Here is a 57671-nt window from a genome sequence, read left to right as displayed (position 1 = left end):
CGCCGAGCGGTTTCGGTTGATCGGACATATTATCGCCGCCCACGTGCACCATCAGCGCTTTGCCTTTCACATCCGCGAGTTTTTTCAGACGCGGCGCCACCACCGGGTCGGTCGCTTTACCGTCATTGTTGACCACCAGCACCGGCAAGTCGCCTAAATGTCCGGCGCCTTCTGGCCCTTCATGCTTGCCGGTATGCTGCGGATCGAGGTGTCCTCCTGCCGCTTCAGCAGCAGAGGCTTTCCCCTCTTTAATCGCAGGCTGGCAACTGCCTTTAGCATGGACGTGAAAACCATGCTCGCCGGGCGGCAGGGCTTTCAGATCGGGCGCAAATTCCAGCCCCTTATCGGTTTCGCTGATTTTTACACTACCAACCGACTGCCCAACGCCCTGCGCAGTGACCAGGTTCATTTCCACTTCTTCACTGGCGGCTTGCGCCCCGGCGCAAACCACGAGCGCCAGCACAGCCAGACTAAAACGCTTCATATGACCTCCTTCGGTCTGTTTTAACCCTGTAAGTTTAAACCAGGGTGGCAGATTTCACCGGGAGGTCATCTGCCCGCGTTATGGCACGTCGTAACCAAGCGCCGCTTTGCGAATACGGAACCACTGTTGGCGCGTCATCTGAAGGTTCAGTGCCCCCAGCGCCGAACGCACGCGCTCAATTTTACCCGAGCCAATAATGGGCAGCGGCGCAGACGGCAGACGCATCACCCAGGCATAGACCACCTGTTCGATGGTTTCGGCATTCAGTTCCTGCGCAACGCGCGCCAGTTCATCACGTAGCGGCTGGAACGCAGCATCGTTAAACAGACGCCCGCCGCCGAGACATGACCATGCCATCGGGCGGATGCGCAGCTGCTGCAGTTGATCCAGCGTACCATCCAGCAGTAGCGGCTGGTGAACCGGCGAGATCTCGACCTGGTTGGTCGCCAGCGTAAATGGCAGGCGTGACTGCAACAGAGAGAACTGAGCGGGTGTGAAGTTAGAAACGCCAAAGTGGCGCACTTTTCCGCTCTGATGCAAATGCAGAAATGCTTCCGCCACCTCATCGGCGTCCATCAACGGATCGGGACGGTGGATCAGTAACAAATCAAGGTGATCGGTGGCAAGATTCACCAGCGACTGTTCGGCACTGCGAATAATGTGGTCGCGTTCAGTAATGTAATGACCCAGCGCATGTTCCGGTTTCGCGGTGGTGGCGATGCCGCATTTGCTGACAATCTCCATGCGGGCACGCAGATGCGGAGCGAGTTTGAGCGCTTCGCCAAATGCGGCTTCACACAGATAACCGCCGTAAATATCCGCGTGATCAACGGTAGTCACACCGAGATCAAGATGAGACTCAATGAAGCTAACCAGCTGCTGCGGGGACATGTTCCAGTCCATTAAACGCCAGTAGCCCATCACAAAACGGGAGAACTCCGGGCCTTGCGGCGCGAGGGCAATACGTTGAACCATAATGATTTCCTCGAAGGTAATTTGCCTTCGAGTATACGCATTTTGGCGACTAAAACAGTGAAGGTTGCTGAGGTTCTTCCGCAGAGGACGCTTTGTTTGCGCGCATTTTGCGCTGCAGGCGCTGGCGGCACAAACGCAGCACCTCCTGCTTTTGCGCATCGGTCATTTTTTGCCAGTTAAAACGCTCATCGCGGCTACGCATGCAGCCACGGCAAAAACCGCGGTCATCCGACTGGCAAATACCGCGGCACGGGCTCTGGACGGGGAAAAACTCCAGTTGTTCTGGCACAGTCGTCTCCGGTAATACAGGCAGTTCCCTTTATTGAAGACTGCCTGTCGACAACGCGCAAGGCGAAAAACGCATTGTTCGCCACTTGCAACAGACCAATCGGTCTAGTAGAGTGGCGCGATGAGCAGAAATACCGAACATGACACGCGCGAACATTTACTGGCGACCGGCGAGCAGCTTTGCATGCATCGCGGGTTTACCGGTATGGGCCTGAGCGAATTACTGAAAACAGCGGAAGTGCCAAAAGGCTCTTTCTACCACTATTTTCGCTCTAAAGAGGCGTTCGGCGTGGCGTTGCTTGAGCGTCACTATGCCGCGTATCACCAGCGGCTGGCGACCCATTTCGCCAGCGGGCCGGGAAACTACCGTGACAGGCTGCTGGCGTATTATCAGGAGACGCTCCGGCAGTTTAGCCAACAGGGAATTATTAGCGGTTGCCTGACGGTGAAACTGTCGGCGGAAGTGTGCGATCTGTCGGAAGACATGCGTTCAGCAATGGACAAAGGCGCGAGCGGCGTTATCGCCCTGCTCGCGGATACGCTGGAAAAAGGGCGTAACGATCGCAGCTTAACGTTTCAGGGCGAACCACTAACGCAGGCGCAAGTGTTGTACTCCCTGTGGTTAGGTGCCAATTTGCAGGCCAAAATTTCGCGAAGCGCCCTGCCGCTGGAAAGCGCGCTGGCGCATGCAAACAGCATCATTGCAACGCCTGTCTGAGAGCAGGCATTTTTATTTCACTTTTTACTAGTCGACCGGTCTATTCAGGAGTTGTTATGTCCAGTAAATTATTTACGCCGCTGAAAGTGGGCGCTATTACCGTTCCAAACCGCGTTTTTATGGCACCGTTGACGCGACTGCGCAGCATCGAGCCGGGTGATATTCCTACGCCGTTAATGGCGGAATATTATCGTCAGCGCGCCAGCTCCGGCCTGATTATCAGCGAAGCCACGCAAATCTCCGCGCAGGCGAAAGGCTATGCCGGCGCACCGGGTCTGCACAGCGCAGAACAAATTGCGGCATGGCAGAAAATCACCGATGCCGTGCATAGCGAAAACGGCCGTATCGCCGTACAGCTGTGGCACACCGGTCGTATCTCGCACAGCAGCCTGCAACCGGGTGGTGCCGCGCCGGTCGCACCGTCAGCCATCAACGCAGGAACGCGTACCTCTCTGCGTGATGCCAACGGCAACGCCACGCGTGAAGACACCTCCACGCCGCGCGCGCTGGAAACCGATGAGATCCCGGGTATCGTTAATGATTTCCGCCAGGCCGTTGCCAATGCGCGCGACGCCGGGTTTGATCTGGTTGAACTGCACTCGGCCCATGGTTATCTGTTGCACCAGTTCCTTTCACCGTCGGCGAACCAGCGTACCGACCAGTACGGCGGCAGCGTGGAAAATCGCGCGCGCCTGGTGCTGGAAGTGGTCGACGCGGTAAGCAAAGAGTGGGACGCAGAGCGCATTGGTATTCGCGTGTCTCCGATCGGTTCTTTCCAGAACATGGATAACGGCCCGAACGAAGAAGCCGATGCGTTATATCTGATCGAGGAACTGGGCAAGCGCGGTATTGCTTACCTGCATATGTCAGAGCCGGACTGGGCCGGCGGTGAACCGTACACCGACGCGTTCCGTGAAAAAGTGCGCGCACGTTTCCACGGCCCGATCATTGGTGCAGGTGCCTATACCCCGGAAAAAGCGGAACAGTTGATCGAGAAAGGTTTGATTGACGCGGTAGCCTTTGGTCGCGCCTATATCGCCAACCCGGACCTGGTAAAACGTCTGCAACTGAAAGCGGAACTGAACCCACAGCGCCCGGAAAGCTTCTATGGCGGCGGCGCGGAAGGTTACACCGACTACCCTTCTCTGTGATCCTCTGATTGTTCATTGATAGCGGCGGGTCTGCGCCGCTATACTAAAACTGTGTTTCTATTCGGAACGTTAACACATTCATACAAGAGGATATTATGCGCTTACTTCACACCATGCTGCGCGTCGGCAACCTGCAACGCTCCATCGAATTTTATACTAACGTGCTGGGCATGAAGCTGCTGCGTACCAGTGAAAACCCGGAATATAAATATTCGCTGGCTTTCGTTGGCTACGGCCCGGAAAGCGAAGAAGCGGTGATTGAACTGACCTACAACTGGGGCGTGGAAAGCTACGATCTGGGTAATGCTTACGGTCATATCGCGCTGAGCGTGGAAAACGCGGCGCAAGCTTGCGAAGCTATCCGCAACAACGGCGGTAATGTGACGCGTGAAGCGGGTCCGGTTAAAGGTGGAACCACGGTTATCGCCTTCGTTGAAGATCCGGACGGTTACAAAATCGAGCTGATCGAAGAGAAAGACGCCGGTAAAGGCCTGGGTAACTAATCCCCTCCGGGCGCGCTTTGCGCCCGCTGTTTTACATCCCTTCGTAAAATTTGCCATAATGCGCTGCCATTTTCCCGTATCAAGAGATCCTGATGTCCGATAACGCTCAACTGACTGGTCTGTGCGACCGTTTTCGCGGTTTTTACCCTGTGGTAATTGATGTTGAAACCGCCGGGTTTAACGCCAAAACCGACGCGCTGCTGGAAGTCGCCGCCATTACGCTGAAAATGGATGAACAAGGCTGGCTCATGCCCGACAGCACGCTGCATTTCCACGTTGAGCCTTTCGAAGGCGCGAACCTGCAACCCGAAGCGCTGGCCTTTAACGGCATTGATCCGGGCAATCCGCTGCGTGGCGCGGTGAGTGAGCATGACGCCCTGCATGCCATTTTTAAAATGGTGCGCAAAGGCATTAAAGATCAGGGTTGTAACCGCGCAATTATGGTGGCGCACAACGCGACGTTCGATCACAGTTTTATGATGGCCGCTGCGGAACGCGCTTCACTGAAACGCAACCCGTTCCACCCGTTTGTCACTTTCGATACCGCGTCATTAAGCGGGCTGGCACTCGGGCAGACGGTGCTGTCAAAAGCGTGTGGCGCGGCGGGCATCGCGTTTGACGCCTCGCAGGCGCACTCCGCGCTATACGATACAGAGCAAACCGCCCTGCTGTTTTGCGAAATCGTCAACCGCTGGAAGCGCCTTGGCGGCTGGCCGTTGCCCATCGCGGATGAAAATCAGGCGTAAAAAAAGCGACCATCAGGTCGCTTTTTTATTGGCAGAAATTACTCTGCGCTCGGCTCGTCTTTATGTTTTGCCGCCGCTTCTTTGATAAGCGTCTGCAATTCGCCGCGTTGATACATTTCAATCACGATATCGCAGCCGCCAACCAGTTCACCTTCAACCCACAGCTGCGGGAAGGTCGGCCAGTTAGCGTATTTCGGCAGTTCTGCGCGAATATCCGGGTTTTGCAGAATGTCTACATAGGCAAAACGTTCACCGCATGCAGAGAGCGCTTGTACCGCCTGGGCGGAGAAACCGCAGCTTGGCAGCTTCGGAGAGCCTTTCATATACAGCAGAATCGGGTTTTCAGCGATCTGGCGCTGGATTTTTTCAAGTGTTGTGCTCATTGTCATGCTTCCTTCAACTTCTTCTACGGCAGATGTTCGCCATTGTAACGGTTCAGAGGGGCATCGGAAAATAACATTTTGTTCACCGTTCATGATTTTATCGTCTGTCGGCAAAAGTTGCCTTAGGAATATGACTTAACTCAACTCGCCATCCCGCTTGCTGCCTAACTCTTGAGCACATAGAAACGTTTTGCTGCTTTTTTTTGCGCTTGTTAACGAAACGAAGCTATAGATGCAAAAACAGTATTAACTTTTGGGGTTTTTATGGATTAGAATCGACGAGTTTTAAAAAACCATTTGCAGGCATATTAAATGCTTGCCCTAACAGGGGATTGCTCAGTGGCGCGGATACCAAAAGCTTCAATCACGCTCTGTGCTTTGTTGTTCACCACGATTTCTTTCACGCCATTAGCGAGTGCCTCTGAACAGGCGCGAGCGTCGGCCGTGCAAAAATCGCATCTGGCGAAAGCATCCGAACGTAAGAAAAAAAATACATCACAAAAGACACCAAAGAAAAACAGTCGCAGTCCGGCAGAAAAAACCACCAGCAAAAAAACAACGGAGAGTAAAAAAGCTCCGGCAAACAAAAAAGTTACTACCAGCAAAAAAGCCAGCAAAATCACCTCGCGTCGTAATACATCCAGCCCGTTAAAAACCACCGCCGTCACCTGGACTGAGAAATGTACGCCGCGCAAAGGCCACAAGCCGCATTGTGTGAAGGTTAAAAGCACTAACGCCATCGCCGATGTGCATAAAGTTCGCATTCAAAAAGCACAAAAAACCGCCATGTCCAAGCTGATGAACCAGATTGGCAAGCCTTATCACTGGGGCGGCACCTCACCAAGCACCGGTTTCGATTGCAGCGGTCTGGTCTATTACGCATATAAGGATCTGGTGAAATTCCGTATTCCGCGTACCGCCAATGAAATGTATCACCTGCGCGATGCATCGCCGGTGAATGTGGCGGAACTGGAGAGCGGCGATCTGGTGTTCTTCCGTACCCAGGGCCGTGGTACCGCCGATCACGTGGGCGTGTACGTCGGTAATGGTAAATTCATTCAGTCTCCGCGTAGCGGCCAGGACATCCAGGTTACCTCGCTGAGTGAAGATTACTGGCAGCGCCATTATGTTGGCGCGCGTCGCGTCGTGACGCCGAAAACCATTCGCTAACCCCTCACCTGCCGCGCCTGCGGCAGGTAACTCCCTCTTTTGTCTGGCCTTTCGATTTGCTACCCTAATCCGTACATCCAGTAGGGCTATTGGGTGTTATTAAAATAATGAAAGGAGAATAGCAATGTCGTTTGAATTACCTGCATTACCGTATGCAAAAGACGCCCTGGCGCCGCATATCTCAGCCGAAACGCTGGAATACCACTATGGTAAACACCATCAGACGTATGTCACCAACCTCAACAACCTGATCAAAGGCAGCGCTTTTGAAGGTAAATCGCTCGAAGAGATTGTGAAAAGCAGCGAAGGCGGCGTGTTCAATAATGCTGCCCAGGTCTGGAACCATACTTTCTACTGGAACTGCCTGGCCCCGAATGCTGGCGGTGAACCGACCGGTGAGCTGGCGGCAGCTATCGCCAAATCATTCGGCAGCTTTGCCGAATTCAAAGCGCAATTCACCGATGCTGCGGTTAAAAACTTCGGTGCTGGCTGGACGTGGCTGGTGAAAAAAGCGGATGGCACATTAGCCATTGTTTCAACGTCTAATGCGGGCACTCCGCTGACAAGCGATGCAACCCCGCTGTTAACCGTCGATGTCTGGGAACATGCGTATTACATCGATTACCGTAATGCGCGCCCGAACTACCTCGAACATTTCTGGGCGCTGGTAAACTGGTCATTCGTGGCCAAAAATTTAGCGGCATAAACGCGGCATAAAACAAAGGAGGGGCTAGCCCCTCCTTTTTTGCATTTGTGCTATTTATTCTGCTGCGGCACAGGCACGTTCTGGCTTAGAACCAGAGAACAGCACCACCAGCAGGCCCAGCCCGGCAATAATCGCCCCCATAACCGGGACGAAATCATAACCCAGCCCAGCGGAAATCACTGCCCCACCGGCTGCCGCACCCAGCGCGTTACCGAGGTTAAAGGCACCGATATTGACTGAAGATGAAAGGCCAGGTGCTTCATGCGCAACGCGCATGACACGCATCTGCAACGGCGGAACCACCGCAAACGTCGCCGCGCCCCACACCACCATGCTGATGGCTGCGCCCACTTCACTGCGTGCCAGGAACGGGATCGCCAGCATGATGGCAATCAGCAGGATCAAAAAACCTTTCAGCGTGCCGGTGACCGAGCGATCCGCCAGTTTGCCGCCGAGATAGTTACCAATGGAGAAACCAACGCCAATCAATACCAGCATCGCCGTCACAAAAACGGGAGTGGCATCGGTAATGGTGTGCAGTACCGGCGCAATGTAGGTATACAGCGTGAACATGGCGCCTGCGCCGAGCACGGTGGTCAACAATGCGGACAACACTTGTGGGCGTACCAGTACCGACAGCTCTTTACGTACGTCCGGGCGCTCACCTGTGCCACCTTTCGGCAGCGAAAAGAACAGGCTCGCCATGGCAATGACACCCAGCCCGGCGGTGGCCATGAAGGACATACGCCAGCCAATGGTTTCACCCAGCCAGGTTGCGGCAGGCACACCGCCAATGTTAGCAATGGTCAGCCCCATAAACATGGTTGCCACTGCGCTGGCCTGCTTCTCTTTGGCGACAACGCTTGCCGCCACCACCGAGCCAAGACCAAAGAAAGCGCCGTGGTTCAGACTGGTGACGATCCGTGCCAGCATTAATGTGGCGTAATCCGGCGCAATCGCCGACAGCACGTTACCGAGCGTAAAAATCGCCATCAAAAAGATCAGGGCATTGCGTCTGCCACGGTGAGACAGCAGCAATGTCATTAACGGCGCACCGACCATTACGCCGATAGCGTAGGCGCTAATCAGCATCCCCGCCGCCGGAATAGAAACGTCGACGCCGCGGGCAATAACCGGCAGTAATCCCATCGGGGAAAACTCGGTGGTACCAATGCCGAAGGCGCCAATCGCCAGGGCAAGCAAAGGGAAATTAATTTTCATCTGTGACTCCAAAATAGACATGCCGACTTGCGACCCTGTCGCTGAAGCCAAAAGTATGACAGCTATCACAAAAAACAGAAGTTAGCAGAATGACAAAAGATTATTGCAGAAGTGATAACAATGGCGGGGCAGAAAACCGAGGGAGAAAAGGCTCTCCCTCGCGATAGATCAATGCAGTGCAGCAGTCAGACCGCCGAAAACAATCAGGCTCAGAACGATGACGGTAGTGATTAAAGAATACTTCAGATCGGTGCTCATCAATTTTCCCCTTTTTAATTTCCCCACAAAAAGTGAGATAACGCATTTTTGCACAAATTATCTTAAAAATCTTGCGGGAATTCGCAGGAGAAACGTTTTAATACTTCCCCTTTTGCTCAAGATCAGACAAAATTCGACGCTAAATTTATTAGCGTACCGGCCATTGACTCCCCTCCTGACGTCCAGTGTCGTTTTCCCGGCGTACCGCACCCCCTTTGATGGGTACAGGGTGATTAAAGGCAAACGTTTACCTTAAGTATTATCAGGAGCTTATGATATGGTCTGGAGTGATATCTGATGGCAACGATTAAAGACGTAGCGAAACGAGCAAACGTTTCCACTACAACCGTATCACATGTGATTAACAAAACCCGTTTCGTCGCCGAAGAGACGCGCAACGCTGTATGGGCGGCGATTAAAGAGTTGCACTATTCCCCCAGCGCCGTCGCCCGCAGCCTGAAAGTGAATCACACAAAATCGATCGGCTTGCTGGCCACCAGCAGTGAAGCGGCCTACTTTGCTGAAATTATCGAAGCCGTAGAGAAAAAGTGCTTCCAGAAGGGTTATACCCTGATCCTCGGCAATGCCTGGAATAGCCTCGAAAAACAGCGTGCTTATCTGTCGATGATGGCGCAAAAGCGCGTTGATGGTTTGCTGGTAATGTGTTCCGAATACCCGGAATCGCTGTTGAGCATGCTCGAAGAGTACCGCCATATTCCGATGGTAGTGATGGACTGGGGAGAAGCGAAGGCCGACTTTACGGATTCCGTTATTGATAACGCCTTTGAAGGCGGTTATATGGCCGGGCGCTACCTTATTGATCGCGGACACCGCGATATTGGCGTGATCCCCGGCCCGCTGGAGCGTAACACTGGCGCGGGCCGTCTGGCTGGCTTTATGAAAGCGATGGAAGAAGCCCTTATCAGCGTGCCGGAAAACTGGATCGTGCAGGGCGATTTCGAGCCGGAATCCGGCTATCGCGCGATGCAGCAAATCCTCAATCAGGCGCATCGCCCTACCGCAGTCTTTTGCGGCGGTGACATTATGGCGATGGGCGCGCTGTGCGCTGCCGATGAGATGGGTTTACGCGTACCGCAGGATATTTCCCTGATTGGTTATGACAACGTACGTAACTCACGCTTCTTCACCCCGGCCCTAACCACGATTCACCAGCCGAAAGATTCGCTGGGAGAAACGGCGTTTACCATGCTGCTTGATCGTATCGTCAACAAGCGCGAAGAGTCGCAGTCTATTGAAGTGCATCCGCGTCTGGTTGAGCGCCGTTCCGTGGCCGATGGCCCGTTCCGCGACTACCGCCGCTAACCGCTTATTACGGAGCCGTTAATTCGGCTCCCGTAACCACTCGTCATTCAGCGTTTCGCTATCTCCCAGATATTCCAGCAGCCAGTTTAACGCCGGGGACGCCTCATTTTGTTGCCATGTCAGGCAGCACGCCGCATCCGGGAAGGGATTTTCCAGGGTCAGCGCAACCCAGTCACCGCTGTCGAGCCGCGGCCGGGCAAAGTGTGCCGGCACCATTCCCACGCATAACCCTGCCGATAAGCACGCCTCCGACGACGCCCAATCAGGAACAATCACGCGTTTCTGATTATCCAGTAGCCAGGTAATACGTTTCGGCAACGAGCGGGACGTATCTTCCTGGATAAGTGAAGGCCAGTTGCGCAAGGTATCGTCGCTAAGCGGGCCTGCCAGTGACGCCAGCGGATGGCGACTGGAAACCACGCATTTCCAGCTCAGCATTCCCATATCGCGAAACGCATAACGCCCACCGACGGGAATAGCCTGCGTTGCGCCGATCGCCAGCTCCACCCGTCCGTCAGCAAGCGCATCCCAGACACCGTTAAAGACTTCCTGGTAGACCTGCAACTCGACATCACTGAAATGTCGATAGAAATCGACGATTAATTGCCGGGTACGTTCAGGTTTTACGATGTTGTCGACGGCGATCGCCAGTTGCCCGCGCCAGCCGTTGGCAATTTGCTGGCACTGCTGACGGGTGATCTGCATTTTTTTGATAACAGCTCGCCCTTCTTTCAAAAACCAGACTCCGGCAGGCGTAAGCTCAACATCCCGATGGCGACGCTCAAACAGCGGAACAGCGAGCCACTCTTCAAGCTGCCGCACGGTATAGCTCACCGCAGAAGGTACACGGTGTAACTCCTGCGCCGCACCGCTAAAACTGCCATTGCGCGCGACAGCATCAACCACTTCCAGCGAATATTCTGACCACATAATCTGCCTGCAAAAATTTTGAAACCACTACGCAAATATTAGCGTTTCACAAGCGCTAATGCACTCCTTACACTCGACAGCCCTGATTACCTGCAATTAAAGAGAAACACTAATGCAACCTGGCAACGGATTTTTAGTCTGGCTCGCGGGATTAAGCGTGCTCGGCTTTTTAGCCACTGATATGTACCTCCCCGCCTTCAGCGCGATACAGCAAGATTTAGACACATCGTCTGCGGTGGTTAGCGCGACTTTAAGCCTGTTTCTGGCGGGCTTTGCCATTGCGCAACTGGTATGGGGGCCGCTATCAGACCGCTATGGTCGCAAGCCGATTTTGCTGACCGGGCTGGCGATTTTCGCGCTGGGCTGTCTGGGAACATTATGGGTACGTGATGCAACCCTGCTGCTGGTACTGCGCTTTCTCCAGGCGGTCGGCGTCTGCGCCGCGACAGTAAGCTGGCAGGCGCTGGTGACGGATAACTACCCCGCGCATCGCGTCAATCGCATCTTCGCCACCATTATGCCGCTGGTGGGTTTGACGCCGGCACTGGCACCGCTGCTGGGCGCCTGGATCCTTGCGCATTTCAACTGGCAGGCCATTTTCGCCACTTTACTGGCGATAACGTTAATTCTGATGATCCCGGCATGGCGGCTGAAATCACCCGCGCAGAAAAGTGAACACCACGAACAACCGCTGACATTTATGGATCTGCTGCGTGCCCGGGATTATCGCGGGAATGTGATTATCTATGCCGCCTGCTCAGCCAGTTTCTTCGCCTGGCTGACCGGTTCACCGTTTATTCTGCATGAAATGGGTTATGGCCCATCGGTTATTGGCCTCAGTTATGTGCCGCAAACCATCGCCTTTTTGGTGGGCGGTTACGGTTGCCGTGCCGCGTTGCAGAAATGGCAGGGTTCTCGTTTGTTGCCATGGCTGCTGGGAGCGTTCGCGTTAAGTGTCCTCGCCACCTGGGCCGTCGGTTTTATGCCGGACGTGTCGCTGGCCGCGCTGCTCATCCCCTTCTGCTTTATGGCAATGGCCAACGGCGCGATTTACCCTATCGTGGTCGCGCAGGCGCTGCGTCCTTTCCCGCAGGCAACCGGCCGCGCAGCCGCCTTGCAAAATACGCTACAGCTGGGTTTATGTTTTCTGGCAAGCCTGGTGGTCTCATGGCTCATCGCCACACCACTGCTGACGACAACCACTGTCATGCTGGCAATGGTACTACTGGTCGCGCTGGGTTATCGCCTTCAGCGCCGCACGCACGATGAATTAGCAGACAAAAAGGCTGTGGCTTCCTCGTCGCATTAATAGTTGCGTAAGCGACTATCAACAACACAGTGGTTAGCTTGCTACGGGCTTTTTATTGAATCACCCGATTTTGAAGCCTATACTCATTTTCGGCTGTTTGATAAATACGATAAATATTATGCATTAACGGGTACCGGATTGTACCCGTTTACCCATGGAAGGCCTTTCGGCAAGGGTCCTCTCCCTTCCTCTGTTCTACGTCGGATATCAGCCTCACGGTAAAAACCGTGAGATTTCTCACAAGCCCGAAAAAGCGTCTACGCTGTTTGAAGGTTCTGATCACTGCGAGTGATGGAGAAGTTATGAGTTCATCGTGTATAGAAGAAGTTAGCGTACGGGATGACAATTGGTTCCGTATAGCAAACGAACTGCTGGGTCGCGCAGGTATCCGCGTCAACGGTCCCGCAGCGTCAGATATTCAGGTGAAAAATCCTGATTTTTTCAAACGTGTTTTACAGGAAGGCTCGCTCGGACTCGGCGAAAGTTATATGGACGGCTGGTGGGATTGCGCCCGCCTGGACATATTCTTCACCAAAGTCTTACGCGCCGGGCTGGAAAACCAACTTCCGCACCATTTCAAAGATACACTCCGCATTGCCGGAGCAAGATTATTTAATCTGCAAAGTAAAAAAAGGGCCTGGATTGTGGGCAAAGAACATTACGATCTTGGTAATGATCTGTTTACCCGCATGCTGGACCCGCAGATGCAATACTCTTGCGCCTACTGGAAAGACGCTGAAACGCTGGACGATGCACAACGGGCAAAACTGCGGCTTATTGGTGAAAAGCTGCAGTTGAAACCCGGCATGCGCGTGCTGGATATTGGCTGTGGATGGGGTGGTCTGGCGCAGTATATGGCGCAAAATTACGGCGTCAGTGTGGTTGGCGTGACAATTTCCGCAGAGCAGCAAAAGCTGGCGCAGAAGCGTTGCGAAGGGCTGGATGTCGATATCCGTTTGCAGGATTATCGCGATCTCGACGAGCAATTTGACCGCATTGTTTCCGTTGGCATGTTTGAACATGTCGGGCCAAAAAACTATGCGACCTATTTCCGCGTTGTCGATCGTAACCTGAAACCTGATGGCATTTTTTTACTGCATACCATCGGCTCAAAACGTACCGATCATAATGTGGATCCGTGGATCAACCGCTACATCTTCCCGAATGGTTGTTTGCCTTCTGTGCGCCAGATTGCGGATGCCAGCGAATCACACTTTGTGATGGAAGACTGGCACAATTTCGGCGCGGATTATGACCGTACGTTAATGGCGTGGCATGAGCGTTTTCTTGCCGCCTGGCCGGAAATCGCCGACAACTACTCGGAGCGCTTTAAACGGATGTTCAGCTATTATCTCAATGCCTGCGCGGGGGCGTTTCGTGCGCGGGACATTCAGCTCTGGCAGGTGGTTTTCAGTCGGGGTATTGAACACGGGTTGCGCGTTGCGCGTTAAAAAATAAACCCCGGCATGCCGGGGTTTATTTTTACTCTTCGCTGGCTGCTGCGACAATCGCCGCTTCTTTCGAGGCCAGCACACGCTCCACGGTATCGACAACCGCCTGCGTTTGCGGGTCGATTTCGATATTCACGCGATGCCCCAGTTTTTTCGCGCCAAGCGTCGTACGCTGCAACGTTTCCGGAATTAAATGCACGCAGAAGCGGCTACTGGTGACTTCGCCAACCGTCAGGCTGATCCCGTCAATGCCGATAAAACCTTTGTACAGAATGTATTTCATCAGCGCAGGATCCTGCACTTTGAACCAGATCTGGCGGTTATTTTCCGAGGTGAGAATTTTGACTATTTCGGCGGTAGTCATGATATGACCCGACATTAAGTGACCGCCGATTTCATCGCTGAATTTTGCCGCGCGCTCAACATTTACCGAGTCGCCGACATTCAGATCGCCGAGGTTGGTGATACGCAGCGTCTCTTTCATCAGATCGAAGCTGATATGGCGGCCGTTAATCGCCGTCACTGTCAGACAGCAACCATTATTGGCAATGGAAGCGCCGGTCTCAATACCATCCAGCATCGTCTCAGGCAACTCAACAACGTGAGTGCGGAAATTGGGTTTATCATCAATTGACACCAGTTTCGCCGTGCCTTGCACAATACCCGTAAACATACTTACCACTCCTGTTCCATTCATACGGCCATTACCGTGTTCTTTACGCACAATAACAGGTGAGATTTACCCTTGCCAGTTTCAATCGCCCTGCCGCCCTTTTTCCCGCCACTCTGGCGAGAAGATAAGCGTAGCGCCGCGTGCTAAAAGATAACTTTGCTTTATGACTGGCATGGCAAAAGCGCGCCATAGCAGGTAATATTTGTACACATGTCGCACCCATCGCTGTGCGGCATCCTTTTTAGCACAAGGAAAAACTCCTTCCTGATTAGTCATTCCATTCTTCTTATAACTACAAGATAAAGGTGTTCTCGTGCAGAAGTATATGAGAGAAGCGGGTCAGTTACTGGCGCTCGCCGTGCCGGTTATTTTCGCGCAGGTCGCCCAGACAGCCATGGGTTTCGTCGATACGGTTATGGCCGGTGGCTACAGCGCCACGGATATGGCGGCGGTGGCAATCGGGACCTCAATCTGGTTTCCCGCCATACTGTTCGGCCACGGTCTGCTGCTGGCGATGACGCCGGTGATTGCCCAGTTAAATGGTTCCGGACGTCGCGACAGAATTGCCCATCAGGTTGGCCAGGGGTTCTGGCTGGCAGGCCTGGTCGCGGTGTTGATCATGATTGTGCTGTGGAATGCCGGTCATATTATTTACGCCATGCACAACATCGATCCGCAACTGGCGGATAAAGCCGTGCGTTTTTTACGTGCGTTGATGTGGGGGGCGCCGGGTTATCTCTTTTTCCAGGTGATGCGTAATCAGTGCGAAGGCCTTGCCCGCACGATCCCGGGTATGCTGATGGGGTTTGTCGGCCTGCTGGTGAATATCCCGGTGAACTACATCTTTATTTACGGCCATTTCGGTATGCCCGAACTCGGCGGCGTGGGCTGCGGTGTGGCGACCGCGTCCGTCTATTGGGTGATGTTTATTTGCATGCGCCTGTACGTTAAACGCGCCCGCGCGATGCGTGATATTCAAGCGATGCAACGTTTTGCCAAACCTGACGTCGCGGTGTTAAAACGCCTGACTCAGCTCGGGCTGCCCATTGCACTGGCGCTCTTTTTCGAGGTAACGCTGTTTGCCGTGGTAGCGCTGCTCGTTTCGCCGTTGGGCATTGTCGATGTCGCCGGACATCAGATCGCGCTGAATTTCAGTTCCCTGATGTTTGTTTTACCGCTCTCGCTGTCAGCGGCGGTGACCATTCGCGTCGGGTTTCGTCTCGGTCAGGGTTCAACGCTGGATGCGAAAACCTCAGCCCACACGGGGTTGTTGGTCGGCATCTCCATGGCGGCGTTAACGGCGATTTTCACCGCGTTAATGCGTGAACATATCGCGCTGATCTATAACGATAATCCACAGGTCGTGACGCTGGCATCGCACTTGATGTTGCTGGCGGCGATTTACCAAATCTCCGACTCCATTCAGGTGATTGGCAGCGGTATCCTGCGTGGTTATAAAGATACGCGCTCGATCTTTTTTATCACCTTTATTGCTTACTGGGTGCTGGGTTTACCGGTGGGTTACACGCTGGCGTTAACCGATTTAGTGGTCGACAGAATGGGCCCTGCGGGTTTCTGGATGGGCTTTATTATTGGCCTGACCTCGGCGGCGATAATGATGATGCTGCGGATGCGTTACCTGCAACGTCAGCCCTCGGCAACCATTTTGCAGCGCGCTGCGCGCTAAAACGTTGGTAGCCGCCCGCTGGCGGCTACTTTCACGACATTTTGCTCAGTTGTTCCGCAATCAGGTGAATTGCGTGAGAAATTTGCCATTTTCCGCTTGCCACATCTCCGGCCTGCCGCTAATATTCGTCCCCGTTGTCAACCACAACACTGCGTTCATAGCTCAGTTGGTTAGAGCACCACCTTGACATGGTGGGGGTCGTTGGTTCGAGTCCAATTGAACGCACCATTCCTTTTCAGTGCGTCCGTAGCTCAGTTGGTTAGAGCACCACCTTGACATGGTGGGGGTCGATGGTTCGAGTCCATTCGGACGCACCATTCTTAGTCATTCTCAGCTTTATCCCTCTTTTTCATCTCAGCATATATTCACCGCCACGCCGACTCTGCGTTAGCGACAGCGATCACGCTACCGTCTCCGAATGTGCATAAAAAAAAGCCGCACCTTACGGCACGGCTTTTCGTGTTACTTCCTGGCTATCAGAAGCCGACTTTCAGCGTGATTTGACCGCCGTAGCCGCCAGTGCCTGCGTCATTAATGCTCCGGGTGTAGCCCGCACGCACCCCGAGGGTAACGTTATCGCGGATCTGGCCGTCAATGCCGACATCCAGCGCCGCAGCGGTGCCGTCCTGATCCGGATTGAACGCGACCTCGCTGCCTGCTACGCCTGGTGCGCTGACGTTCAGCGTACCCTTCGAGTCGAAGGTCTGGATGAAGGACGGACGCACCCACCAGCTTACCGGTACCGGTTTGCCAGTCTCTTTCAGCGTCGCGTTGTTGCCCAGACGCAGACCGGCACGCACCTGCTGGCTGTGACCATCGCCGAACTGCACGTCTGCAACGTCATCATTACCATCTTTCAGGTTCACGCCGCGATACTGGTACTGCACCTGCGGTTCCAGCACCAGGCCGCCGCCGATCTCAAACGGCAGACCGGTTTCGAAGGAGCCAACATAGCCCCAGCCGTGAGTTTTCAGACCGTCGCCATCGCGCGGGTTGGTATCGAAGTTGTGACGTGTGCCCTGGGCCACCACATCCATCCACCAGCCGCTCTCATGCACGCCGTTAAGGTAGAGGCCGCCGCTGTAAGCGTCATCACGTACCGTACCGGCTTTCGACTTGTCGTTGCGCTGCACGTCGACGGCAGAAAGCCCCGCCGCACCGTACACCCCAACGGTCCATTCCATGGCAGAAGCCGAACCCTGCCACAGATCGCTACCGATCTGCAGGAAGGTATAGCCGCCTTTACTGTCCGGTGTGTTGCCGTTACGCAGATCGTTGCTGCCATGATCGTGGCTCAGTTGACCGGCCTGGAAACGGGCCCACATGTTGCTACCGCTTTCGGCGGCGGTACGCGCCGCATAGCGACGGGCATCCAGCGAACCGAGCAGCGCACTGTCGTAGTCCATGGCCTGCGCATAGACAGAGCTATAAAGATACGTCGCCGAACGGTAGTTCTGCGGGCCGTTCTCGTTGCCACCGGCTTCAGCAGTCGTCAGATACCAGCTCTGGTCGGCGCTGCCCTGTTGCAGGGTGTAGTTATACGCCCCCGCCTGCAGGCTGCCGCTGAGACTGAAAGCATCATCGGTCGTGGTCGCGCCATTAATGGCATTCACCACCTGGATGCCGTTACCGGTGGTACGTGCACCCAGACCGCCCTGGCTGCGAATGGCGATCCGCGTATTACCGGTGGCGGTGCCGCCGTCCAGTACCAGGCTGTCGCTCACTGCGCTATTACCGTTAAACAGGGTGTTCAGGGTAATGGTGCCGCCATTGCCCACCAGATTGGTAACCGTCAGGGTTTTCGGAACGAACGTCCCGGTCGGTGCCTGGTAATCGATCGAGCCGCCCAGCGTCAGGTTATTGAGCAGGGAGTCTGCGGTCATCAGCCAGCTTGAACCGGCATCGACGGTCAGGTCGGTCGGGTCGATCATCCCGGTCAGCGTAGTGCCGTTGGTCAACTGCAGCGAGGTGCCGCGCTGGGCGATGATGTCGGTCACGGCATCCAGCCCGCTGAACACCAGCGTACCGCTCTGCAGATAAGTACCGCCCGCCTGATTAAGCGCACCGCTCAGGGTCAGCGTGTTATCACCTTCTTTATACAGCGTACCGCTACCGTTGATGGCCGCGTTAACGGTGTTGGCACTGGTATCAGTGGTGATACGCAGTTCGCCGCTGTTGTTAACATTGCCGGCAAGCGTAGCGCCGTCGTTGACTTTGGTTATCCCGGTCAGCATCCCGCCTTCGGCGACACTCAGCGTACCGTTCTCGCTTACCACGGTGTTGTTGGCACTGCCGTCAGCGGCAACCGACAGCAGACCGCCGCCTTCCAGCAGCACACTATCGGCAACTTTATTGGCAATGGAGAAGCTGCCAAGTGCGTTGGTACCGTTGAGCGTGGTACCGGTGCCCGCCATCAATGCTGCGCCGCTATTGAGATTGATATTGGTAACCGTTGCACCATCTTCCAGCGCCAGCACGCCGCCGCGCTCAATCGCCGTCAGATCCGCCGTGCCACCGGCGCGCACGAACTGGGCGCCGCCTTTGCTGACGGTCGTGGCAATCGCCGTGCCGCCAAAGGTGACACTCTGGGTACCGTTTTCGCTAACAGTGGACGAGGCGACGGTGCCGCCCTGATTAACCACCTGATCGCCAACCACTTTGTTGTCGATAACGATCGCGCCGTCATTGACGTTCTGGATCCCGCCCTCACGGATAATGGTCGAGATCACCGTCCCGCCACTATTCACGTTCTGGGTACCGCCATTATTAATGGTGGTGCTGATGGCAGTACCGCCGTTCAGCACGTTCTGGATCCCACCGGCCTGGATGACAGCAAGTATTGATGAACCGCCGCTGAAGATATTCTGGATGCCGCGCTCGTAGATCGCCGTGCGAGTCGCCGTCCCGCCGCGGTAGACGTTCTGCACGGCGTTCGCCGAAAGATCGGTATCAACGGCACTGCCGCGCACATTCTGCTGGCTGGAGTTGATCATCGAAGTGTTCACCGCCGTTGCGCCCGCAGCGATGTTCTGCACTGCAAAATCATCCATCAGGTTGTTTTCTGCACGCCCACCGCTGTACAGGTTCTGGATGCTGTTGCGGTTACGGGTATCGGTCACTATCGCGCCGTCGTAAATCCCCTGAACCGCACCATCGCTCAGCACGGTAGAGGTGGCAGAACCCCCGCTATAGATGCGCTGTTCCGCCCGGGTGATCTCCGATCCGGTGGTGGTGCCAAAGACCTCCTGAATACCGCCATCAATCACCACAGAGACTTCGGCATTGGCATTTTTGTTGACAACCTGACGCCCGCCGTTTTTCACGATGCTGACAATCGAGGTACCGTCAACCACCTGCAGGCCACCATCGACAAAGGTGAAGTCGGTTACGCCGCCGGAGGCAACATTTTGTCTGCCGCCGGTGGAGATGGTGCCACCGTAGGTGTAACCGCCCGCGTTAACGTTCTGCACGCCACCCTTTTCAACGAGAGTTTCGAAGGCCTGCCCGCCGCTACCGATATTCTGCGTACCGCCCAGCAGGCGCGCGGCGAAAGATTTCGCGCCGTTATTGATGTGCTGCTCACCGCCATTCATCACGGTGGAGATCGCCACAGCAGAGTTACTGAGGATCTGCGTCCCGCCGGCATTAATCACGCTCTGGCGTGCCCAGCCATACGGGTCAACGATCTGCGCACCGCCGTTATTAATCACCGCGTCGAACGACTGGCCGTGTACGCGTTGTACGCCACCGCTGTTAATCAGCGTGCCGCTGGCCTGACCGCTCTTGGTCACCAGTTGTACCCCGCCGTCGCTGATGCTGGTGCCGGAAGCCGAACCTTCCACCAGTTGCGTACCGCCGCCGAACACCGTACCGTCAGACGCCGCGCCGCCAGCGGAAATGTGTTGCACCCCACCGTTATTGACGATCGAACCGGCAGCGAGGCCGCCGTAGTTGACGATTTGCTGACCGCCGTTATTGATCACGGACGAGATGGCCGTACCGTCTACGCTCTGCACACCACCGCTGTTGATATGGGTGTCGGTGGTTTTACCGCTCCCTGCCACCAGTTGCGTACCGCCATCGTTCACGCTGGCACCGGAGGCAGTACCTTCCACCAGCTGCTTGCCGCCGCCGAAGATGGTGCCGTCAGACGCCGCGCCGCCGAGATTGATGTGCTGCAGACCGCCGCTGTTCACCGTGGTGCCTGCCGCCAGACCACCTTTATTCACCAGCTGGATGCCGCCGTTGCGCACCACTGCCGAGGTCGCGTTGCCATCAACGCTCTGCACGCCGCCGCTGTTGATCAGGGTGCCGGTCGCTTTCCCGGTGGTCGTAACGATTTGATAAGCGCCATCGTTCAGGCTGGTACCGGACGCCGTGCCCGCCACCACCTGTTTACCGCCGCCAAAGATAGTGCCATCAGACGCCGCGCCGCCAAGGTTGATGTGCTGCAGGCCGCCGCTGTGTACAGCAGTACCTGCCGCCAGGCCGCCGTTATTCACCAGCTGGATGCCGCCATCGCGTACCACGGATGAGGTGGCGCTGCCGTCCACGCTCTGCACACCGCCGCTGTTGATTTGCGTACCGGAGGTTTTACCGCTGGCCTGCACGATCTGCTGACCGCCATCGCTGACGCTGGTGCCGGACGCGGTCCCTGCCACCAACTGTTTACCCCCGCCGAAGATAGTGCCATCAGACGCTGCGCCGCCAAGGTTGATATGCTGCAGGCCACCGCTGTTGACGATGGAGCCTGCGGCCAGCCCACCGCTGTTCACCAGTTGCACGCCACCGTTGTTCACCACGGCAGAGGTCGCCGAGCCGTCAACGCGCTGCAGACCGCCGCTGTTGATCAGCGCGCCCATGGCAATGCCGCCCACCTGGACGTGCTGAATGCCGCCATCGCCAATAACCGTGTCGCCTGCCATACCCGCGACCTGCTGCGTTCCACCCAGCAGCGTCGTTTTTGACGCCGCGCCGCCGGCACGCACAATCTGCACACCATCTTTATCGACGCGGGTGTCGTTCGCATGACCGCCGCTGCGGATCAGCTGTTTACCGCCGGTGTAGACGATCGTACCGTTAGCGGTGCCGTCAACATCCTGGAAACCGCCGTCATAGATTTTGCTGTCGATGGTTTTCCCGGTAACGTGAACCTGTTGCACACCGCCAGAGTCCACCCGGGTGTCGGATGCGGTGCCTTCGACAATCTGGGTACCGCCAAACAGCAGCGCATCCGAGGCAGCGCCGCCTTCGTTGATATGCTGCAGACCACCGGAATTAACCAGCGAGCCTGCGGCAAGCGCGCCGGAGTGGATCAGCTGAACCCCGCTATCGTTGACCACAGCGGAGATCGCCGTGCCGTCTACCGCCTGAGTGCCACCGCTGTTGATGATAGTGTCGGTGGCTTTACCGGTTGCCTGAACAAGCTGGTAGGCACCGTCATTGATGCTGGTGCCGGAGGCCGTACCGGCAACAACTTGCCGACCGCCGCCAAACACCGTGGTGTCGGACGCTGCACCACCTTCATTGATGTGTTGCAGGCCGCCACTGTTAACGGTCGCGTTATCCGCCAGACCGCCGCTGTTCACCAACTGGATGCCGCCGTCATAAATAACCGATGAGTTGGCTGTGCCATCCACGCGCTGCAGACCGCCCTCGTTGATCAGCGATCCGTTGGCGCTGCCACCGACCTGAACGTGCTGTACGCCGCCGGCACCGATAATGGTATCTGCCGCTACGCCCGCCAGTTGCTGAATCCCGCCCAACAACGTGGTGAAGGCGGTTGATCCACCTGAGAGTACATTTTGAATCCCGCCGGTGTTAATAACTGCGCTGGTGGCGGCACCGCCGCTGCGGACTTTCTGCAGGCCGCCGTCGTTCACTTCAGCGGAGAAGGAGACGCCGTCCACATCCTGTTTACCGCCGGCGTTCACCACCGCATCACTGCTCATGCCGCTGGCGTGGATCTGCTGCAGACCGCCGTTATTAATGATGGTGCCAGAGGTGGTGCCTTCCACCAGTTGGGTGCCACCGAGCAGAATGGCATCGGATGCTGCACCGCCTTCGCTGATATGTTGCAGACCACCGGTGTTCACCACGCCGCCCGTCGCCAGCCCGCCGCGATTAACCTGCTGCGTCCCTCCAGCATTGACGACAGAAGAGATGGCCTGGCCGTCTACGGTCTGCGTGCCGCGATTGTTGATGATGGTTCCGGTGGATTTGCCGGTTTTCTGCACCAGCTGCGCACCGCCATCGTTGACGCTGGTGCCGGATGCGGTTCCCGCCAGTACCTGGGTGCCGCCGCCAAACACCACGCCGTCAGAAGCTGCCCCGCCCTGATTAATATGCTGAATCCCGCCGCTGTTCACGATGGTGCCCGCCGCCAGCGCGCCGCTATGCACCAGTTGGGTACCGCCACCGTTGACCACTGCGGAGATAGCGGTGCCGTCTACGGTCTGCGTACCGCGATTGTTAATGATGGTACCGGTGGCTTTACCGGTTTGCTGAACCAGTTGCGCACCACCGTCGTTGAGGTGCGCACCGGATACCGTACCGGCCACGACCTGATTGCCGCCGCCAAAGATGGCGGTGTCGGCCGCGGAACCGCCGACGTTAACGTGCTGGACACCCCCGCTGTTTACCGTCGCGTCCTGAGAGAAACCACCGCTGTTGATGAGCTGGATGCCGCCTGCGTTAATGACGCCCTGAACGGAGCTGCCGTTAACAGCTTGCACGCCGCCAGTGTTAATAATCGTCTGGCTTGCCACCCCGCTTTCCTGCACAGTCTGCACACCGCCAGCGCCGACAACGGTGCTATTAGCCCTGCCAGCGACCGCCTGCGTACCGCCGCTGTTAAGCTGCGTGCCCGTTGCCGTCCCGTCCACTTCAACAATCTGTGTCCCGTTAGTGACAACGGTACCGGTCGTCTGGCCGTTCTGCCGCACAATCTGCGAACCGCCATCCTGAACACGCGTATCCACAGTCTGCCCGCCCGCCACTATCTGCGTACCACGGGTACTGATGGTATGGTTGGTGGTTAAGCCTCCAGGGCGCACATTCTGAACCCCCTCCTGCACCACCTCATCCCGCGTCGAACCAGTGACGTCCGGGGTAAACGCCATCGCCCCGCTGCTTGCGAACAGGCCACCCACCGCCGCCGAGATCAACACCGCGCCGCCTGCGCGCTTGCCTTTCGCCCGGGTCAGTTCTGAAACCACCACAAACGCCCGCTGAACGTCATTCCATACCAGCCGGTAACTGCAGTTAAGACTTTTTTTCATTTCTGTGTCCTCGAAACCCGTCTCTCATCCGTCAGGCGGCATGTTGATCGGGGTCTGCCAGTGCTGTTGTTTTGATGCCAAAGGGATTGCTTCGCAGGGCAATCAGCCGACGAAGATGACCGATGACCTGCTTACCAGTGATAAAACGTGTGCATTCGTACTGCCGGTCCGTGCCTTTGTGGCGCGGACACCAGAAATAGTCCTGATGGTCAAAATTCAATCGCACGTCATCCCAGCAGCCGTTGCAGACATGGGTGTTGATGACGCGCCAGGGGGTATGAAATTCGCTGTTCGGCAGGCTGAATCCACTGATCAGCACCACCGGAATATGGCAACCCCAGGCAAGCCAGGAGAGACCGCTGCCGAGGCCGATAAAAAATTCGGCGTGTTCCAGCAACGCCACGCGTTCAGCGAGGGGCAGATTGCCGGTGAAATCTTCCGCGCCGTGGGGGATTTTGTTCCAGATGTACCCGCGGCCTACCACGCGCTCTTTGTCAATACACAGCACGCGGTAGCCCTGCGCTTTCAGATAGTCGATCACTTCATGCCAGCCATTGCCGTTGTTCCAGAATTTGGCCTGGCTGGTGGACTGGGTCGCGATGCAGACATAGGGTTCAGCGATACGACGCGCGCTACGCTGGCGCAGGTCCGGAACGATTTCTGTGGGATCGACGCCGAGAATATGTCCGGCGGTGCGGTGCAGACCAACAGCGCGAAAATCAAATGGCTGCTTGTCGAGATCGCCGTGAAAAAAGAGCCCGACGCGCCAGCTGGCGTAAGGCGGCTCACTCACGCCCGGCCCGGCCAGCCACTCTTCTGGGGTAGCACAATTGAGCTGCGGATAGACCGGCTTGAAGAGATCGACGATCGGCTGTGCCATGGTGCAATGAACGTTGCACTGGTACGTCTGCCGAAAGCGTTCAGCGTAAGGTACCCAGCCGATGAGGTCGCCCAGCGTACCGCCGGGAAAGGAGACCAGTACCGTTTTGCCGCGCATATCCAGAGCGTGGTCCAGCACGGGCTCCGGCTGGACGCCGTCCCAGACCCGCAGACGAAACGGCACGTAATATTTTTTTGTGCTGATTACCCAGCCCTGCGCGACATCGTCGGCAAACAGAATATTTCCCGTTTCGTCATCGCTTATTTCTACCCGCCAGTTACCGGCTGGCAACAATAACCGGGCACCGTCATTAAAATCGTACAGGATGCCCATCGGTCCCTGCTGGGTCGGAATTTCTGGCGGCGGAATAAAAGCATATCCCTGTCCAGCAACAGCGGAAGTTGTCATCACCCAACCTTCATCATGAGTAAACGCATTAAATAAGGCTGGCAGTAAATAATAAGCAGGCACCAGCCGACCTCCGGAGTTAATAATCCGGAACGAAATTTTTTATAAATTTTTCGGGTCTCATCAAGAGTCGCTTAAGAGTAGTAACAAGGCGTTTTATTGCAAATTCTTTCTAAAAGTTAAAGACCATAAGTATCAATAACTTAGTTTTCTACCACTTTCGCAATTCATTCTGCTTTTTAATAAAAAACAAGCAGTTAACCCTCAACAAAAGCAAGCATTTTAAGATTATCCTTAAAACAAATTTCATGCAAAAACGTGATGTTAATTCAGAAATATAAAATATATTTCCACCCTTTTAAGCAGTACTCATCAGATATATCCGCCTCGCTGATGCAAAAGAGAGAAGTAAAAACCCGCCGCCCCGGCGATTAATTAAAAAGCAAACTGGCGCACATTTTTTATTAAATTAATACCCACAACCCCTTGCGCATAAAAAACAAACAGAAAAATCTTATTGTTTATTTTTCAATATCAGGAGGCGAAAAAGTAAATAAGCGGAGCCGTAGAAGAGAAATAACACGGCGTGAGAGTGGTTCAAACTGATGCCATTACGATGGCCAGGCCGCGGGCTGCCTCGGCTACGCAACGGTTGCGCAATTTTGTGATAACGGTTACACAACAAATCGACAATGATGATAAATTCGTATTTTGAAACGGCGTTTTTAATTCCTTTCTGTCGATGTCGACGCTATAATGCCGCCATCCTAATTTGAATGGATTCAGCTGATTGAACTGTAAAACAAATTACTCACATCAATTTTTCCCCGATCTGGCTGAATCTCAGGCACACATTCTTCTGCACGCTTTTTTGATGTCACCTATCCTTAGACTGTGGCATCGCTCTTTTCGCAACACAGGTTTGACTCCGGAGCCGTGCGCTAACCGGAGCGTAAATTCCCAATCCTTCTCAACTCAAACTTAAAGACCAGAACTGTCATGAAAAAGACCAAAATTGTTTGCACCATCGGTCCGAAAACCGAATCCGAAGAGATGCTGGCGAAAATGCTGGACGCTGGCATGAACGTCATGCGTTTAAACTTCTCTCACGGTGACTATGCTGAGCACGGCCAGCGCATCAAAAACCTGCGCAACGTGATGAGCAAAACCGGTAAAAAAGCGGCAATTCTGCTGGACACCAAAGGTCCGGAAATCCGCACCATCAAACTGGAAGGTGGCAACGACGTCTCCCTGAAAGCAGGTCAGACTTTCACCTTCACCACTGACAAATCTGTTGTCGGCAACGCGGATACGGTTGCCGTGACCTACGAAGGTTTCACCAACGATCTGAGCGTTGGCAACACCGTACTGGTAGACGATGGTCTGATCGGTATGGAAGTGACCGAAATCGTTGGCAATAAAGTTATCTGTAAAGTGCTGAACAACGGCGACCTCGGTGAAAACAAAGGCGTTAACCTGCCAGGCGTTTCCATCGCCCTGCCGGCGCTGGCTGAAAAAGATAAGCAAGACCTGATCTTCGGTTGCGAACAAGGCGTCGACTTTGTTGCGGCCTCCTTTATCCGTAAACGTTCTGACGTGGTTGAAATTCGTGAGCATCTGAAAGCTCACGGTGGCGAGAACATCCAGATCATCTCCAAAATTGAAAACCAGGAAGGCCTGAACAACTTCGACGAAATCCTCGAAGCCTCTGACGGCATCATGGTTGCGCGCGGCGACCTGGGCGTAGAAATCCCGGTTGAAGAAGTGATCTTCGCGCAGAAGATGATGATTGAAAAATGTATCCGCGCTCGCAAAGTCGTTATCACTGCGACCCAGATGCTCGACTCCATGATTAAAAACCCGCGTCCGACCCGCGCTGAAGCTGGCGACGTGGCTAACGCCATCCTCGACGGCACCGACGCCGTAATGCTGTCTGGCGAATCCGCTAAAGGGAAATATCCGCTGGAAGCGGTGACCATTATGGCCACCATTTGCGAGCGTACCGATCGCGTGATGACCAGCCGTCTGGATTTCAACAACGACAGCCGTAAACTGCGTATCACGGAAGCGGTTTGCCGTGGCGCTGTTGAAACCGCTGAAAAACTGGAAGCTCCGCTGATTGTTGTTGCGACTCAGGGCGGCAAATCTGCCCGCGCTGTACGTAAATACTTCCCGGATGCCACTATTCTGGCGCTGACCACCAACGAAGTGACCGCGCGTCAGCTGGTGCTGAGCAAAGGCGTTATCCCGCAGCTGGTGAAAGAGATCTCTTCTACAGATGATTTCTACCGTCTGGGTAAAGAAGTGGCGCTGGAAAGTGGTCTGGCAAGCAAAGGCGACGTAGTTGTTATGGTTTCCGGCGCACTGGTTCCGAGCGGCACTACAAACACGGCTTCTGTCCACGTTCTGTAATAATCGCCGGACAATTCAGACTGATTAAAAAAGCGCCCTTGTGGCGCTTTTTTTTATATTCCCGCCCCCATTTAAAATAAAAAATCCAATCGGATTTCACTATTTAAACTGGCCATTATCTAAGATGAATCCGATGGAAGCTCGCTGTTTTAACACGCGTTTTTTAACCTTTTATTGAAAGTCGGTGCTTCTTTGAGCGAACGATCAAATTTAAGTGGATTCCCATCAAAAAAATATTCTCAACCTAAAAAACTTTGTGTAATACTTGTAACGCTACATGGAGATTAACTCAATCTAGAGGGTATTAATAATGAATCGTACTAAACTGGTACTGGGCGCGGTAATCCTGGGTTCTACTCTGCTGGCTGGTTGCTCCAGCAATGCTAAAATCGATCAGCTGTCTTCTGACGTTCAGACTCTGAACGCTAAAGTTGACCAGCTGAGCAACGACGTGAACGCAATCCGTTCCGACGTTCAGGCTGCTAAAGATGACGCAGCTCGCGCTAACCAGCGTCTGGACAACCAGGCTCACTCTTACCGTAAGTAAGAGTTCCTGTAATGAAATGGCGCACTCGGTGCGCCATTTTTTTTGCCTGTAATTTGCCCTTCCTGTTCCCCTACTGCGTTACCGCCTCCTGTTGGGCTTCTGCATCCACCGTCGTACCTTTCGCATTGTTCTGTACGGACAACACACTTTCTTTCGACGCTGCCGCCGCTGTCTTCACCGGAATCGCGATCGGGTAACCCGCACGACGATTCAACGCCTGCGTAATCATGCCACTATCACCGCCGGCATTATGAATAAACGCTTCCAGCGCGGGAGAGAAGGTGATCGGCACCGTCTGCGTATTTTCTTCAACCTTTTGTGCCAGCGGACGATGCACTTCAATAAAGTGCCGCCCGTCAGGCTCTACGGTGTATTTCACCGGTTCGTTGATAATCGTCACGCGCGTACCAGCCGCAACCTGTGCAAATAACGCCTGGATATCCGGTGCATTCATGCGGATACAGCCTGAGCTGACCCGTAACCCAACGCTGTCCGGCGCATTAGTACCGTGGATAAGATATTCGCCATTGCCAATCCCCAGACGCAGCGCAAAGCGCCCTAACGGGTTATTTGGCCCTGCGGGTATCACCGGTGGCAATTCAATACCGTTGGCTAATGAACGCGCGCGAATGCCCGCTGTCGGTGTCCAGGTTGGGTTCGGGATCTTCTGGCTGACCCGCGTCACCGAAACCGGCGTTTCCAGCCCCTGTTGGCCAATACCTATCGGGTAGACCTGCACGCTATTTTTCCCTGGCGGGAAATAATACAGCCGCAACTCGGCCAAATTAACCACAATCCCTTCGCGCGGCGTATCGGGCAAAATCATTTGTGAAGGGATGGTGACGATCGTACCCGGCCTCGGTACGGGTGCAATCGTGTTATTGGCTTCAAGGATCAACATTGCTGCCGTGTCGAAATGACGGGCGATGGCCTGCAGGTTTTTATCCCCCGCCTGCACGGTGTAAGTCTGGTTTTGCCCAATAACGCGGCTCCCGTCGGCAGGCAGAGGATATTCTGCCGCACGAGCCACCTGGAGTGCGCTTAAAGCGCCGAAAAGACATAAGGAGAGCAAAGACGCGCGTTTCATACTGAAGTTCCTGTATCCACTGACAAGGTGTCAGAAAGCTGAAGATCCAGCGAGGCGTATAACGCCTCGCATCGTAACAGGATGAAAAATGGTCTTTTAAGTTTAGCTAATGTTGGCGGCTTTGTTGCGAATCGCGCGGATCATCGCCTCAAGCCCCTGTGAGCGAGAAGGCGTCAAATGTTGCGTAAGGGACATCTTTTCAAACCACGGGCGCACGTCAAACGCCACAATGTCCTGCGCAGTCATCTGCTGATAGAGCACAAAGACGATGGCAATAAGTCCTTTGACAATCGCGGCGTCACTGTCGCCTGCCAGCTCAATCACCCCCGCTTCATTGCGGTGCATGACAATCCAGACCTGGCTCTGACAGCCCTGAATAATGTTCTCAGGATTGTGCGCGTCGGCACTTAATTCCGGTAGACGCTGCCCCAGCTCAATAATATAGAGGTACTTCTCTTCCCAGTTGGCACAGCGGCTAAAATTGCGCAGCAGTTTCTCTTTATCGGGTAATGCGGCCATTTTTGCCTCTCACGTTAGCCCAGTAACTGATGAATGCGTTTCAGGCCAGTTACCAGACGATCCACCTCTTCTTCCGTATTGTACATAACCAGTGACGCGCGACACATGGCGGGAACATGGTAAAACGCCATCAGCGGCATCGCACAGTGATGGCCGGTGCGCACCGCAACGCCGTAATTATCGAGAAAACTGCCGACATCATAGGCGTGGTGTTTCCCGAGATTAAACGCGATGACGCCCTTGCGCTGCGCCGGGCCATAAAGCGTCAGATCCGGCACATCCGCCAGCGCATTGAGTGCGTAATGCATCAGCGTCTGCTCGTATTCACCAATCGCTTCCAGCCCCAGCTTGCGGACATACTCAATTGCCGCACCAAGCCCGATAATGCCGCCTGTGTTCGGCGTACCGGCTTCAAAACGCCACGGCGCTTTCGCATAGGTTGTGCCTTCGGTCAGGCTCACGGTGGCGATCATCGAGCCGCCCCCTTCCCACGGCGGCATATCCTGCAAGATAGCCTCTTTGGCATATAACACGCCAATACCCGTAGGCCCATACAGTTTATGCCCGGAGAAAACATAAAAATCGCAATCCAGCGCCTGCACATCCACCGGATGGTGCATGACCGCCTGCGCGCCGTCCACCAGCACTTTCGCACCATGCTGATGCGCCAGCGCAATGATTTCCGCCACCGGGTTTTCGGTGCCCAGCACGTTCGACACCTGCGTGATCGCCAGCAGCCGCGAGCGTTCATCCAGCAACGTTGGCAACACATCCAGTTGCAGCGTGCCATCCTGGTTAAGCGGGATCACGCGTAACTCCGCGCCCACGCGCTCGCACAGCATCTGCCACGGAACGATATTGGCGTGGTGTTCCATCGCGCTAATGATAATGTTGTCGCCCGCGCGCACCTGGCTGTTACCCCAGCTGTTCGCCACCAGGTTAATTCCTTCGGTCGTGCCGCGCACAAACACCAGCTCTTCCGGTAAACGTGCGTTAAGAAACGCCGCTGCCTGCACCCGCACGTTTTCCATTCGCTGGGTGGCTTCCGCACTGAGCGTATGAATACCGCGGTGTACCGCCGCATACCCGTGGCGGAAAAATTCAGCTTCGGCATCAATGACCTGGTTCGGTTTTTGCGCACTGGCCGCGCTGTCGAGATAGGCCAACGGTAGTCCGTTCACTTCACGCTGCAGCACCGGGAAATCGGCGCGAACGGCGTTCACGGGAAAACTCATACTCTGCCCCCTGCCAGGCGCTGGCTGATACGCGCCAGAACCTGTTGTTTCAATGCTTCGTCACTAATGGCTTCCGTCAGTTCAGCCGCGAAAGCATGGATTATCATCTGTTGCGCCGCCTGTTGATTGATGCCGCGCGAGCGCAAATAAAACATCTGTTCATCATCAATGCGGCCAACCGTCGCGCCGTGGCTGCATTTCACATCATCGGCATAAATTTCCAGTTGCGGCTTGGTATCCACCTCCGCCAGGCGTCCGAGCAACAGATTATTATTGGTCATCTGCCCGTCGGTTTTGATGGCATGTTGCGCAACTTTGATCAGGCCATTAAACACCGCGCGGCCTTTATCGCTGACGATGGTTTTATGTAGCTGGCGGCTGTTGCAGTAGCCCTGATTATGCTCAAGCCAGGTGCGGGTATCGCACACTTCCGCTTTCACCGGCATCGCCAGGCTGTTGATGCGTAACTGCGTGTTTTCGCCATTAAGTTGCGTACTGGTGTTGTGGCGCAACACCGCGCCGCCGAGCAGGAAACTGTGGCTATCTGCCGCCGCATCCGCCGCAAGCAAGATGTCATTGTGCGCAAAGTGGTAGCTTTGCGGATTTTCAAACGCCAGTTTGACGTGGTGCAGGCGCGCATTCGCCGCCACATTCATCGTCAGGCGTGAGCCCGTAAAGTGGCGCGCATCGTTCAGGCTGACGTAATGTTCGTAAATTGTCGCTTCCGCCCCCTGGGCAAGCTCAAGATGGTGGCGATAATGGGCGGTATTCATCTCGTCGCCCGCCAGCCCTTGAGTAATATGCATAAGCAGCAACGGTTTAGCAGGACGCTGGTTACGTGCTACCTGAATCAAGGTCACGTTCTGCGCCAGGCTTTCTGTCAGATGCAGGAACACTTCCGGCTGCACCGGTGCAGGCAGCGCCTCCCGCACATCGGCAAATTTGACCTCAAAACCAGAACCTGCGGTGTCATCGCTCAGCGCCGCGTTAAACTGACCATCAACAAACACTAGTCGTACGGCATCCACCGGCAATGCCAGCGTATCGCGCTGCCCGGCACTAATCGTGACAGATGTACTCACAAACTGGCTGTTCAGTAAGCCTTCCAGCGGCGTGTATTTCCAGTTTTCATGTTTGCGTGTCGGCAACCCTAAACGCAGCATTTGCTGCAGATGCTGCTGCGCCGAATCAGAACGCGCGCCGCCCTGCGTTTCAAACAGATGATGCCACTGTTGCAGCGCGTTACTGCTGTTCGGTAAGCCAGCCATAGCCCTGCTCCTCCAGTTGCTTAACCAGTGTGAAATCACCGGATTTCACGATGCGTCCCTGATACAACACGTGTACGAAATCCGGTTTGATGTAATCCAGGATCCGCTGGTAGTGCGTAACAATGATAAATGCGCGTTTTTCGTCACGCAGTGCATTCACCCCTTCGGCAACAATTTTCAGCGCATCAATATCAAGACCGGAGTCCGTTTCATCCAGAATGCACAGATCGGGTTCCAGCACCGCCATCTGCAGAATGTCGTTACGTTTTTTCTCACCGCCGGAGAAACCGACATTGACCGAACGGGTAAGCAGATCTTCCGGCATTTTCAGCAGCTTAATTTTTTCTTCCATTAGATCCTGGAAGTCAAAGCGATCCAGCGCCTCTTCGCCGCGATATTCACGCACCGCATTAAGCGCCGTTTGCAGGAAAAACTGGTTACTGACGCCGGGGATCTCTACCGGATACTGGAACGCCATAAACACCCCTTCACCGGCCCGCTCTTCCGGCGAAAGCTCCAGCAAATCTTTGCCTTTAAACTCGACGCTGCCGCCTACCACTTCGTAATCTTCACGTCCGGCCAGCGTCGCGGAAAGCGTACTTTTCCCGGAACCGTTCGGCCCCATAATCGCGTGGACTTCACCAGGACGCACGTCCAGGCTCAGGCCGCGCAGGATCTCTTTATCTTCAACGCTTACCTGCAAGTCTTTAATACTTAACATTTCTTATCCTTTAATTCTTAACCGACGCTGTGTTCAAGGCTGATAGCCAGCAGTTTTTGCGCTTCAACGGCAAACTCCAGCGGCAGTTCAGAGAAGACGTCTTTACAGAAGCCGTTGACGATCATGGAAATGGCATCGTCTTCACTGATCCCGCGTTGCAGGCAGTAGAAGAGCTGGTCTTCACCAATACGCGATGTCGTGGCTTCATGCTCAAGCTGCGCGCTGTTATTTCGGCACTCGACATACGGGAAGGTGTGCGCCCCGCAATCCGGGCCAATCAGCATCGAGTCGCACTGTGTGAAATTACGGGCATTGGTCGCCGTCGGCATGATTTTCACCAGCCCGCGATAGCTGTTCTGGCTGTGTCCGGCGGAGATCCCTTTGGAAATAATCGTCGATTTGGTGTTCTTGCCGATATGGATCATCTTGGTGCCGGTATCCGCCTGCTGATGCCCGCTGGTCAGCGCGACGGAGAAGAACTCACCGATCGAGTTATCGCCGCGCAGAATGCAGCTCGGGTATTTCCAGGTGATGGCGGAGCCCGTCTCAGATTGCGTCCACGACATCTTGCTGTTTTCGCCTTCGCACAGCGCACGCTTGGTCACAAAGTTGAGAATGCCGCCGGTGTTGTTATCCCCCGGGAACCAGTTCTGCACCGTGGAGTATTTCACTTCCGCGTCTTTGTGGATGATCACTTCCACCACTGCCGCGTGCAGTTGATAGCTGTCGCGCACTGGTGCGGAACATCCTTCGATATAGCTGACGTAGCTTCCTTCATCCGCCACCAGAATGGTGCGCTCGAACTGGCCGGTTTTTTCCGCGTTAATGCGGAAATAGGTCGACAGTTCCATCGGGCAACGCACGCCTTTCGGGATATAGATAAACGTTCCGTCAGAGGCGACGGCGGCGTTAAGCGCGGCGAAAAAGTTGTCATTGGAAGGCACCACCGTTCCGAGGTATTTTTTAACCAGTTCCGGGTGGTCATGGATCGCCTCGCCGAACGAGCAGAAGATGATCCCTTGCTCCGACAATTTTTCCCGGTACGTCGTTGCCACCGAGACGGAGTCAAAAATGGCGTCGACCGCCACGTCTTTACCTTCGCGTACCGGAACGCCAAGCTGGTTAAAGGCCTCTTCGACCTCTTCCGTCAGCCAGGCATTTGCACCGGTCTGTTGCACCGCACCGGGCTGCGAGGCGCACGTGTCGTCGCAATTGCCACAGGACGGTGCGGAGTAGTAACTGTAATCCTGATAATCCAGTTTTTCGTAATGCGCTTTCAGCCAGTGCGGTTCTTCCATCTCCAGCCACGCGCGGAAGGCGTTCAGGCGGAATTCGAGCATCCAATCTGGCTCGTTGCGTTTCGCTGAAATGGCCCGCACGACATCTTCATTGATGCCTTTTGCCAGCTCGTCGGTGCTCAACCGGGTAAAAAAGCCCTCTTTATAATTGAGGTTGCCGCCGGTCCAGATTTTGACATCGTCAGTTGCTTCAGTATTACGAGACATAGTACCGCCTATACCCCGAAACTTTCGCCACAGCCGCATTCGTGCTGGGCTTTCGGGTTATGAAATTTGAAGATCTGATTTAAACCTTCACGCACGTAATCCACTTCGGTGCCGTCGATAAACGGCATCGCTTGCAGCGGTACGTAAAGGCGTGCGCCGTCAGATTCGTAAAGCAAATCGTCTTCGCTCGGCTCCGTCACGGTATCGAGTACATAGCCAAACCCTGCGCAACCCGTCTGCTTGATACCCAGCCGTACGCCGAGCACGCCGGCCTGCTTACTGGCCAGCGCACGGATATGTTCTGCAGCAGCGGGTGTCATGGTTAGCCCCCGCCACGTAAAATCTTGCGGATTAAATGATTCCATCGTTTACCTCACATCAGCAGATCAAAGGCTCATAATGCTATGTTAGTGATAATGATTATCACTTCAACCTCTTTTCCGAAGGGTTATTCCCCATAAGCCCCTTTTTTCGGCACATGGTATAAGCATAGACTCTGCGCAAAGGCTTTACAGGTAAGTGAAAATTTGTTTAATAAATTGATAAATAATGACTTTAGTGGGCACAGCGGCAAGTAAGAGATGAAAATGAAAAGATGTATAGCCAATGCCTATTATTGAGATAGGGTTTCGGTATTTTTTACTGTAAAAAGTGACCCGCTTATCAAAACATTATCTTTGCGCATAACGGCGTCTTAGACGCATAACCCAAACTTCGGCGCTTTGCGTTATTAAATTAATCTCCAGTGATATCAATAGGCCGCACGTCGACGGCAAAATAGTCATAGTAAAAAGTTGAACTGGATGCTGGAATGAGTGTCCGAAAGCGAGGATTTTTTACCAGATTTGAGCAAGTTATGGATAAAACAGCGTTGATTTTGTTACTGCTCGCGGTGGTGGTTCTGGTGGTGGGTTTATGGTCAATTTTCAGCGAAACGCTATGGATAGTAGCCAGCTTCCTGGAAACTTTGCTTTACCCAACTATCTCCACGCCGGAGTGAGGTTATGGTGTTCTGGCCGCTCTAGCGAAAATGGCACTGGGATAAGAAAAAACGTTCAAAAAATAAGAAATTACTCCCTCATTTCTCAGATGAAGTCAGTTATCTTCGTTTTTTTGAAAATGCGCTCACGTCGCTGAGCCATCAAACAAGGAGAGTATTGATGAATGCAAAACCAATGATGTCTTATTTAGATAGCGGAACGGGTTTTCCCGTGCTGTTGGGCCACAGCTATTTGTTTGATAAATCGATGTGGTCGCCGCAAATTGAAACGCTCAGCCAGCACTTTCGTGTGATAGCGCCAGATTTGTGGGGACATGGCGAATCCCCCGCGTTGCCAGGCTCCCCCTCCTCTCTGGCCGATATTGCTGCAGACCATTTGTCTTTAATGGATTCGCTCAAAATCGACCAGTTTGCCGTGGTCGGCTTGTCGGTTGGTGGAATGTGGGGAGCAGAACTCGCTGCCGCCGCACCTGCGCGGGTTAAGGCGATGATGTTATTTGATACCTTTATCGGCGATGAAACCGATCTGGCGCGAGAGCGTTATTTCGCGATGCTCAACGCCATCGATGCGACTGGCACCATTCCCCCGGAGTTACTCGACTATATCGTCGGTCAATTTTATTCGCAGTTTGCCGCGCCTGCAGATGTTCAGCAACTCACCGCTTATCTTTCCTCACTTTCTGCTGAGCAACTTCGCAGCAGTATTGTGCCGCTCGGTAAATTGATTTTCGGTCGACCAGATCGGATGACCATTCTGGATTCTGTGGCTTGTCCGGCGCATGTGGCAACTGGCGAACTGGATCTGCCGCGCCCGCCCGTGGAAGGGCGACAGATGGCTGAAGCGTTAGGTTGTCAATTCACATTGATTCCAAATGCGGCGCATATCAGTAACCGGGAAAATCCTGAATGTGTGTCACAATTGATCGTCGATTTCCTGAAACAACATTGTTGATCCCTCATTACATTGCGAAAGCCAGGTAATTAGCACAACCGGCGATAGTCTATTGCTAACCCTTTAATTAACCGGACGGGAAATACGTTTCCCGTTCGTTCTTCTTGTTATTCGTGACCAGTTATTACTGTCATAAAACTGTCATTATATTTTTATGTTTGGCCATCTATTTTTAAACGCATCCTGAATACACCTTCAATACCTCGGTTAAACAGCGAGGCCCAAAAAACGAATAAAGATCCAGGCTTATAAACACGCGTGCATTACCAGCAGACATCTTACTAATGGTTAATATTGTTAATTCATTCGTGCTTTATTGTCATAAGCCAAACATCGGGCAGGAGTGCGTTAAGCATATTGGCAGCCAGTCACCTTCTCCACAATAAAACAACAACCTAACACAAACTTATTGTAAATTTCACCACCACAAAACCGCCAAAATATAGATATTAGGAATAATCTTCTTTGTTAATTTATAGATTTAAGCGATCATTTTCATGATAGTAATAGATATAGACTATCAAAATAAGATAATCGATCATTTAAAACAATTTTCAATCATTATCAGGGCCTGTGTAGAATTGAAAATTGTTTATTAAGAATGTCCTGTTCTTTTGAGTAGGGGCGAAATCAGGAAAATGAAAATTAACACACTGGAAATTAATGGCAGAAAATTCCTGATGACGGCAGAGTTTCACCCCATCATTACTCTCTCAGGAAAAAACATTCTCCGCTATCAAGCGGTGGCGCAATTTTATAACGCTGAGGATTTTCTCATTCCCGCAGAGCAAATAGCCGCTCTGTTGGAAGAAACGGCGGTCAGCAGAAAAGTAACCGATTTTATTTTTGAAGTTATTTGTCATGTACTAAAAATGAAAGAAACAATGACGGTTTCATTCATTTTATCGCCGCAGCTGGCTAATGATATGGATCATCTTACCCAGCTCCTTGAACGCTGCCAGCACAGTAATATTGCCCCGCAACGTATCGAAATTGAGGTCAGCGACAAAATGACTTATCCTCAATTTATCAGTAAGTTACCTGCATTAAAGAAAGCCAAAGAGTATGGCTTTATGGTTTCACTCGGTAAATTTGGCTGTGGAAATGAACATGCAGAGCGCCTGCAATTGTTTGCGTTCAATACTATTAAAATCGATCGTTCCCTTGTCGATGGCATCGCCCGCCACCCGGCAAAACTTTCAACACTGCACCGTTTCATTGACAGCGTAATACCTGCCGGGACGAACGTGATTTGTGAAGGCGTGGATAGCACAGCCGACCTCGCTCTGCTTAACAGGTATAACGCCGGCGGTATTCAGGGGTACACCTTTTCCCGCCCGCTAACCTTTAAGCAACTCCAGTTACTGGAGGGATTTTAAACTCACATAAAAGCCGCTGGCGGGTGATTGGGTAAAGGCGCTATCCCAGGCAGGCTGCCCGTGTACTATTCCTCTGCGTTTTCGCGGGTGCAGACGATCGCTTTATCGTTGGTGTGCTTGCTGTCCGCATAGAAGAAGGCTTTTTTACCCGTTTCGATCTGCGTGATGATATGGATTGCCGCCCAGTTGGTAGCCTTGTTTTGATCCTGGCTGTCGGTATAAATCAGCGAGCGGCCGGAATATTGATCGGAGATATCATACGGATTCTCCTGTGGATTCGTGTAATGTCGACCATTGACAGTGAGCCCATCCGGTTCGACGCTGGCGCGGTATTCATCACACTGCAGCGTGATACCCGCAGCCGATGAATACGCCGATAATAAGGCTAAACAGCCGCCCGCAATAAACTTGACCATAACCATCCCGTATACATGTTGTTGGCAACAGAATAATACAACGCCCCTGAGAAGGGGCGCGTTAACAAAGGTTAGTTATAAAGCGAAGGTTCGCCGACCGGGCGGGTTTTAAAACGCCGGTGGATCCAGAGATACTGCTCCGGTGCGCGCAGGATTTCGCGCTCAATCACTTTGTTCATGTAGCTGGCGGCAGCAAACTCATCCTGAACCGGATAGTCATTCAGCGCCTGGCCGATATGCAGCGAATAACCGGAGCAATCCTCTTTACGCACCATCGTGACCGTCAACATTTTCGCCCCGGAAAGGCGCGATAAAACGTAGGTGCCGTTGGTGGTGGCCGCGTTTTGCACACTGAAGAACGGGGCGAAAATACTGCCTTTGCGACCGTAATCCTGATCCGGCGCGAACCAAACGGCTTCCCCTAGTTTCAGCGCATTGACCAGACCTTTCAGGTTACGGCGATCAATCATCGATTTATTGGAACGCATACGCCCGCGCGTCTGTACCCATTCCATCAACGCATTATTATGCGGGCGATAGGTTGCCATCATTGGCTGACAAAGCCCCATTACGCGCCCGCCGAGCTCCAGCGACATAAAATGCACACCGACCACCATCACACCACGCTGGCTGGCCTGGGCGGTCTGCAAATGCTGATAGCCTTCGACATCAAACCAGCGGCGTACACGCTTATCCGACCAGAACCACGCCATGCCGGTTTCAATCAACCCCATGCCCAACGACATAAAGTTTTTCGCAATCAGCCGCTCACGCAGTTCATCGCTCATATGGGGGAAACATAATTCGAGATTACGGCGGGCGATACGCTCACGGCGCTGCAGGAATCGACGTGATTGCCGCCCCAGCCCCGCGCCAAGGCGGGCAAGAACAGGATAAGGAAGTTGAACGAGCAGCCAGAGCAAACCTAATCCGGCCCATGTCACCCAATGGCGTGGGTGTAAAAATTCGCGCTTAAACGGTGTCATCATTGTTACCTAAAAGCCTTAATTCAGTAGCGCTTAAAGAGACAATGAATCACTTCATCAGGTCATTACGCGTTACAGCCACTCGCGCCGGTTGAAGACAATCGGGCGGTACATCCAGTGCCGGACAATATAGCACGAAGAGCTAAAATCTAATGCGCAGAATAATGAATAAAAAATGAAGATTTTTCGGCGGTTATACCGCCGAAAATGATTAGACAATTGCCGTGGTCAGCCGTGATGAACAACACAGGCGGGATTGTTCGTCATAAATATCGATTTGCCAGACCTGATGCCGCCCCCCCGTATGCAACGCCCGACAAACACCGCGCACGCGCCCGCTGCGCACCGAGCGCAAGTGGTTGGCGTTGACCTCCAGCCCCACCACTTTCTGTTCCCCTTCCGTACACAAATAGCCGGCAACAGAACCGAGCGTTTCCGCCAGCACCACCGACGCACCACCGTGTAACAGGCCAAACGGCTGATGCGTTCGTTGATCTACCGGCATACTCGCCTCCAGCGCATCGTCACTGATGCGTTCAAAGCGAATATCCAGCAACCCCACCATATTGCCATCACCCATTGCATTCAGGGCTTCCAGCGTAACCGCACGTTTCCAGATCATCCCAAAATCTCCAGTAATGCCTGTAGTGGATGGCGCACGCCATTCCCTTCGATTCGTTTAACCTGGCTGCGGCAAGAGTAGCCGGTTGCCAGACAGCGATTACGCGGCAAACGCTGCATCGCCTGATGCCAGGAAAGCTCATAAATGCCCAGCGAACTGGCATGGTTCTTCACTTCATGACCATAGGTTCCGGCCATGCCGCAGCAGCCAACGCTGACATTTTCCAGTACCGCGCCGAAACGCGCAAAAATCGACGCCCATTGCCCCGTAGCACCCGGTAGCGCAGTCACTTCTGTGCAGTGGCCGAACAGATACCAGGGCTCACCGCTGAGCGCGCGTTCACCGATGTTATCCAGCGCCGCTGGCAGCCATTCATGCACCAGTTGCACATGAAAGTCCCCACGCTTATCGCCTAACGCCAGCTTGTACTCGTCGCGGTAGCAGAGCACCAGCGCCGGGTCGACACCGACCATCGGCATGCCCAGTTGTGCCACGCGGTTAAGGAAATCTGCGGTTTTTTGCGCCGTTTTGGCAAAGCGATTCAGGAAACCTTTAATGTGTTGCGCCTTGCCGTTTGGCGAGAAAGGCAACACGACCGGCGCGAAGCCAAGCCGTTCGACCAGACGAACAAAATCGGCCACGACCTGCGCATCGTAATAGCTGGTAAACGGATCCTGCACCACCAGGACAGTTTTCGCTTTCTGCGCGGCATCGAGCTGTTCAAGCTGCTCAAGCGTCATGTTCGCCGTGCGATGCCCGACCATCTGACGCTGCAATGACGGCACAGACAGCAACGGTAAATCCACCATGCCGATATGCTTCGCGGAAAGGGAACGCACCCACGGCTGGCTCATAAAAAAGTTAAATGTTTTCGGTGCGCGCGCCATTAATGGCGCATAACTCTCAACCGTGGCGACCAGATGATCGCGTACAGGGCGCAGATAACGGCTGTGATAGAGCTGCAGGAAGCGTGACCGGAACTCCGGCACATCAATCTTGATCGGGCATTGTGTAGAGCATGCTTTACAGGCCAGACAGCCGGACATCGCTTCTTTAACTTCATGCGAGAAATCATACTCGCCGCGACGGGCATGCCAGCTATTGCGCGTACGCTCGATTAATGTGCGCAAACTGGCCCGCTTTTCCGGCAGCTCTTTTTCCAGCTTAATTGGATCGATGCCACGATCGGCCAGCAGACGCAGCCATTCACGCACCAGCGTTGCCCGCCCTTTTGGCGAATGAATACGGTTCGCCGAGATTTTCATCGACGGGCACATCGGGCTTTTCACATCGAAATTAAAGCATAAGCCGTTACCGTTACACTCCATGGCGCCACGCCATGAGGAACGCACGGCAATAGGAATTTGCCGGTCAAGCGTACCGCGCTTAACGTCATCCACCTTCTTCATCGGCGCGTCAATGCCTTCAGGCGGGCAAATTTTACCTGGGTTCAGCCGGTTTTCCGGATCGAACGCTGCTTTGATTTTGCGTAACTCACCATACAACTGATCGCCAAAAAACGCCGGGCTATATTCGGCGCGGAAACCTTTCCCGTGCTCGCCCCACAGCAAACCGCCATATTTTGCCGTCAACGCCACCACATCATCCGAAATGGATTTCATCAGCACTTCTTGCTGCGGATCGCACATATCCAGCGCGGGCCGCACATGCAGCACCCCGGCATCGACATGACCAAACATGCCGTAGCTCAGGCCATGTCCATCAAGCAGCGCACGGAATTCAACGATGTAGTCCGCCAGATGTTCCGGCGGCACGCAGGTATCTTCCGCGAAGGGAATCGGCTTGGCCGCGCCTTTCGCGTTCCCTAATAACCCCACGGCTTTTTTACGCATGGCGTAAATGCGCTCAATGCCCGTCAGATCTTCGCACAATTGCCAGCCAATCACGCCGCCTTCACCCTTAGCCATTAACGTATCGAGGCGCTGGCACAGCGACTGCACCTGCGCATCAATCAGCGGCTGATCGTCACCGGCAAACTCAACAATATTCAGGCCAAGCAGGGTTTTGTCCGGCACATCGGTAATCAGCTCTTTCACCGAATGCCAGACAATATCTTCCCGCGCCAGATTGAGCACTTTCGAATCTACGGTTTCGACGGAGAGCGCCCGCGCTTCCACCATAAACGGCGCATTGCGCAGCGCGGAATCAAACGAATCATATTTAACGTTCACCAGACGGCGAACTTTCGGCAGCGGCGTGATATCAAGGCGCGCTTCGGTAATAAACGCCAGCGTCCCTTCTGAGCCGGTCAGAATGCGGGTTAAATCAAATTCGGTCATCTCGTCATTAAACACATGACGCAGATCGTAACCGGTAAGAAAACGGTTCAGTTTGGGGAAGTTATCCAGAATCAGCTGACGGTTATCGCGACAGCGCTCCAGCACCGTTTTATAGATACGCCCGATAGCGGTGCTGGCATTACCCAGCGTTTCTGCCAGCGCCACCGGCATCGCCTGCGTATCGAGGATATCGCCACCCAGTAACACAGCGCGGACACCCAGCACATGGTCGGAAGTTTTCCCGTAAACAAGGGACCCCTGCCCGGAAGCGTCGGTGTTGATCATTCCCCCCAGGGTCGCGCGGTTGCTGGTCGACAGCTCCGGCGCGAAGAAGAAACCGTAGGGTTTCAAATACTGGTTGAGCTGATCTTTGATAACGCCCGCCTCAACGCGCACCCATCCCTCTTCAGGATTGATTTCCATAATGCGGTTCATATAGCGGGACATATCAACGATGATGCCCTGGTTCAGCGCCTGCCCATTGGTGCCGGTACCGCCGCCGCGCGGAGTAAAGACCAGCGTACGAAAACGCGGCTCGGCCGCGAGGCGTGTGATCAAGGCAACGTCGGACGTTGAACGAGGGAAAACGACGGCATCGGGTAATAGCTGGTAAATACTGTTGTCTGTCGCCATCGTTAGCCTGTCGGCGTAGCTGGTGGCGGTATCACCGGTAAAACCTTGTTGCTCCAAAGCCTGCAAAAAATTCAGCACCAGTTGAACGACGCCCGGTGCCTGGGAAATCTGTGGGATCATTATGCTTGACCCTGCCTGACTGTTAGTGTTGTGAATAGTTAATCGTTTGCTTTAAGCATTCATCGTTGTATCACATTTTTTTCTTATGCGCCCATGAGAATTACAGGCAGAATCGGACTGTCCAAAACCGCTGAAATCATTAATCATTATCACTGGTGATTTCCAGAAACACCGAATTTTCAGCCACTCAATAAGGTGAGTAAATCGTATGGTTGATCTACGTCAGTCCAGGGATGTACCGCAAATCATGCTGTCGGTACTGTTTTTAGCAATCATGATTATCGCCTGTCTGTGGGTCGTCCAGCCCTTCATCCTCGGTTTTGCCTGGGCGGGAACGGTGGTGATCGCCACCTGGCCACTGCTGGTACGCCTGCAACGCGTACTGTTTGGCCGCCGCTCGCTGGCGGTGTTAGTGATGATGCTGCTGTTGATCCTGCTGTTTATCATTCCTGTCGCGCTACTGGTTAATAGCCTGGTGGACTCCAGCGGCCCGGTGATCCATGCCATCAGCACCGGCGCCATGTCACCGCCAGATTTAGCCTGGCTAAACAGCATCCCTTTCGTTGGTGAGAAGCTCTATGCGGGCTGGCACAGCCTGCTGGATATGGGCGGCAGTGCCATTATGGCCAAACTGCGGCCGTACGTAGGCGCGACAACCACCTGGTTTGTCGGCCAGGCCGCGCATATCGGACGCTTTATGCTGCACTGCGGCCTGATGTTGCTGTTCAGCGCCCTGCTTTACTGGCGCGGTGAGCAAGTTGCCAGAGGGATCCGCCATTTCGCCATTCGTCTTGCCGGGAAACGTGGCGATGCCGCTGTGCTGCTGGCAGGCCAGGCTATCCGCGCCGTAGCGCTTGGTGTGGTGGTCACCGCGCTGGTGCAGGCCGTGCTTGGCGGCGTTGGTCTGGCCATTTCCGGCGTGCCCTACGCCACGTTGTTTACCGTGGTCATGCTGATGACCTGTCTGGTGCAGCTCGGACCGTTACTGGTGCTGGTTCCGGCCATTATCTGGCTTTACTGGAGCGGAGATTCCACCTGGGGCACCGTGTTGCTGGTCTGGAGCTGCATTGTCGCCACGCTGGATAACTTCATCCGCCCGGTACTTATTCGCATGGGCGCGGATTTACCGCTGATCCTTATTCTTTCAGGGGTAATTGGCGGACTGGTCGCTTTCGGTATGATTGGCCTGTTTATTGGCCCGGTATTACTGGCGGTCTCCTGGCGGCTATTCTCCGCGTGGGTGAATGAAGCGCCCGAACCGGTAGCGGCAGATAATGCGCTAAGCGAAGTCGACGATTTAGATAACCCCTCCTGAAAATAATAAGGCGGGGTAGCCCGCCTTAATTATTATTAAGCACTACTTATCATTTCAGACACGAAATCCCGATCAGATCCCTCTGAAAGCGAAATATTGCGCGATTTAGCCCATATATTCTTCACGTCCATTTAACTAATGAGACGAATCTGATCGACGCAAAAAATCGACATGCCTACTATTAGCTCACGGTTATAAATCAACACCTTGATTTATAAGCATGGAAATCCCCTGAGTGAAACAACGAATTGCTGTGTGTAGTCTTTGCCCATCTCCCACGATGGGCTTTTTTTTCGCCGCTTTCATTTCAAGCACTTATTTGCCGGATGCAGACGCGCTTCCGTTGCCGCTCAACGCGCAGGCGCCATTATCAATGGCTGCACCAATCGGTAGATAATCGAGTGCTAAATGCATCGTGCTCACATCGTGTCCGTCACAGTCACGAATATGATCGTTATACGACGCACAGCCATTAAGACCCGCGCATGCGAGCACGATATACATGAATAAATAAGCTTTCATTTGAATAACCTCAACACGATTGCAGGCAAGTAAATAGATCACTTCCGCTACAGCGAAATAAAAACTGCAATAGTTAATAAATTAAAATCGTGAAAACACGATCACTCTAAACCCGCTTACGTATTTACCTGCGCCAGCTGCTGATAAGATGATGCTGAGACAGCACGCGATCAACGACGTTACATAACCGGCCCTGCAGCGCCCTGTAAATCCTGCGTTCACAGGCGTAGTTCACCCACCGGATACCGCCGGGTTCAATGTCGCCAAACCCCGTCACACCATGACAAATAAAATGGACATAATGGCGCGCAGCTATTTTCCCACCAGGTAAAATCTCAATAAATTTTTTCTGCAAGTACAGAGAAATAGAAAATAACGAACAGCTAAGTTACGGAATGGAATTATATGCGGGGTAATTATCAATACAATAAATATATACCAGCGGCAGGCACGAATAGCTTACGATCGCACAAATACCTCAGGTAATTGTAAGTCATGCAGCGTGGTTGTTATTTCAACCGGGTTATTGTTGTTTGTTTGTGCAAAAAAATAGCCCATCGAGCGATGGGCTACGATGTTATCACTGGCTGACTTCGCACTGACTCATCATTTTCCAGTCGGTGGGAAGTTCGCGGGTCTCGCCGTAAACGTTCACCGTGAGCACTGCGCGGATATCTGCCGATGAGGCACCGATTTGCAGCTCAAACTCACCCGGTTCGACAATGCGCTGCCCGTCACGGCGCGTAAAGTTGAGCATATCCACCGGCACGATGAACGTCAGGGTTGCCGTTTCACCCGGTGATAATGCCACGCGCTGGAACGCTTTTAGCTCCTGCACCGGACGCACCATTGACGCTACTTTATCCCGGACATACAGTTGCACCACCTCGCTGCCGCTGCGATCTCCGCTATTTTTTACCTGCACCTGCACACGAATATCGCCATCAATCGCCACATCCGGTGTCAGCAACACCGGGTTCATATACTCGAACTGCGTCCAGCTCTTCCCGTAGCCAAAGGGGTAAAGTGCGCCAAAATGGAAGGCAAACGGTGTACCACCGCTTTTCAGCTTGTGGTTGTAATAATAGGGCATCGCCCCCGCGCTTTTCGGCACGCTGACGACCAGACGCCCCTGCGGCTCTGCCCGCCCGGTCAATACATCGGCAATCGCCCGGCCGCCCTCCTGCCCCGGCGCCCACGCCATTAACCATGCGGCAACGCGCGACTCCAGCCCTTGCAGGTTATACGGACGCCCACCGGTCATGACCACCACGACCGGTTTCCCGGTTGCCACTAACGCCTCCAGCAACTGTTGTTGCACACCCGGCAGCGTCAGGCTGTCCGTGTCGGAACCTTCCCCCACCGTCCCGCTCTGGAACAGCCCGGCAAGATCGCCCACACAGGCAATGATCACCTCGCTTTCCAGCGCCACGCTCACCGCGTGCGGGATCAGGCTCAAATCCATGGAAACTGGTGACTGCTGCATCGGTTTCCCCGACGCATCCCCGGGGAAAACAGGGGCGCCAGCCATACGTTTTTCAATAATATGGCAGCCTTTGGCATAACGGACATTCCCCTCGCCCAGCGTCTGGCGCAGCGCCGCAAGCGGCGTGGTGACCTGCGTGGTCTCCTCCAGCATATCGCTAATGATCAAATGCACCGGGAAACTGTACCCGCTGAGCAAAGCCAGCGGGTCGTCAGCGGTCGGGCCAATTACCGCCACTTTCGGCGAGCCGTTCAATGGCAGAATGCCGTTATTTTCCAGTAGCGTCATTGAGCGCGTAGCGACCTCGCGCGCTACCTGCCGCGTCCTGGCAGACTGCAGGTCGATACCCTGTTCATCGGTATAAGGCTGTTCGAACAAACCGAGGCGGAATTTCACTGCCAGCACGCGGGCGACAATTTCGTCCACTTTTGCCATGGAGATAAGGCCGCGCTCAACGGCCTCTGCCAGATGGCGTGCACAATCATCTTTTGGCAATTCAACATCCAGCCCGGCATTAAACGAGAGCGCAGCGGATTCCGCGGCATCGTGTGTCACGCCGTGATGTTGATGCAGCAGGCTGACGCCACCGTAATCGGCAACAATAATGCCCTCGAAGCCCCACTGTTCACGCAGCAAAGTGGTGAGCAAGAAATGGTCACTGTGACCCGGCTGGTTATCAATGTCGTGATAGGCTGGCATCACCGATCCTGCTTTCGCCAGCTTCACTGCCATCTCGAACGGCAGCAAAAAGGTGTCGTTCAGCTCGCAAAAGCCGAGGTGTACCGGGGCATGGTTACGCGCGCCTTCGCTAAACGAGTGGCCAACATAGTGTTTGAGCGTCGCCAGCATATCGCCCTTTTCACCCTGCAACCCGTTCACGTAGGCGCACGCCATCACCCCCACCAGCCACGGATCTTCACCAAACGTCTCTTCCGTGCGCCCCCAGCGCACATCGCGCGAGACATCCAGTACCGGAGCCAGCCCCTGTTTGCATCCGGTCGATCGCGCTTCCAGCCCGATATGATGGGCGGCACGTTGCACAAGTTGCGGATCCCAGGTGGAACCGTAGTTCAGCGAGGAGGGAAATAACGTCGCGTCTTTGCACAATAAACCCACCAGGCACTCTTCATGAAACAGTGCGGGGATACCCAACCGCGTCTCTTCCACCAACGTTTTTTGTAGCCGATTAGCCGCGCGTACACCGCGCTTCGCCTCCACTATATGCGTGCCCAGTGGACGGGTTATTTGCCCGACCCCCAGTTTAAGCCGCTGTGCCAGCGCCACCTGCGCGCTGACACCGGCAAACTCATCGCTGAGATCGGTGCGCTCGCGGTGCTCTCCCTCTTCTGAAAGCACCAGCCACAACGCATGCATTTGCGCAAATTTCTCTTCCGGCGTCATCCGCGCCAGTAAATCCGCAACGCGTTCGGCCACGGGACGGTTTGCGTCCTGGTAGATAGCAGTCATCGGGTCACTCCTGTGTTATTGAAATCCGGGGCGGTTTGCACTGCCGTGTCGCTTTCACTGACGTCGCGTTTACGTATCAGATCTTGCGCGATACTGTCGGCAACCTGGCTATTGAGTTTGTAGCGGGTCAGCAGCAGCACCATGCAGATAAACAGCAGGCAGGGGATCAGCGTAAACAATGCGTTAATGGTCGTCAGCACCGTCGCGCTCTGGGCTGCCTGATTCGGCGCATAATCCACGGCACCAAGCACCCACCCCACGACTGCGCCGCCAAGCGCCAGGCCAAATTTAATGGCGAATAACGCTGTCGAGAACACCAGTCCGTCGAGGCGACGCCCGCTGCGGTGCTCTTCGTAATCCACCACGTCAGAGAACATGGTCCATTGCAGCGGCGTGGTCAGGTTCTGAATAAAGCTGAAAACGATATTGAGGCCAAAAATAAGCCACACTTGCGTCGGCGGGATAATAAAGATCAGCGCCGCGAAAACGACGAATGTAATAATTGTCCACTGGTAGGCGCGCACCCGGTCAAATTTCCCTAATAACCGCGCTGATAATAGCGCTCCGCTTAGGGCGGCGATCATGCCCGAAACAATAAAGGTAAATACCATATCCGGGCGCTGTAATACGTATTTGACGTAATACATCGTGGCGGAACCACGCGTTACAACCGCGGTTAACAGCAAAATATTAAACACAAAGACAATGCGCCACTGCGTATTTTTCGCCAGCAATTTGAGATCGCTGAACAGCGAACCGGAGCTATCATTGCGCGGCGTAAAACGCTCGCGTGTCATAAAGAAGCAGCCAAAGAACAGAAAAATGCCCAGTACGCCCATCATGCTCATGGCATAAAAATACCCTTTTTGATCGTTACCAGCCCCCAGATGTGCCACCAGCGGCAGGGCAATAACGGTCACGATCAGGCCGCCAATAAACGATAAACCAAAGCGCCAGGACTGCAGCGAGTGGCGCTCGTGCGGGTCCATCGTCAGCGCGCCGGGCATGGCGCAGTAAGGGACGTTAATCGCAGAGTAGATAAAGCTAAGGATGGCGTAAGTGACGCAGGCATAGAGGATTTTTGCCGTCGCCCCTGCGTCCGGGACATAAAAGGTAATAATGCAGCTCACACCAAACGGTATTGCAAACCACAGCAGCCAGGGGCGAAAACGCCCGTGTCGCGTTTGCGTACGATCCACCAGTGCGCCGATGCAAGGATCGACAAAAGCATCCACCGCGCGCACGACCAAAAACATGGTTCCCATGATGGCGGCGGGTAACCCAAACACATCCGTATAGAAATAAGCGAGAAACAGCGTTGCGGTTTGCCAGACCAGGGCGCTCGCCATATCACCCAGACCGTAACCAATTTTGTCTTTTGTACTCAGGACAGAGGAGATTGTCATTTTTATTAGCCTTGTGAGGTCAAAAAATATTTCAACATGGCGCGACAGATTAACGTCGCACTGCTCACTACCGGCTCAAGTATTGGAAGAAGCTAACGAGGGGACAATTGCAATAATTGCCAGGCTTTTTACGTTTTTTGGTTATTGTGATCGCCGCCGAGTTCGCGGCTGAAATAAAAAAATCCCCGACATTATGTCGGGGATTTTACTTTTGCCTTTATTTTTTCAGTTCGGCGAGGCTTAGCCAGGTCTGCACAACGGTGTCCGGGTTGAGTGAGAGACTATCAATGCCCTCATCCATCAACCAGGCGGCAAAGTCTTCGTGATCCGAAGGCCCTTGCCCGCAAATGCCGACATATTTGCCCTGCTTTTTCGCCGCACGGATCGCCATCGAAAGCAGTGCTTTCACCGCGTCGTTACGTTCGTCGAACAGTTCAGAGACCACGCCGGAATCGCGATCGAGACCCAGCGCCAGTTGCGTCATGTCATTGGAGCCGATAGAGAAACCATCGAAATACTCAAGGAACTGCTCCGCCAGCAGCGCGTTGGACGGGATTTCGCACATCATGATGATTTTCAGCCCGTTCTCACCGCGTTTCAGCCCCTGGCGCGCCAGCTCATCAACTACCGCTTTTGCCTGTTCAACGGTACGTACAAACGGGACCATGATTTCCACGTTGGTCAGCCCCATATCGTTACGCACGCGTTTTACCGCTTCGCACTCAAGCGCGAAGCAATCGCGGAAGCTGTCGGCCACATAACGGCCTGCGCCACGGAAGCCGAGCATCGGGTTCTCTTCTTCCGGCTCGTAGCGCTCACCGCCAACCAGATTGGCGTATTCGTTAGATTTAAAATCAGACAGACGCACAATCACGCGTTTTGGCCAGAATGCCGCGCCCAGTGTCGAAATGCCTTCCGTCAGACGGCCGACATAAAACTCAACCGGCGAATCGAAGCCTTTTATCATTTCGCGGATTTCGTTTTGTAATTTCGCGTCCTGATCATCAAACTCCAGCAGTGCGCGCGGATGCACGCCGATCATGCGGTTGATGATGAATTCCAGACGCGCAAGGCCTACGCCTTCGTTTGGCAGGCAAGCAAAATCGAAGGCGCGATCCGGGTTGCCGACGTTCATCATGATCTTCAGCGGCAGATCCGGCATGGTGTCTACGCTTGAACTTTTCACGCTGAAATCCAGCAGATCGGCATACACATAACCGGTATCGCCTTCGGCGCAGGAGACGGTGACTTTCTCACCGGTTTTAATACGTTCGGTCGCGTCGCCGCAGCCCACCACCGCCGGAATACCTAACTCACGCGCAATGATCGCCGCGTGGCAAGTACGGCCGCCGCGGTTGGTAACAATCGCCGCCGCTTTTTTCATGATCGGTTCCCAGTCCGGGTCGGTCATGTCGGTTACCAGCACATCGCCCGGCTCGATCAGGTTCATCTCGCTGATATCGTGGATCACTTTCACCGTACCGGCGCCAATGCGATGCCCAATGGCACGGCCTTCAGAGATAATGCGCCCCTGGGCATGCAGCGTGTAACGCTCCATCACCTGGCCACGCGAACGCACGGTTTCCGGACGCGCCTGCACGATAAACAATTTACCGGTATGGCCGTCTTTCGCCCATTCAATATCCATTGGACGGCCATAGTGTTTCTCGATTTGCACCGCCTGCTTCGCCAGCGCCTGCACTTCGTCGTCGGTCAGGGAGAAACGGTCGCGCTCGGCCTGCGGTACATCTTCAATCTGCACCTGCTTGCCATGCTCTTGCGTCGGCGCATAGATCATGCGGATTTTCTTCGACCCCATGGTGCGACGCACAATGGCCGGACGATTTGCCGCAAGCGTTGGCTTATGCACATAGAACTCATCCGGGTTAACGGCGCCCTGCACCACCATTTCGCCCAGTCCCCAGGCAGAGGTGATAAACACTACCTGATCAAAACCGGATTCCGTATCGATGGTGAACATCACGCCAGAAGAACCGATATCCGACCGCACCATGCGCTGCACACCGGCAGAAAGCGCGACGCCGCGATGATCGTAGCCCTGATGCACGCGATAGGAGATGGCGCGATCGTTGAATAACGAGGCAAACACATGCTTCACCGCCACCAGCACGGCGTCATACCCTTGCACGTTGAGGAAGGTTTCCTGCTGACCGGCAAACGAGGCATCCGGCATGTCTTCTGCGGTCGCAGAAGAACGCACCGCGAAAGACGCTTCAGCGTCGTCTTCAGAGAGTTTGGCATAGGCTTCGTGGACGGCTTTTTCCAGCTCAGGCGGGAACGGCGTGTCGACAATCCACTGGCGGATCTGCGCACCGGCTTTGGCCAGTTCGGACACATCATCGATGTCAGTTTTATCCAGTAATTCGTAAATGCGCTGATTTAGCCCGCTTTGTTCCAGAAACTGGTTAAACGCATCGGCCGTGGTCGCAAACCCATTCGGTACGGAAACCCCCATACCGGACAGATTAGTAATCATTTCACCAAGGGAGGCATTTTTGCCCCCAACTCTGTCTACATCATTCATGCCGAGTTGGTCATACCAAAGCACCAGCGGAGACGAGCCATTGTTGGACATCGAAACAATCCTTTTGTGATATATGAATGGGTGAAAACGTCGAACTACTTTTTTATCCTGGCATAATTAATTCCGTTGAAAAAACGGTGAATCGTGTAAGCAATTACGATTTCTGGTTTTTCGGATAGATTCCCATCAATAAATCATCTTGAGTAATTTCTCATTTTTGTATCTCCTTATTTTTTATAGGGGAAATTAAAAAAATGAACCGTTGAGTTCATTAAAAATAAAAACGGCATTTCATTTTAAAAATGAGAAAAAGGAGATACGCATGTTGAGGGTTTTAATTTATGCTTTCAGAGAATTACGCATGTCATTCAGGATGGGTTAAATGGACAGTTCAGTTGATCGCCACGTCTTTTATATTTCTGATGGAACCGCTATCACCGCTGAAGTATTAGGCCATGCGGTCATGTCGCAATTCCCGGTTGCCGTCAGCAGTATTACGCTGCCGTTTGTGGAAAACGAGAGCCGGGCCCGTGCCGTCAAAGAACAAATAGACGCCATCTATCAGCAAACCGGCAATCGCCCCCTGGTGTTCTACTCCATTGTGATACCGGAAATTCGCGCCATTATTTTGCAAAGCGAAGGATTTTGTCAGGATATCGTTCAGGCGCTGGTAGCACCGCTGCAGGAGGAATTAAAACTCGATCCCACCCCCATTGCGCACCGCACACATGGGCTCAATCCCGGTAATTTAACGAAATACGATGCGCGTATCGCGGCTATTGATTACACCCTCGCGCACGACGATGGTATTTCTTTGCGCAATCTTGATCAGGCGCAGGTGATTTTACTGGGCGTTTCGCGCTGTGGAAAAACACCGACCAGTCTGTATCTGGCGATGCAATTTGGTATTCGCGCGGCAAATTATCCTTTTATTGCCGATGATATGGATAACCTCGTTCTCCCCGCTGCGCTAAAGCCACTGCAGCATAAATTATTTGGTCTGACCATTAATCCGGAGCGCCTTGCCGCCATTCGCGAAGAGCGCCGGGAAAATAGCCGCTACGCGTCGTTGCGTCAGTGCCGAATGGAAGTTGCAGAAGTGGAAGCGCTTTATCGCAAGAATCAGATCCCCTGCCTTAATAGTACCAACTACTCGGTAGAAGAAATTGCCACTAAGATGCTCGATATTATGGGGTTAAATCGCCGCATGTACTAACAAGCTAGTACATAGGTGCGAAGTGCGCTATGATATTGCCCGGAAACGTGATGTGCTTTGCAACCCCTCTTGAAATAAGCCGGGATTGGTTTAAGGTGTTGCGCATCACTTCCGGCATTCCTGCCGCTGAAGCACCTAATTTTTGAGATTCTTGATGAACAAAACCGATGAACTTCGCACTGCGCCAATCAGCAGCCTGGTGACACCAGCTGAACTTGCGCAGCGCTACCCTGTTACCTCAGAGGTAGCGGAGCATGTGACCGCATCCCGTCGGCGGATAGAAAAAATTCTGAATGGTGAAGATCGCCGCCTGTTGGTGATTATTGGTCCCTGCTCGATTCACGACCTTGACGCCGCCGTTGATTACGCGAGCCGTTTACAAGTATTACGTGAAAAACACCACGCGCATCTGGAAATCGTTATGCGCACCTACTTCGAAAAACCGCGCACCGTAGTGGGCTGGAAAGGACTGATTTCCGATCCGGATCTGAACGGCAGTTACCGCGTAAATCACGGTCTTGAACTGGCGCGTAAACTGCTATTGCAGGTCAATGAGCTGGGAGTACCCACCGCGACCGAATTCCTCGATATGGTGACCGGCCAGTTTATTGCCGATTTAATTAGCTGGGGAGCGATTGGCGCGCGCACCACGGAAAGCCAGATCCACCGCGAAATGGCCTCGGCGCTTTCCTGCCCGGTCGGTTTTAAAAACGGTACCGATGGCAATACACGTATCGCCGTTGACGCGATCCGCGCTTCACGTGCCAGCCATATGTTCCTCTCGCCGGATAAAAGCGGGCAAATGACCATTTATCAGACCAGCGGCAACCCGTACGGCCACATCATTATGCGTGGCGGTAAAAAACCGAATTACCATGCCGGAGATATTGCCAACGCTTGCGATACGCTACGCGAATTTGGTTTGCCGGAGCATCTGGTGGTGGATTTCAGTCATGGCAACTGCCAGAAAGAGCATCGCCGCCAGTTGGATGTCTGTGACGACATTTGTACGCAAATTCGTAATGGCTCGCTCGCGATCTCTGGTGTGATGGCGGAAAGTTTCCTGCAAGAAGGCACGCAAAAAATTGTCAGTGGCCAGCCGCTGGTATACGGGCAATCCATTACCGACCCATGCCTGAACTGGGAAGACAGTGAACTGCTGCTGGAAAAACTCGCAACCGCGGTTGCCACCCGTTTTTAACCTTTTCCTGCTGACTCAATTACGCATTCCCCCTACTTTTTCCTGGGGGAACTGCGTTCAGGTAAACAATCGCCCTTGCTTCACATCGCCATACTATTGATAATCATTATCATTGTTGGTTTGTCTTAAAACAGATATGTCGCAAATGGATAGCACGCCTGCATCACCGGTCACGCCTCAGGAAAAGCCCACGCACATCACCCCAACCGATCGCCGCATTCACAGCCGTTCACTGCTGGGGGATGAAGGGCGCGTCGTTATTGAGCACAACGGGCAACAATACCTTCTGCGCCAGACGCATGCCGGAAAATTGATCCTGACAAAGTAGGCCATTTCAACTCGAACAGCTGACTTCCAGCCGTTTGCCCCAGTCGGGCGGACGGCTGACGTAATCATCACTGCGATCGATAAATGGCTGGCGTAATGCCTCATGAAGTCGCTCCAGCTCGCTGCTATCACCTTTCTCTGCGGCATCAATAGCGCGCTGCGCCAGCCAGTTTCGCAGCACCATTGCCGGGTTAACCCGTTGCATATGCGCCTGCCGCTGTGCGTCATCGATATTTTCCTGCTGTAAGCGTGAGCGATATTGTGCAAACCAGTCATCAAATGCGCCGCGATCGATAAACTCATCCCGTAACGGCAACGCAGCGCTTTGCTGCTCGGTCAGGCTGAGCATGCGGAACGTACGCGTATAATCGCTACCTTCGCGCGCCATCAGCGCAAACAGCGAATTCAGAAGATCGTTATCGCCTTGCTGGCGAGTAAAGAAGCCCAGCTTGCCGCGCATCAACAGGCCATACTCTGTGAGTAACTGGTGCTGGTAATCATCCAGCGCGGCGTTTAACCCCTCCACAGCAATAAAGGGCGATAGCGACTGCGCCAGGCGCTGCAGATTCCACAGCGCCACCGCCGGCTGGTTTTCAAAGCTGTACCGCCCCTGGTAATCAGAGTGGTTACAGATAAAACCAGGCTGGTAATCATCGAGAAAACCGAACGGGCCATAGTCGATTGTTAAACCAAGAATCGACATGTTATCGGTATTCATTACACCGTGCGCGAACCCTACCGCTTGCCAGCGCGCAATCATCTGCGCGGTGCGCCGTACGACATTCCGGAACCATGCGACATATTTATCGCTTTCGTTTTGCAATTCCGGCCAGTGATGACGGATAACAAAATCTGCCAGTTGACGGACTTTTTGCGGATCGCGTCGGTAGTAAAAATGTTCGAAATGACCAAAGCGCACATGACTTTCGGCAATACGCATCAGCATCGCGCCCTGCTCCTGCGTTTCGCGCATGACTGGCGTATCGCTGGTCACAATGCTCAATGCCCGCGTGGTCGGGATCCCCAGATAGTGCATCGCTTCCGAAGCCAGACTTTCACGGATGGTCGAACGCAACACCGCGCGGCCATCCCCCATGCGTGAATACGGCGTCAGCCCGGCACCTTTTAAGTGCCAGTCCCGGGTTGTGCCGTCCGGGAGTTGCTGCTCACCGAGCAAAATCCCGCGTCCATCACCTAATTGCCCGGCCCAGACACCAAACTGATGTCCACTATAAACCTGCGCCAGTGGAGACATGCCGGGTAACAGCGCTTCGCCGCCCCAGATGCCGGCTCCCGAGACGGGATGAAACAGCGCATCCGGTACATTCAGCGCATGTGCCAGTGGCTCATTGCGCCATAGCAGACGGGCGTTGTGCAGCGGTGTTGGGGATAATGCGGTATAAAAATCTGGCAATTCATCTCGCCAGTGGGTAGTAAAAGACAGGGTCATGGTTCCTCCTGCCTTTAGTGTAGTGCTAACTTTGGCGTTTAAACACCAGGCAAAAGCAGGGCTATGGCTGAACCAGAGAGGTTAACTGTTCAACGGTGACGGGTGGCCACATGGCACCCTGCATGGCGCTAAAGGAAAAGGCTGCTGCCCGGTTGAGCGCCTGTTCATCATCAATGCCTGCAATCATCAATGCATCACAATAGGGTTCAAGCTGCGCAACAATCACCCGCATAAAAGGTTCGAATGAAGGTGACGCCAGCCGCTGATGAACAAAATTTTTATCCAGTACCACGCGCTTAAATAAACCATCAAAAATGGCTTTTGTCGAAGCGGTTCCGGCACCAAAATTAGCCAGCACCAGTGAATATTGTTTCGCCAATAGAAACAAGGGGTGATTATCTTTTCCCTTATTTAGATCGGGAAAATTCTCATTAATGGTAAATTCAAGAAAAGGAAATTTCCTAATGTTTGTCGCTAGCGTTTCATCTGCCAACAAGACATCAACCAAAGAGGGCGCAATATTAATCCAGGCCGTTAATTGATGTTGAATAAAAAAGAGTTGGCAGGCTTCAAGGAGTGCCAGTTGTTCATTGAATAAAGCGAGTATTTCTTCAGGCGTAAGGCGCGGAATGACCAGCTCTGTAGGCGTGCGGACATTGCTGTCTGGCCCCACAAAGTTAACGATAATTTCCAGTCCCTGTAGCATTCCGTTACCTTTCCTCGCAGGCAGTAATAGAAGCTCAGAGCGATATGTGTCATCCAGCGATACTATCATTGCGCCAGCCCCGCATTAAGGGTGATATCCGGCATTGTCAAACACAGGTGGAAATATTTCAAATCTATTGTTTTAAATGAGATTAACTTCATTTTTTTCCCGTTTTATATTTGGCTTCTCCTTAACCTTTATTAGCCTGATAACGAATTGATGGATGTCCGGATCCCAATGTACACAGATCTTAATTAAGATAAACGTGATTATTTAGTGGAAATTTCCTGGTTTAAAAAAAGCCCTTGCGGGCTTTCTCATTCTAGATGCGGCGTGCTTGCCAGAAATTTTTACGCCAGTAGACATTATCCAGCGAAGAACGCATCACTCCCCGGCTGGTTGAGGCATGAATGAACTCATTATCTGTATCGTAAATTCCAACGTGCAACCCGCTCTCTCCGGAACCGGTTTTAAAGAAAACCAGATCGCCTGGCAGCAACTCATCTTTATCGATTTTCGTGCCAATTTCCGCCTGTTGCCGCGTCTCGCGCGGCAATTGCAACGAAAACTTATCGCGAAACGTCATCATAACGAAGCCGGAACAATCAACGCCGGATCGGCTCATGCCACCGTAGCGATAGGGCGTACCATGCCACTGGCTGAGCTGATCATTCAGGCCAGCAATAACGGTTATCGAATCTGACAATCTTGGATTTGGCGGCGGCGCGCGATGAGAACTACATCCTGCAAGGAATAACGCCGCTGCCAGCAATAACCAGATACGCATCCTGGATCAAGCCTCTTTATTTCTTTTTCTCGGAATAATCTACCGTGTGAATCAGATATGTGGCAAGTCACGTTTTCGTCACGTTGTAGGGATCAGCACGCGGTGACCTTCCACATCCAGTTGGCGAAAAGCCAAACCATACGCCGTCGCCAGATGCGATGGCGTCAGCACCTCATTCTGCCGTCCGCTCATTAACAGTTTGCCACCGCTGAGCAACCATGCCTGGCGCGCATGCCTCAACGTATGGTTAAGATCGTGGCTACTCATCACCACGGTAATACCTGCGGCAACCAGCTCGTTTAAAAGCTTATCCAGTGCCGCCTGCTGGGCAACATCGAGGCTATTCATCGGCTCATCCAGCAATAAAAGCTCTCCGGCGGGGTTGCCGGCCGGGTGAATCTGTAAAATCACCGCCGCTAAGCGTACCCGTTGCCATTCGCCGCCTGACAGGTGATTCACCGCCCGCCCCAGCTTATCGCTGAGGCCGAGCTTACCCGCAATCTGCGCCAGCAGCGCGGTTTGTGCGTTATCGCGCTGATGCAGGGACAAGTACTGCCAGACAGGCATAGCGAACGGCGGTGTCTGCTGTTGGGCCAGGTAAGCACGATGTTGCGCCAGTTGCGATGCAGGCCACTGCGCCAGCGAACGGGCATTAAACAGCACACTTCCCTGCCCGCCCGATAACCCGGCAATGCGCGCCAGCAGTGTGCTTTTCCCCGCACCATTCGGCCCGACAAGATGCAGAATTTCTCCCCGGCCGACCGATGCCGTTATCGGCCCAAGCCTGCCGGGTTCAGCCACATCCTGAAGCTGCAATAGCATCGACATTACTTCGCCAGCGCCTGTTTTACCGCGTCAACGAGAATCGGATCTTCCGGTGTCATATCCGGAGAGAAGCGTTGAATCACCTTGCCGTCACGACCAATCAGGAATTTTTCAAAATTCCACAGGATATCGCCCGGCTCTTTCGGCGCACGACCTTTGCTCTCCATACGTT

Annotated in this window: 50 protein-coding genes, 2 tRNA genes and 1 other RNA gene (2 of these 53 cut by a window edge); 22 read left to right on the top strand and 31 right to left on the bottom strand. The window is 53.8% G+C overall.

Annotated elements, in window-relative coordinates; all coding sequences use genetic code 11:
* From sodC to RT644_RS00855, 3 genes are all read right to left on the bottom strand, one after another.
* Window positions 1–484, bottom strand: partial view of a superoxide dismutase [Cu-Zn] SodC gene (gene sodC, locus RT644_RS00865; protein ID WP_016496288.1) — the 5' portion only. It extends 38 nt beyond the left edge of the window; the window shows 484 of its 522 coding nt (coding positions 1–484); the start codon lies at window positions 482–484; its stop codon lies beyond the left edge, outside the window.
* 78 nt (window positions 485–562) lie between these two features.
* Entirely contained in the window at window positions 563–1459 is an 897-nt protein-coding gene (locus RT644_RS00860) for an aldo/keto reductase family oxidoreductase (RefSeq protein ID WP_086869380.1), read from the bottom strand.
* A 49-nt stretch (window positions 1460–1508) separates the two neighbouring features.
* Window positions 1509–1748, bottom strand: a complete 240-nt coding sequence (locus tag RT644_RS00855) for a DUF1289 domain-containing protein (protein WP_097402099.1) — start codon at window positions 1746–1748, stop codon at window positions 1509–1511.
* Window positions 1749–1868: 120 nt separating this feature from the next.
* Here RT644_RS00855 and RT644_RS00850 point away from each other — a divergent pair, with 120 nt between their 5' ends.
* The 4 genes from RT644_RS00850 to rnt all read left to right on the top strand — a co-directional run bounded on the left by RT644_RS00850 (window position 1869) and on the right by rnt (window position 4865).
* A complete protein-coding gene (locus tag RT644_RS00850; protein WP_313625083.1) occupies window positions 1869–2465 on the top strand; it encodes a TetR/AcrR family transcriptional regulator in 597 nt (198 codons plus the stop codon).
* Between the two features lie 56 nt (window positions 2466–2521).
* Entirely contained in the window at window positions 2522–3616 is a 1095-nt protein-coding gene (locus RT644_RS00845) for an alkene reductase (RefSeq protein WP_016496292.1), read from the top strand.
* A 95-nt stretch (window positions 3617–3711) separates the two neighbouring features.
* Window positions 3712–4119 (top strand): lactoylglutathione lyase, encoded by a 408-nt coding sequence (gloA, locus tag RT644_RS00840; protein ID WP_016496293.1) that lies wholly within the window; start codon window positions 3712–3714, stop codon window positions 4117–4119.
* 92 nt (window positions 4120–4211) lie between these two features.
* Window positions 4212–4865 carry a ribonuclease T gene (gene rnt / locus RT644_RS00835; RefSeq protein WP_016496294.1) on the top strand — a complete coding sequence of 218 codons (654 nt, stop codon included), beginning with the start codon at window positions 4212–4214 and terminating at the stop codon, window positions 4863–4865.
* A gap of 38 nt (window positions 4866–4903) precedes the next feature.
* Here rnt and RT644_RS00830 read toward each other — a convergent pair whose 3' ends face one another.
* Window positions 4904–5248 (bottom strand): Grx4 family monothiol glutaredoxin, encoded by a 345-nt coding sequence (locus RT644_RS00830; protein ID WP_016496295.1) that lies wholly within the window; start codon window positions 5246–5248, stop codon window positions 4904–4906.
* 339 nt (window positions 5249–5587) lie between these two features.
* On the opposite strand from RT644_RS00830, the gene RT644_RS00825 reads away from it, so the two are divergent.
* On the top strand, window positions 5588–6418 hold the full coding sequence (locus RT644_RS00825; RefSeq protein ID WP_044489372.1) for a C40 family peptidase: 831 nt from the start codon (window positions 5588–5590) through the stop codon (window positions 6416–6418).
* Between the two features lie 124 nt (window positions 6419–6542).
* Window positions 6543–7124, top strand: a complete 582-nt coding sequence (gene sodB / locus RT644_RS00820; RefSeq protein ID WP_016496297.1) for a superoxide dismutase [Fe] — start codon at window positions 6543–6545, stop codon at window positions 7122–7124.
* Between the two features lie 54 nt (window positions 7125–7178).
* Here the strand turns inward: sodB and RT644_RS00815 are convergent, their stop codons facing one another.
* Both RT644_RS00815 and RT644_RS00810 read right to left on the bottom strand, forming a co-directional pair.
* Window positions 7179–8345 (bottom strand): MFS transporter, encoded by a 1167-nt coding sequence (locus tag RT644_RS00815; protein ID WP_313625080.1) that lies wholly within the window; start codon window positions 8343–8345, stop codon window positions 7179–7181.
* Window positions 8346–8513: 168 nt separating this feature from the next.
* Window positions 8514–8603, bottom strand: coding sequence for a YnhF family membrane protein (locus RT644_RS00810; protein ID WP_016496299.1), 90 nt, complete (start codon window positions 8601–8603; stop codon window positions 8514–8516).
* Between the two features lie 297 nt (window positions 8604–8900).
* On the opposite strand from RT644_RS00810, the gene purR reads away from it, so the two are divergent.
* Window positions 8901–9926: an HTH-type transcriptional repressor PurR gene (gene purR / locus RT644_RS00805; protein WP_016496300.1), complete on the top strand. Its 1026-nt coding sequence runs from the start codon at window positions 8901–8903 to the stop codon at window positions 9924–9926.
* 18 nt (window positions 9927–9944) lie between these two features.
* Here the strand turns inward: purR and punR are convergent, their stop codons facing one another.
* The gene (punR, locus tag RT644_RS00800) at window positions 9945–10856 is read right to left on the bottom strand and encodes a DNA-binding transcriptional activator PunR (RefSeq protein ID WP_016496301.1); all 912 of its coding nucleotides are present in this window, start codon (window positions 10854–10856) and stop codon (window positions 9945–9947) included.
* A gap of 112 nt (window positions 10857–10968) precedes the next feature.
* Between punR and punC the strand changes: the two genes are divergently transcribed.
* Entirely contained in the window at window positions 10969–12165 is a 1197-nt protein-coding gene (gene punC / locus RT644_RS00795; RefSeq protein ID WP_313625077.1) for a purine nucleoside transporter PunC, read from the top strand.
* Between the two features lie 302 nt (window positions 12166–12467).
* Entirely contained in the window at window positions 12468–13616 is a 1149-nt protein-coding gene (gene cfa / locus RT644_RS00790) for a cyclopropane fatty acyl phospholipid synthase (RefSeq protein WP_313625075.1), read from the top strand.
* Window positions 13617–13647: 31 nt separating this feature from the next.
* Here the strand turns inward: cfa and RT644_RS00785 are convergent, their stop codons facing one another.
* Window positions 13648–14289 (bottom strand): riboflavin synthase, encoded by a 642-nt coding sequence (locus RT644_RS00785; RefSeq protein WP_016496304.1) that lies wholly within the window; start codon window positions 14287–14289, stop codon window positions 13648–13650.
* 81 nt (window positions 14290–14370) lie between these two features.
* Window positions 14371–14565 carry a hypothetical protein gene (locus RT644_RS00780; RefSeq protein ID WP_313625073.1) on the bottom strand — a complete coding sequence of 65 codons (195 nt, stop codon included), beginning with the start codon at window positions 14563–14565 and terminating at the stop codon, window positions 14371–14373.
* Window positions 14566–14602: 37 nt separating this feature from the next.
* Between RT644_RS00780 and mdtK the strand changes: the two genes are divergently transcribed.
* The 3 genes from mdtK (at window position 14603) to RT644_RS00765 (ending at window position 16293) form a co-directional block, all read left to right on the top strand.
* Window positions 14603–15976, top strand: a complete 1374-nt coding sequence (gene mdtK / locus RT644_RS00775; RefSeq protein WP_044489373.1) for an MdtK family multidrug efflux MATE transporter — start codon at window positions 14603–14605, stop codon at window positions 15974–15976.
* Window positions 15977–16127: 151 nt separating this feature from the next.
* Window positions 16128–16204, top strand: a tRNA-Val gene (locus RT644_RS00770).
* A gap of 12 nt (window positions 16205–16216) precedes the next feature.
* Window positions 16217–16293: transfer RNA gene (locus tag RT644_RS00765), tRNA-Val, on the top strand.
* A gap of 159 nt (window positions 16294–16452) precedes the next feature.
* Here the strand turns inward: RT644_RS00765 and RT644_RS00760 are convergent.
* Together RT644_RS00760 and RT644_RS00755 are read right to left on the bottom strand one after the other, a co-directional pair.
* Window positions 16453–23256 carry an AIDA repeat-containing protein gene (locus RT644_RS00760; RefSeq protein ID WP_313625071.1) on the bottom strand — a complete coding sequence of 2268 codons (6804 nt, stop codon included), beginning with the start codon at window positions 23254–23256 and terminating at the stop codon, window positions 16453–16455.
* Window positions 23257–23287: 31 nt separating this feature from the next.
* Window positions 23288–24544: an autotransporter strand-loop-strand O-heptosyltransferase gene (locus tag RT644_RS00755; RefSeq protein WP_313625069.1), complete on the bottom strand. Its 1257-nt coding sequence runs from the start codon at window positions 24542–24544 to the stop codon at window positions 23288–23290.
* A 999-nt stretch (window positions 24545–25543) separates the two neighbouring features.
* Here RT644_RS00755 and pykF point away from each other — a divergent pair.
* Both pykF and RT644_RS00740 read left to right on the top strand, forming a co-directional pair.
* A complete protein-coding gene (gene pykF / locus RT644_RS00745; protein ID WP_016496308.1) occupies window positions 25544–26956 on the top strand; it encodes a pyruvate kinase PykF in 1413 nt (470 codons plus the stop codon).
* A gap of 310 nt (window positions 26957–27266) precedes the next feature.
* Window positions 27267–27503 (top strand): major outer membrane lipoprotein, encoded by a 237-nt coding sequence (locus RT644_RS00740; protein ID WP_007374746.1) that lies wholly within the window; start codon window positions 27267–27269, stop codon window positions 27501–27503.
* Between the two features lie 70 nt (window positions 27504–27573).
* Here RT644_RS00740 and RT644_RS00735 read toward each other — a convergent pair whose 3' ends face one another.
* The 7 genes from RT644_RS00735 to sufA form a co-directional block, all read right to left on the bottom strand.
* Complete coding sequence (locus RT644_RS00735; RefSeq protein ID WP_313625067.1) at window positions 27574–28590, bottom strand: L,D-transpeptidase family protein; 1017 nt, start codon at window positions 28588–28590, stop codon at window positions 27574–27576.
* A gap of 102 nt (window positions 28591–28692) precedes the next feature.
* Window positions 28693–29109: a cysteine desulfuration protein SufE gene (sufE, locus tag RT644_RS00730; protein ID WP_045511461.1), complete on the bottom strand. Its 417-nt coding sequence runs from the start codon at window positions 29107–29109 to the stop codon at window positions 28693–28695.
* A gap of 14 nt (window positions 29110–29123) precedes the next feature.
* Complete coding sequence (gene sufS / locus RT644_RS00725) at window positions 29124–30344, bottom strand: cysteine desulfurase SufS (RefSeq protein ID WP_097407066.1); 1221 nt, start codon at window positions 30342–30344, stop codon at window positions 29124–29126.
* The gene (gene sufD / locus RT644_RS00720) at window positions 30341–31612 is read right to left on the bottom strand and encodes a Fe-S cluster assembly protein SufD (RefSeq protein WP_313625063.1); all 1272 of its coding nucleotides are present in this window, start codon (window positions 31610–31612) and stop codon (window positions 30341–30343) included. The genes sufS and sufD overlap by 4 nt, the downstream gene beginning before the upstream one ends.
* On the bottom strand, window positions 31587–32333 hold the full coding sequence (gene sufC / locus RT644_RS00715; protein ID WP_016496313.1) for a Fe-S cluster assembly ATPase SufC: 747 nt from the start codon (window positions 32331–32333) through the stop codon (window positions 31587–31589). The genes sufD and sufC overlap by 26 nt, the downstream gene beginning before the upstream one ends.
* Before the next feature lie 17 nt (window positions 32334–32350).
* Entirely contained in the window at window positions 32351–33838 is a 1488-nt protein-coding gene (gene sufB / locus RT644_RS00710) for a Fe-S cluster assembly protein SufB (RefSeq protein ID WP_313625061.1), read from the bottom strand.
* An 8-nt stretch (window positions 33839–33846) separates the two neighbouring features.
* On the bottom strand, window positions 33847–34203 hold the full coding sequence (gene sufA / locus RT644_RS00705; protein ID WP_065368654.1) for a Fe-S cluster assembly scaffold SufA: 357 nt from the start codon (window positions 34201–34203) through the stop codon (window positions 33847–33849).
* A gap of 491 nt (window positions 34204–34694) precedes the next feature.
* Between sufA and RT644_RS00700 the strand changes: the two genes are divergently transcribed.
* The 3 genes from RT644_RS00700 to RT644_RS00690 all read left to right on the top strand — a co-directional run bounded on the left by RT644_RS00700 (window position 34695) and on the right by RT644_RS00690 (window position 37169).
* Window positions 34695–34838 carry an Ecr family regulatory small membrane protein gene (locus RT644_RS00700; protein ID WP_147271666.1) on the top strand — a complete coding sequence of 48 codons (144 nt, stop codon included), beginning with the start codon at window positions 34695–34697 and terminating at the stop codon, window positions 34836–34838.
* Window positions 34839–34998: 160 nt separating this feature from the next.
* Window positions 34999–35790, top strand: coding sequence for an alpha/beta fold hydrolase (locus tag RT644_RS00695; RefSeq protein ID WP_313625058.1), 792 nt, complete (start codon window positions 34999–35001; stop codon window positions 35788–35790).
* A 638-nt stretch (window positions 35791–36428) separates the two neighbouring features.
* Window positions 36429–37169, top strand: a complete 741-nt coding sequence (locus RT644_RS00690) for an EAL domain-containing protein (protein ID WP_313625056.1) — start codon at window positions 36429–36431, stop codon at window positions 37167–37169.
* A 65-nt stretch (window positions 37170–37234) separates the two neighbouring features.
* Here RT644_RS00690 and RT644_RS00685 read toward each other — a convergent pair whose 3' ends face one another.
* The 4 genes from RT644_RS00685 to RT644_RS00670 all read right to left on the bottom strand — a co-directional run bounded on the left by RT644_RS00685 (window position 37235) and on the right by RT644_RS00670 (window position 42246).
* Complete coding sequence (locus tag RT644_RS00685) at window positions 37235–37585, bottom strand: hypothetical protein (protein ID WP_233500380.1); 351 nt, start codon at window positions 37583–37585, stop codon at window positions 37235–37237.
* A gap of 71 nt (window positions 37586–37656) precedes the next feature.
* Window positions 37657–38574: a kdo(2)-lipid IV(A) palmitoleoyltransferase gene (gene lpxP / locus RT644_RS00680; protein WP_313625054.1), complete on the bottom strand. Its 918-nt coding sequence runs from the start codon at window positions 38572–38574 to the stop codon at window positions 37657–37659.
* A gap of 208 nt (window positions 38575–38782) precedes the next feature.
* Window positions 38783–39193: a 1,4-dihydroxy-2-naphthoyl-CoA hydrolase gene (gene menI / locus RT644_RS00675; RefSeq protein ID WP_016496321.1), complete on the bottom strand. Its 411-nt coding sequence runs from the start codon at window positions 39191–39193 to the stop codon at window positions 38783–38785.
* Window positions 39190–42246, bottom strand: a complete 3057-nt coding sequence (locus RT644_RS00670) for an FAD-binding and (Fe-S)-binding domain-containing protein (RefSeq protein WP_313625052.1) — start codon at window positions 42244–42246, stop codon at window positions 39190–39192. Before RT644_RS00670 ends, menI begins: the two co-directional genes overlap by 4 nt.
* Before the next feature lie 208 nt (window positions 42247–42454).
* On the opposite strand from RT644_RS00670, the gene ydiK reads away from it, so the two are divergent.
* The gene (ydiK, locus tag RT644_RS00665) at window positions 42455–43561 is read left to right on the top strand and encodes an AI-2E family transporter YdiK (RefSeq protein ID WP_269230857.1); all 1107 of its coding nucleotides are present in this window, start codon (window positions 42455–42457) and stop codon (window positions 43559–43561) included.
* A gap of 188 nt (window positions 43562–43749) precedes the next feature.
* An RNA gene (gene rprA / locus RT644_RS00660) (antisense sRNA RprA) lies at window positions 43750–43857 on the top strand.
* A 19-nt stretch (window positions 43858–43876) separates the two neighbouring features.
* Here rprA and RT644_RS00655 read toward each other — a convergent pair.
* From RT644_RS00655 to ppsA, 4 genes are all read right to left on the bottom strand, one after another.
* The gene (locus tag RT644_RS00655) at window positions 43877–44083 is read right to left on the bottom strand and encodes a hypothetical protein (RefSeq protein WP_097407059.1); all 207 of its coding nucleotides are present in this window, start codon (window positions 44081–44083) and stop codon (window positions 43877–43879) included.
* Between the two features lie 580 nt (window positions 44084–44663).
* Window positions 44664–47036, bottom strand: a complete 2373-nt coding sequence (locus RT644_RS00650) for a glycoside hydrolase family 3 N-terminal domain-containing protein (RefSeq protein ID WP_313625049.1) — start codon at window positions 47034–47036, stop codon at window positions 44664–44666.
* Window positions 47033–48442, bottom strand: a complete 1410-nt coding sequence (locus RT644_RS00645) for an MFS transporter (RefSeq protein ID WP_269230854.1) — start codon at window positions 48440–48442, stop codon at window positions 47033–47035. Before RT644_RS00645 ends, RT644_RS00650 begins: the two co-directional genes overlap by 4 nt.
* Before the next feature lie 217 nt (window positions 48443–48659).
* Window positions 48660–51038, bottom strand: a complete 2379-nt coding sequence (gene ppsA / locus RT644_RS00640) for a phosphoenolpyruvate synthase (protein WP_097407056.1) — start codon at window positions 51036–51038, stop codon at window positions 48660–48662.
* A 331-nt stretch (window positions 51039–51369) separates the two neighbouring features.
* On the opposite strand from ppsA, the gene RT644_RS00635 reads away from it, so the two are divergent.
* The 3 genes from RT644_RS00635 to hemP all read left to right on the top strand — a co-directional run bounded on the left by RT644_RS00635 (window position 51370) and on the right by hemP (window position 53732).
* Window positions 51370–52203 (top strand): pyruvate, water dikinase regulatory protein, encoded by an 834-nt coding sequence (locus tag RT644_RS00635; protein ID WP_016496328.1) that lies wholly within the window; start codon window positions 51370–51372, stop codon window positions 52201–52203.
* Window positions 52204–52357: 154 nt separating this feature from the next.
* Window positions 52358–53404 carry a 3-deoxy-7-phosphoheptulonate synthase AroH gene (gene aroH / locus RT644_RS00630; protein ID WP_016496329.1) on the top strand — a complete coding sequence of 349 codons (1047 nt, stop codon included), beginning with the start codon at window positions 52358–52360 and terminating at the stop codon, window positions 53402–53404.
* A 136-nt stretch (window positions 53405–53540) separates the two neighbouring features.
* Window positions 53541–53732, top strand: coding sequence for a hemin uptake protein HemP (gene hemP / locus RT644_RS00625; RefSeq protein ID WP_044489374.1), 192 nt, complete (start codon window positions 53541–53543; stop codon window positions 53730–53732).
* 6 nt (window positions 53733–53738) lie between these two features.
* Here hemP and selO read toward each other — a convergent pair whose 3' ends face one another.
* The 5 genes from selO to RT644_RS00600 all read right to left on the bottom strand — a co-directional run.
* Complete coding sequence (gene selO, locus RT644_RS00620; protein ID WP_313625040.1) at window positions 53739–55181, bottom strand: protein adenylyltransferase SelO; 1443 nt, start codon at window positions 55179–55181, stop codon at window positions 53739–53741.
* A gap of 61 nt (window positions 55182–55242) precedes the next feature.
* A complete protein-coding gene (locus RT644_RS00615; RefSeq protein ID WP_044489375.1) occupies window positions 55243–55956 on the bottom strand; it encodes an EAL domain-containing protein in 714 nt (237 codons plus the stop codon).
* 253 nt (window positions 55957–56209) lie between these two features.
* Window positions 56210–56674 (bottom strand): C40 family peptidase, encoded by a 465-nt coding sequence (locus RT644_RS00610; protein WP_045511506.1) that lies wholly within the window; start codon window positions 56672–56674, stop codon window positions 56210–56212.
* A 78-nt stretch (window positions 56675–56752) separates the two neighbouring features.
* Window positions 56753–57502: a vitamin B12 ABC transporter ATP-binding protein BtuD gene (gene btuD, locus RT644_RS00605; protein WP_313625036.1), complete on the bottom strand. Its 750-nt coding sequence runs from the start codon at window positions 57500–57502 to the stop codon at window positions 56753–56755.
* Window positions 57502–57671: the 3' end of a glutathione peroxidase gene (locus tag RT644_RS00600; protein WP_016496335.1), read on the bottom strand. 382 nt of this gene lie beyond the right edge of the window; 170 of the gene's 552 nt are visible here — the last part of the coding sequence; its start codon lies beyond the right edge, outside the window — the gene reads right to left on this strand; its stop codon occupies window positions 57502–57504. Before RT644_RS00600 ends, btuD begins: the two co-directional genes overlap by 1 nt.

The organism is Kosakonia sp. (assembly GCF_032104925.1).
Classification (GTDB): Bacteria; Pseudomonadota; Gammaproteobacteria; order Enterobacterales; family Enterobacteriaceae; genus Kosakonia.
The sequence above is the reverse complement of the archived record's forward strand: the minus strand, read 5'-3'. Positions and strand labels throughout refer to the sequence as shown.

Coding starts and splice junctions, on each gene's coding strand:
- RT644_RS00810 (WP_016496299.1), bottom strand. CDS start 8,603: ATGAGCACCGATCTGAAGTATTCTTTAATCACTACCGTCATCGTTCTG.
- btuD (WP_313625036.1), bottom strand. CDS start 57,502: ATGTCGATGCTATTGCAGCTTCAGGATGTGGCTGAACCCGGCAGGCTT.
- RT644_RS00685 (WP_233500380.1), bottom strand. CDS start 37,585: ATGGTCAAGTTTATTGCGGGCGGCTGTTTAGCCTTATTATCGGCGTAT.
- purR (WP_016496300.1), top strand. CDS start 8,901: ATGGCAACGATTAAAGACGTAGCGAAACGAGCAAACGTTTCCACTACA.
- RT644_RS00830 (WP_016496295.1), bottom strand. CDS start 5,248: ATGAGCACAACACTTGAAAAAATCCAGCGCCAGATCGCTGAAAACCCG.
- lpxP (WP_313625054.1), bottom strand. CDS start 38,574: ATGATGACACCGTTTAAGCGCGAATTTTTACACCCACGCCATTGGGTG.
- RT644_RS00645 (WP_269230854.1), bottom strand. CDS start 48,442: ATGACAATCTCCTCTGTCCTGAGTACAAAAGACAAAATTGGTTACGGT.
- rnt (WP_016496294.1), top strand. CDS start 4,212: ATGTCCGATAACGCTCAACTGACTGGTCTGTGCGACCGTTTTCGCGGT.
- selO (WP_313625040.1), bottom strand. CDS start 55,181: ATGACCCTGTCTTTTACTACCCACTGGCGAGATGAATTGCCAGATTTT.
- ppsA (WP_097407056.1), bottom strand. CDS start 51,038: ATGTCCAACAATGGCTCGTCTCCGCTGGTGCTTTGGTATGACCAACTC.
- RT644_RS00635 (WP_016496328.1), top strand. CDS start 51,370: ATGGACAGTTCAGTTGATCGCCACGTCTTTTATATTTCTGATGGAACC.
- RT644_RS00690 (WP_313625056.1), top strand. CDS start 36,429: ATGAAAATTAACACACTGGAAATTAATGGCAGAAAATTCCTGATGACG.
- RT644_RS00860 (WP_086869380.1), bottom strand. CDS start 1,459: ATGGTTCAACGTATTGCCCTCGCGCCGCAAGGCCCGGAGTTCTCCCGT.
- sufA (WP_065368654.1), bottom strand. CDS start 34,203: ATGGAATCATTTAATCCGCAAGATTTTACGTGGCGGGGGCTAACCATG.
- RT644_RS00850 (WP_313625083.1), top strand. CDS start 1,869: ATGAGCAGAAATACCGAACATGACACGCGCGAACATTTACTGGCGACC.
- RT644_RS00740 (WP_007374746.1), top strand. CDS start 27,267: ATGAATCGTACTAAACTGGTACTGGGCGCGGTAATCCTGGGTTCTACT.
- RT644_RS00695 (WP_313625058.1), top strand. CDS start 34,999: ATGAATGCAAAACCAATGATGTCTTATTTAGATAGCGGAACGGGTTTT.
- sodB (WP_016496297.1), top strand. CDS start 6,543: ATGTCGTTTGAATTACCTGCATTACCGTATGCAAAAGACGCCCTGGCG.
- RT644_RS00755 (WP_313625069.1), bottom strand. CDS start 24,544: ATGACAACTTCCGCTGTTGCTGGACAGGGATATGCTTTTATTCCGCCG.
- punC (WP_313625077.1), top strand. CDS start 10,969: ATGCAACCTGGCAACGGATTTTTAGTCTGGCTCGCGGGATTAAGCGTG.
- menI (WP_016496321.1), bottom strand. CDS start 39,193: ATGATCTGGAAACGTGCGGTTACGCTGGAAGCCCTGAATGCAATGGGT.
- RT644_RS00785 (WP_016496304.1), bottom strand. CDS start 14,289: ATGTTTACGGGTATTGTGCAAGGCACGGCGAAACTGGTGTCAATTGAT.
- RT644_RS00760 (WP_313625071.1), bottom strand. CDS start 23,256: ATGAAAAAAAGTCTTAACTGCAGTTACCGGCTGGTATGGAATGACGTT.
- RT644_RS00670 (WP_313625052.1), bottom strand. CDS start 42,246: ATGATCCCACAGATTTCCCAGGCACCGGGCGTCGTTCAACTGGTGCTG.
- ydiK (WP_269230857.1), top strand. CDS start 42,455: ATGGTTGATCTACGTCAGTCCAGGGATGTACCGCAAATCATGCTGTCG.
- pykF (WP_016496308.1), top strand. CDS start 25,544: ATGAAAAAGACCAAAATTGTTTGCACCATCGGTCCGAAAACCGAATCC.
- cfa (WP_313625075.1), top strand. CDS start 12,468: ATGAGTTCATCGTGTATAGAAGAAGTTAGCGTACGGGATGACAATTGG.
- RT644_RS00650 (WP_313625049.1), bottom strand. CDS start 47,036: ATGACTGCTATCTACCAGGACGCAAACCGTCCCGTGGCCGAACGCGTT.
- RT644_RS00655 (WP_097407059.1), bottom strand. CDS start 44,083: ATGAAAGCTTATTTATTCATGTATATCGTGCTCGCATGCGCGGGTCTT.
- punR (WP_016496301.1), bottom strand. CDS start 10,856: ATGTGGTCAGAATATTCGCTGGAAGTGGTTGATGCTGTCGCGCGCAAT.
- RT644_RS00845 (WP_016496292.1), top strand. CDS start 2,522: ATGTCCAGTAAATTATTTACGCCGCTGAAAGTGGGCGCTATTACCGTT.
- RT644_RS00610 (WP_045511506.1), bottom strand. CDS start 56,674: ATGCGTATCTGGTTATTGCTGGCAGCGGCGTTATTCCTTGCAGGATGT.
- sufE (WP_045511461.1), bottom strand. CDS start 29,109: ATGGCCGCATTACCCGATAAAGAGAAACTGCTGCGCAATTTTAGCCGC.
- RT644_RS00735 (WP_313625067.1), bottom strand. CDS start 28,590: ATGAAACGCGCGTCTTTGCTCTCCTTATGTCTTTTCGGCGCTTTAAGC.
- sufD (WP_313625063.1), bottom strand. CDS start 31,612: ATGGCTGGCTTACCGAACAGCAGTAACGCGCTGCAACAGTGGCATCAT.
- RT644_RS00780 (WP_313625073.1), bottom strand. CDS start 14,565: ATGACTAATCAGGAAGGAGTTTTTCCTTGTGCTAAAAAGGATGCCGCA.
- sufC (WP_016496313.1), bottom strand. CDS start 32,333: ATGTTAAGTATTAAAGACTTGCAGGTAAGCGTTGAAGATAAAGAGATC.
- aroH (WP_016496329.1), top strand. CDS start 52,358: ATGAACAAAACCGATGAACTTCGCACTGCGCCAATCAGCAGCCTGGTG.
- RT644_RS00700 (WP_147271666.1), top strand. CDS start 34,695: ATGGATAAAACAGCGTTGATTTTGTTACTGCTCGCGGTGGTGGTTCTG.
- RT644_RS00615 (WP_044489375.1), bottom strand. CDS start 55,956: ATGATAGTATCGCTGGATGACACATATCGCTCTGAGCTTCTATTACTG.
- sufB (WP_313625061.1), bottom strand. CDS start 33,838: ATGTCTCGTAATACTGAAGCAACTGACGATGTCAAAATCTGGACCGGC.
- RT644_RS00815 (WP_313625080.1), bottom strand. CDS start 8,345: ATGAAAATTAATTTCCCTTTGCTTGCCCTGGCGATTGGCGCCTTCGGC.
- gloA (WP_016496293.1), top strand. CDS start 3,712: ATGCGCTTACTTCACACCATGCTGCGCGTCGGCAACCTGCAACGCTCC.
- hemP (WP_044489374.1), top strand. CDS start 53,541: ATGTCGCAAATGGATAGCACGCCTGCATCACCGGTCACGCCTCAGGAA.
- sufS (WP_097407066.1), bottom strand. CDS start 30,344: ATGAGTTTTCCCGTGAACGCCGTTCGCGCCGATTTCCCGGTGCTGCAG.